Origin of the sequence: Streptococcus sp. HMSC066F10, from assembly GCF_001813805.1 — a bacterium.
GTDB lineage: Bacteria > Bacillota > Bacilli > Lactobacillales > Streptococcaceae > Streptococcus > Streptococcus vaginalis.
Genome location: NZ_KV813957.1, coordinates 68,644 through 109,789, shown reverse-complemented (window position 1 = coordinate 109,789; position 41,146 = coordinate 68,644). Strand labels below are relative to the sequence as shown.

Sequence of the window (41,146 nt, the reverse complement as noted above, 5' to 3'; positions counted from 1 at the left end):
AATTAAAAATCTAATCGCCTTTTTTTATTGCAACAAAAGGGAGAAATTATATGGAATTAAAAAAGAAAAAACGAAGTGGAAAAATCAACTATGAAATAAAGCGAGTATATGTAGGCAAAAAGCCGATTGAAGAAGTATTTGAAGATATTATCGAGCATGTAGTCGAAAGAAACTTAGAAAAAGATAGAGAAAATAAACAAACGCAAGCGTAAGTATTGATTGACTAAACGGGAGTATTTTAGTATAATTAAATTATTGAGATAGTCCTGTTTAGGGAAAGGAGATTGAAATTGAGCAGGACTAAAAAATATGTAGCAGGACTTTATTGTAGACTATCAAAAGACGACGGAAACTCAGTTGAGAGTATGAGTATATGGTCACAAAAAGTAATGTTAAAACAATTTGCAGAAAGTAACAGTATCGCTATTTATGATTATTATGTAGATGATGGTTATTCGGGAACAAACTTTGAAAGACCATCATTTAAGAAGATGATTACTGATATTGAAAACGGAAAAATAAATTGTGTTATCACAAAAGACTTATCAAGGTTAGGAAGAAACTATCTTCAAAGTGGAGCATATATCGAAATGTACTTTCCACAAAAGAACATAAGATATATTGCAATAACAGATGGTATAGACACATTAAATAGCAATCAAAATGATATTATGCCATTTAAAAACATTCTCAATGAAATGTACGCAAAGGATACTTCCAAAAAAGTTAAAAGTGCAATTCAAAGTAGAATGAGAGAGGGAACATATATAGGCTCTAAAGCTCCATTTGGTTATCTAAAAGACCCTAATAATAAACGCAGATTAATCATAGATGAGAAAACTAAACCTATTATAGAACTCATTTATAAATTGTGTTTAGAGGGTAAGGGTACTCAACTTATTAGCCAGGAGTTGATGAAGAGAAAAATTCCAAGACCAAGTGCTTTTGTTGAAAATGCTGAAAAGCTTTATGGACTAACAGAAGAAAATAAATATCAATGGTCACATAGAATGGTGTTAAATGTTTTGCGAGATCCCGTTTATTGTGGAAATATGGCAAGAAATAAAAGACCTACCTTATCATTTAAGAACTCAAAAAGAATGTATATTCCTAAAAGTGACTATATTTATGCTAAAGATACCCACGAGGGAATAGTTAGTGAGGAAATATGGGAACAAGTTCAAACAATGGTTGATAAGAGGAAGTGTAACAATAAAAAGGGACTCTATTATGACAACATTTTTCAAGGACTTGTAAGATGTCCTAAATGTGGTTATGCATTGACACCAAAAACTGATTATAGGCTTAAAAAGAAAGAACTCATAGACTTTGTTCATTTTTCTTGCTCCACATATAAAAAATATGGAGTAAATGCTTGTTCATCACACAGAATTGAAGCTAGGGATCTATATAATATTGTTCTTGAAGATATACAATATCATGGAAATATGGCACTATCTGCTAAAGAAGACTTTGTAGAAAAGATAATAGAAAAGATTGAAGTAGAAAAAATTGACGAGGGAAAAGAACTATCTAACAAGCTGGAGCTTAAAAAGAACCAACTAGCAGAATTAGACAGAAGCTATGAACAGTTATATGAAGATAGGTTAGAGGGAAATATAACCGAAAGAAACTTCAATCTAATGAATGTGAGCATATCTAAAAAACAAGACAAGTTAATCGAGGAAATCAAAGTCTTAGAGGGCGATATAGAAGTATCTTTTGAAACTGAAGATAACTACAAGAAATTCATGGATAATATTAGCAAGTATGCTAAGATAAAATCGCTAAACAGATATATTTTAAATCAAATAATAGATAAGATATATGTCTATGACAAGGAAGAAATAGACGGTCAAATTAGCCAAAAGGTTGAAATTCACTACAAGTTTATAGGTAAATTAAATTGACCACTTCGGACTACTCACCAGACCTTGAGCAGCGTGCGGGCAGAATTGTAAGACAGGGAAATGAAAACAAAGAAGTCAGCATATACAGATATGTAACGGAGAATACCTTTGATGCGTACCTTTGGCAGACCATCGAGAATAAACAGAAGTTCATTTCTCAGATTATGACAAGTAAAACACCTGTCAGAGTGGCGGAAGATGTGGACGAAAGCAGCTTAAACTATGCAGAGATTAAAGCCCTTGCTACAGGTGATCCGAAGATTAAGGAAAAGATGGATTTGGATAATGAGGTTACAAAACTTAAAATGCTTGAAGCAAACTATAAGTCCAACCGTTACAGATTAGAGGATAAGGTTGCTAAAAACTATCCGGAAGAAATTGCAAGGACAGAAAAACTCATTGAGGCTGTAAAGAAAGATATTAAAGATGTAGAAGCAAAAGCTGAAGGAGAGGAAAAGTTTACTTCTATTACTATCGGTGGTGAGAAGATATTAGATAAAAAGTTAGCCGGAGAAAAGTTGCTTGAAGCTATTTCTAAAGTGAAAATCAATGAAAGCAAGGTTATCGGTAAGTATAGAAACATGGACTTAGAGGTAAGCTACAACTTCTTCACCAATGAGCATAACTTCAGCTTAAACGGTGCTGCAAAGCATTCAGGAGAGCTTGGAACGAGTGCGGACGGTAATATTACAAGGTTTGATAATGCTCTTGAGAAAATGCCTGAGAAATTAAAGAGGCTTGAAGAAAAGCTCCTCGGCACAAAAGAACAGCTTGAAAATGCCAAAGAGGAATTACAAAAGCCTTTTGAAAAAGCTGATGAACTAAAGGATAATGTGCTTCGCTTGGCAGAACTGAATAAGCTCCTTGATATGGGAGAAGTGGAAGAAAAGAGAAATGATAATCCCCTTGTAGAAGATGTAAAACGAGCCATCATTGACTTCTGCAACAGAGAGTATGAAGAAAATCATAGTTATGATGAGTTTGATACTCTATATCCTGATCTAAAGCACATCGGCATCGCCTATACCAATACACCTGACGAAAGACACAGCATCCAATATGAGCTTAACTTAGAGGATAAGACATGGACACAGTATATTGAAGATATACCGATTAAAACGGAGAGTTTTGATTATGAAAACAAAGGAGAAAATGAAGCTCTAAGGAATATGAAAAATGAAATAGAGCTATCCTCTTTTGAAGATTTAGTCTATGTGGATTCCGAGGACTTAAAGGCAGCTCTGGGACTGGACATTGATGATGAAGGTAACTTCTATGATCCACTTTCTAAAGACCTTGATAATGATGGAATTGCTGACAGATACGACAATGACTTTAAGGACAGCGATTATTTTGAGTCAACCTATGATGTTGAAGATAATTTGCATACCAAAGAGGAAGCCACACAGAAAACGGGTGATAAACCATCTATCTTAGGACAGATAAGAGCCTATCAGGAAGAAAGTAAAACAGAAGAAAAACAAACTGCAAAAGAACAGGAATATGTACGATAAGGGAGGGAAACCTCCCTTTTACCATGAAAGGAGATAAAACATGGATTACAAAACAATGAGAAATCAGATAGAAGATATGGTAAGTGATAATCACAAGGACTTTGTTAAGGCGGTTATCAGCATGGAAAAAGGTATCAACGATGAAAGTGCTTTGGATAAGCTCTATGAGGCTTATATGGACAATGACACCGTTAATTTACTGCATGAGGAATTTGATTACATGATTGAAGATTTAAGAGAACAGGGGCAGATTAAAAATCTTCCTTATGTTCAAGAGGAGAAAGATAATCTTGTCAATATCGTTGGAAATATTGTAGGAAAGATCGATGTAGTTGAAAGGGAAAATAAGAACGGCGAAGCCTTTCAAGTAGTAAACTTCTCTGTGGCATCTAAAGATGATGAGGGCAATAAGGTATATCATAATTGCTCCGCATACGGAGAAAAGGGTGATATTCCAAAAGACTTTAAGCAGGGAGATTTTGTAAAACTCTTTGGACAGATCAGAACTTCCGTTGACGATAACGGCAAGGAACATACTAACATCAGGATACTTTCTTCAAAGCTTTTAAAGGCAAAAGAACAGATGAAAGGTCGAGATGAAAAGAAAGAGTCTGTGCTTGGAGCTATCAAAAAATATCAGGCTGAAGATAAGGAAAAGCCTAAAGAAAAGAAAGAAACATCAAAAGAAGCTGAGAGATAAATTTATGGTCGGTGTGGTCTTGGGACTGCACCGACTCTTTTTTTATTTGCGAAAAAAGGAGATAAAGATTATCTCTCCATCTCCTTACCCATGTAGATTCCGTAATTTTTTCGTATCTTATAAAGCTCGTCCATAGTGGATTTTGAGGAAGAATACTCTTGCATAAGGGTGTTCTTTTTTTCTTGTAATTTATCAAGTTCAGCTAAAATATCCTTTGAATTTGGGAGTTTGGAATAGGATTTTTTAAGCTCTGAGAGAGCATTTTCATATAGGGTAATCTGAGCTTTGTACTCTTCAAAAAATGCCTTGTCAGACGGATTAGCAGTATATTCCTTGTAGCACGCTCTGTATTTTTTAACGGTATGAACTTGCTCCATAGTGGTGGAAAGCTTCTGCATTTCCTTATCAATAGACTTGATTTTCTCTTGTATATTTTGCCTTTCATCAGCTGCTTTTTGAATATACTCGTCAAGCTGTTTAACGGATTTAATGCCATGTTCTCTGATATAAATAACAGACTCAGCCATTGTATGAAGGTTATGTTTGGTTGCCCAATATTCGTAGCCTTTGCTTTCCTTTACCTTTGCATTGGTGTTCATGTCAATAACATTGCTGATGCGTTTTTTGACGGCAGGAGTCTTGATAAACTCTCTTTCTGCAATGCGGTCTTTTAATCTTTCTTCGGTATAATCTTCTCCGATTGTTTTAGTCCTTGTAAATCTCGCCTTATCTTTTGGCTTAAAAGCAATGTGCTTACCGTATTTGATTTCATAGCCAAGATCAGCCATCTTCTTTAAAAATTCGTCCCAGTCCTTTGACTGTTTTATCATTCTGTCAATGTCAAATTGAAGCCTGCTTTTCCAAGAAGTGCCATGTTTTGCCTGTTCATTTTCATACCAAGATTTACCGTTAGTCTTGTATTTTTTCTTATAGCTTTCGTAAAACTCGTCAATAACGGATAGGTTATTTTCTTTGCAGAGTTTATCACTCTGATAACGGATTTGGTGGTAACTTTTCTTGTTAGACTGGTAGCACCTACCTGTTACCATATTTACATTATTGAAGATGATGTGATTGTGGATATGCCCCTTATCTACGTGAGTAGATAAGACAAATTCGTACTCCTCTTTGAGTATCTTTTTACACAGCTCCATACCAATCTGGTGAGCCAATTCAGGGCTTGTTTCTCCCGGTAAAAAGGATTGAATGAGATGTCTTGCAAGAACGGTTCCTTTTGTTCCTGCGTCATTTCGTGTCCTTAAAAACTGAGTGTGAGCAGTTGATTCGTGGCATTTATGAGTGCTTACTAAAAGCTGCTCGTCTGTTTTATCTCCATTTACAATGTAGTCGATAGCAAGATTAAGAGTCGATTTTATTGGGTGTATTTTTGTAATAGCCATTATTATTCACCTTCCGTTTCAGATGTTCTTTTCAGAAGTAGTGAATGAATTTGCCACAGCTCTTTTGAGAAATGTTCAATCTCTTTTTTTATATCACCTATGTCCTCTTTGTAGATTACACCTGTCGAATTTACTCGCTTTGCAATCTGATTGATGTTGTTTGTTGCATTAGAAAGTAAGCCTTGTAAATCTCTGAAAGGCTCTAAATCCACTTGATAAATTTCCTTTTCCAAAACGCATTTGCGGATGAAATGGCTCATGTTTCTACACTTCGCAAGTCTTTTTTTCTCTTCAAAAAGAGCCTTTTCTTCTTCAGTTAGTTTAATTTCAAGTCTTTCGTTTCTTAATCTATTTGCCATAGTTAGTTCCTCCTTTGAATGTATTTCGGGGTCTTAGGGTTCTCCCTAACAATCTAAAAATTGATAAAAAAAGAAGCAGATCCCCAAGGGCTGCTTCGTCAATTTTCCGTAAGTGTCCGTACACTTACTGTGCTTGCTACAAAAGCTACAAAAGCTACAAAAGAATAATTAGAGTAGCAAGCATTAAGCGTGTATAAAACTATTTGTATTTATTGTACCATTTTTTTTATTAGAGTTCCAGAAAATACTTGACATACATGATCGACAATATTAAAATGATAACTAAGTTATCAAGATGAGGCGGGAAATTGATCAGTAAAGAGAAAGTAGGCAGAGTAATGGCAGATTTGAATGGATATGAGCTTACACATAAAAAAATCATGGATAGTGGTAAAGCGAATTTTTTGAAGGATGGATATGAACGAGCTAATTTAAGAAAAATTTGTAAAGATGCTGGAGTTACAACGGGTGCTTTTTACAGGCATTTTAATGACAAAGAAGATTTATTTATCAGTTTAGTTGATCCATTGGCAAAAGAACTTTTGGGTTTTTATAACAAGTTTGAAGAGGAATCTTTTCAAAATATAGAAAAAAATTGTGGAGAAGATTTATCAAAAATTAACATTGAAGGGTCAATTGAATCTGCATTATATATGTTTAGCAAAAAAGATTTATTTAATCTTTTAATATATAAATCATATGGTACGAAATATGATAATTATATAGAGCTTCTTGTGGAAAAGGAAGATATAAATAGACATAAAGCGTTTCATATTATTTAAGTATAAAAATAGCATAAAAATCTAGTTATCCGCATAAAAACTGGACTTATCACACTTTATCAAGGTCAAAACCACTCAATTTACTACTAATTTACTACTTATGAATGAGCTTTGATACGACGATTTATCCTTGAAAAGTGAAGATATAAAGATACTTCCAATAAAATTTGAATATTTAATAGGTAGACACTTCAAAAAATGAGGTGTCTATTTTTTTACCCGATTTTGAAAGGAAGTGAACTTATGAAAACAAAAAATCAAGAATCAAAAGGTCGTTCCCCACTCTTTAAGACCATCAAACATTCATTCAGCCAATAAAAAAGAAAGGATAGGTAAAAATATGGAACTTAAATTTGTGATTCCCAACATGGAAAAAACATTCGGCAATTTAGAATTTGCTGGCGAGGATAAAGTCGTTCAGCGAAGAATCAACGGACGGCTAACTGTCTTATCAAGAAGCTATAATCTCTATTCTGATGTTCAAAGAGCAGATGATATTGTGGTGGTGCTTCCTGCTGAAGCTGGCGAAAAACATTTCGGCTTTGAGGAACGTGTGAAGTTAGTCAATCCACGTATTACCGCAGAGGGCTACAAAATCGGCACTCGTGGTTTTACAAATTACCTTTTACATGCTGACGACATGATAAAAGAATAAAGAAAGAGAGGAAAAATGATGAGATTAGCAAATGGCATTGTATTAGATAAAGACACGACTTTTGGAGAATTGAAATTCTCTGCTCTACGTCGTGAAGTGAGAATCCAAAATGAAGACGGGTCGGTTTCAGATGAAATCAAGGAACGTACCTATGACTTAAAATCCAAAGGACAAGGACGCATGATTCAAGTAAGTATTCCTGCCAGCGTGCCTTTGAAAGAGTTTGATTATAACGCACGGGTGGAACTTATCAATCCCATTGCGGACACCGTTGCTACTGCCACCTATCAAGGAGCAGATGTTGACTGGTATATCAAGGCAGACGATATTGTGCTGACAAAGGATTCTAGTTCATTCAAAGCTCAACCACAAGCAAAGAAAGAACCGACACAAGACAAATAGTCGCTAGGTAGAAAGGAGACTTTTTCGCATGAAACAGCGTGGTAAAAGGATTCGCCCATCTGGTAAAGATTTAGTCTTTCATTTTACGATAGCGTCACTCCTGCCTGTTTTCCTGCTGGTTGTCGGACTGTTTCATGTGAAGACAATCCAGCAGATCAACTGGCAGGATTTTAACCTATCACAAGCAGATAAGATTGACATTCCCTATTTAATTATCAGTTTCAGTGTCGCAATTCTTATCTGCTTGCTGGTAGCGTTTGTATTCAAACGGGTTCGCTATGATACGGTTAAACAACTTTACCACCGTCAAAAACTGGCAAAGATGATACTTGAAAACAAGTGGTATGAATCTGAACAGGTCAAAACAGAGGGTTTCTTTAAAGATAGTGCTGGTCGTACAAAGGAAAAGATAACCTACTTCCCTAAAATGTATTATCGACTTAAAAATGGCTTGATACAGATACGGGTGGAAATCACGCTGGGAAAATATCAAGACCAACTCTTACACTTGGAAAAGAAATTAGAGAGTGGCTTGTACTGTGAGCTGACGGATAAAGAGTTAAAGGATTCCTATGTGGAATATACTTTGCTCTATGACACCATAGCCAGTCGTATTTCTATTGATGAAGTAGAAGCTAAAGATGGTAAACTTCGCTTAATGAAAAACGTATGGTGGGAATATGATAAGCTCCCTCATATGTTGATTGCTGGTGGTACAGGTGGCGGTAAAACTTACTTTATACTGACACTGATTGAAGCCTTGCTTCATACAGATTCAAAACTGTATATTCTTGACCCGAAAAATGCTGACCTTGCGGACTTAGGTTCTGTGATGGCAAATGTCTACTATAGAAAAGAAGACTTGCTTTCTTGCATTGAAACATTCTATGAAGAAATGATGAAACGTAGTGAGGAAATGAAGCAGATGAAGAACTATAAGACTGGCAAAAATTATGCTTACTTAGGTCTCCCGGCACACTTCTTAATCTTTGATGAATACGTCGCTTTCATGGAAATGCTGGGAACAAAAGAAAACACCGCAGTTATGAATAAGCTGAAACAGATTGTCATGTTAGGTCGTCAAGCTGGCTTCTTTCTAATACTGGCTTGTCAACGTCCAGACGCAAAATATTTAGGCGACGGAATCCGTGATCAGTTTAATTTCAGAGTGGCTTTAGGTCGTATGTCTGAAATGGGCTATGGCATGATGTTTGGCAGTGACGTACAAAAGGATTTCTTCTTAAAGCGAATCAAAGGTCGTGGCTATGTTGATGTAGGAACAAGTGTCATATCAGAGTTTTATACTCCCCTTGTACCAAAAGGATATGATTTCTTGGAGGAAATTAAAAAGTTATCCAACAGCAGACAGTCCACGCAGGCGACGTGCGAAGCGGAAGTCGCAGGTGTGGACTGATCTTGCTGGCTGGTGTGGCAATAGCCACGCCAGCACTTAACCCCCCGTATCTAACAGGGGGGTACAAATCGACAGGAAACAGTCAAAAAAACATTAGAAAATCCTTTGGTTACAAGGGATTTACAAAATTTCAGCGTATGTCAAATGGGCTTTAAAAGTTGACATACGCCTTTTTGATTGGAGGGATTTTTACTGAATGAACAAACTTGGTTACAGCATTTAAAAGAAAAACGCTTGGCTTATGGACTATCTCAAAACCGTTTAGCTGTTGCGACTGGTATTACAAGGCAGTATCTAAGCGATATTGAAACAGGAAAAGTCAAGCCATCAGAGGATTTACAGCAGTCCCTTTGGGAAGCTCTGGAACGCTTCAATCCCGACGCTCCCCTTGAAATGCTGTTTGATTATGTAAGGATTCGCTTTCCGACAACAGACGTACAGCAGGTGGTCGAAAACATCTTACAACTGAAACTGTCCTATTTTCTTCATGAGGACTATGGTTTCTATTCTTATTCAGAGCATTATGCTTTAGGCGACATATTCGTCCTTTGCTCCCATGAACTGGACAAAGGAGTTCTGGTGGAATTGAAAGGTCGTGGGTGCAGACAATTTGAAAGCTATCTTCTGGCACAACAAAGAAGCTGGTATGAGTTCTTTATGGACGTTTTGGTGGCTGGCGGTGTGATGAAACGCCTTGACCTTGCCATTAACGATAAGACAGGGATTTTGAATATCCCTGTACTCACTGAAAAGTGCCAACAGGAAGAATGTATCTCCGTCTTCCGCAGTTTTAAAAGCTATCGCAGTGGCGAACTGGTACGCAAAGAGGAAAAGGAATGTATGGGAAACACCCTCTATATCGGTTCATTACAAAGTGAAGTTTATTTCTGTATCTATGAAAAGGACTACGAGCAGTACAAGAAAAATGATATTCCCATTGAAGACGCAGAAGTAAAAAACCGTTTTGAGATTCGATTGAAAAATGAGCGTGCCTATTATGCAGTCCGTGATTTACTCGTCTATGACAATCCAGAGCATACCGCCTTTAAAATTATCAATCGGTATATCCGTTTTGTAGATAAAGACGATTCCAAACCTCGTTCTGATTGGAAACTGAATGAAGAATGGGCTTGGTTTATTGGGAACAATCGTGAACGATTAAAACTAACCACAAAACCAGAGCCTTACTCCTTCCAAAGGACGCTGAACTGGCTATCTCATCAAGTTGCCCCGACCTTAAAGGTTGCGATTAAACTTGATGAAATCAACCAGACGCAGGTTGTAAAAGACATTCTCGACCATGCGAAACTGACAGACCGACACAAGCAGATTTTGAAGCAACAGTCAGTAAAAGAACAGGACGTGATAACAACAAAAAAATAACTCAAATACAAATTCATTGAATATAGAGAGGAGAACATTTTTATGAATTTTGGACAAAACCTTTATAACTGGTTTCTATCAAACGCTCAATCACTGGTGCTTTTAGCAATCGTTGTGATTGGCTTGTATCTTGGCTTCAAGCGTGAGTTTAGCAAACTGATTGGCTTTTTAATTATTGCGATTATTGCGGTTGGCTTAGTCTTCAACGCTGCTGGAGTAAAAGACATTTTACTAGAGCTATTCAATCGCATTATTGGTGCTTAAATAAAACCGTTCTTTTGTGGAATATAAGTGGTTTTCTTATGTTCCGCAAAGGAATGGTACACCAAACGAAGTGCGGTAGGGATTTTTGAATCTCTACAAAGAAAGGACGTGAATATATGGACGATATGCAAGTCTATATTGCGAATTTAGGCAAATACAATGAGGGCGAATTGGTCGGTGCGTGGTTTACCTTTCCCATTGACTTTGAGGAAGTCAAAGAGAAAATCGGCTTGAATGATGAATATGAGGAATACGCCATTCATGACTACGAGTTACCCTTTACGGTTGACGAATACACTTCCATTGGCGAACTCAATCGACTATGGGAAATGGTATCGGAATTACCCGAAGAATTACAATCGGAGCTATCTGCTCTGCTCACTCATTTTTCAAGCATTGAAGAACTAAGCGAACATCAAGAGGATATTATCATTCATTCCGATTGTGATGATATGTATGACGTGGCACGCTACTACATTGAAGAAACGGGTGCTTTAGGCGAAGTACCAGCTAGTCTTCAAAACTATATTGATTATCAAGCCTATGGTCGGGATTTAGACCTTTCAGGAACGTTTATCTCAACCAATCATGGGATTTTTGAAATCGTCTATTAAATCTGTCGGTACATTACTACTGGCAGATTTTCTATTTTACGGGGTGGCTCAATCAGCTACCCCTATTTTTTATGAAAGGATTGATTACATGAAGAAAATACGAAGCTATACCAGTATCTGGTCTGTGGAAAAGGTACTGTATTCTATCAATGATTTTAGACTTCCGTTTCCCATAACCTTTACGCAAATGACATGGTTTGTCGTGTCACTCTTTGCAGTGATGATACTTGGCAACTTGCCCCCTCTTTCCATGATAGAGGGAGCATTTCTCAAATACTTTGGGATTCCTGTGGCTTTCACATGGTTTATGTCTACAAAAACTTTTGATGGTAAAAAGCCTTATGGATTTTTGAAGTCTGTCATTGCTTATGCACTGCGACCAAAGCTGACCTATGCAGGAAAAAAAGTAACGCTTGGCAGAAACCAGCCACAAGAAGCCATTACAGCAGTTAGGAGTGAATTTTATGGCATATCCAATTAAATACATTGAAAACAATCTCGTCTGGAATAAAGACGGGGAATGTTATGCTTACTATGAGCTTGTTCCTTACAATTACTCATTTCTAAGTCCAGAACAGAAAATACAAGTGCATGATTCTTTCAGACAGCTTATCGCACAAAATCGTGATGGCAAAATTCATGCTTTACAAATCAGTACAGAATCCAGCATACGTTCTGCACAAGAGCGTTCCAAAAATGAAGTCACTGGCAAGCTCAAAGCGGTTGCCTATGACAAAATCGACCAACAGACAGACGCTTTAATATCCATGATTGGCGAAAATCAAGTGAACTACCGTTTCTTTATCGGCTTTAAGTTGCTTCTCAACGATCAGGAGTTTTCTATGAAAAGTCTTACCGTTGAAGCAAAAAATGCTTTGTCTGATTTTGTCTATGATGTGAACCATAAGCTGATGGGCGATTTTGTTAGTATGAGTAATGATGAAATCCTGCGTTTTCAGAAGATGGAAAAGCTCTTAGAAAATAAAATCTCTCGTCGTTTCAAAATCCGCAGGTTAGATAAGGACGACTTCGGCTATCTGATTGAACACCTTTACGGACAGACAGGCACTGCCTATGAAGAGTATGAGTACCATCTATCAAAGAAAAAGCTGGATAATGAAACGCTGATTAAATACTATGACTTGATTAAGCCTACTCGCTGTTTGGTGGAAGAAAAACAGCGATATTTGAAAATCCAGCAGGAAGATGAAACCGTCTATGTAGCTTACTTTACCATTAACAGCATTGTCGGAGAACTGGACTTCCCGTCCTCTGAAATCTTCTACTACCAGCAACAGCAATTTACATTCCCGATTGATACGTCAATGAATGTGGAAATTGTAGCGAATCGTAAAGCCCTATCTACTGTCCGCAATAAAAAGAAAGAACTGAAAGACTTGGATAACCACGCTTGGCAAAGTGATAATGAAACCAGCTCCAATGTGGCGGAAGCTCTGGAAAGTGTGAATGAGCTGGAAACCAATTTAGACCAAAGCAAGGAATCTATGTACAAGCTGTCTTATGTGGTAAGGGTATCAGCAAATGATCTTGACGAACTCAAACGTCGTTGTAATGAAGTGAAAGATTTTTATGACGATTTAAGCGTAAAACTGGTACGACCATTTGGGGATATGCTCGGCTTACATGAAGAATTTTTACCTGCCAGCAAGCGTTATATGAATGATTATATTCAATACGTGACCTCTGATTTCCTCGCTGGTTTAGGTTTTGGTGCTACTCAAATGCTGGGGGAAAATGAGGGGATTTATGTTGGCTACAGCTTAGATACTGGACGCAATGTCTATCTGAAACCTGCTCTTGCCAGTCAAGGGGTTAAGGGTTCAGTAACCAATGCGTTAGCGTCGGCTTTTGTTGGTTCGCTGGGTGGTGGTAAATCCTTTGCGAATAACCTTATCGTCTATTATGCGGTGCTTTATGGGGCACAAGCAGTGATTGTAGACCCAAAAGCAGAACGTGGCAGATGGAAAGAAACCTTGCCAGAGATTTCCCATGAAATCAATATCGTCACTCTGACTTCTGATGAGAAAAACAAAGGCTTACTTGACCCTTATGTGATTATGAAAAATCCCAAAGATTCTGAATCACTGGCTATTGATATTCTGACATTCCTTACGGGGATTTCCTCTCGTGATGGGGAACGCTTCCCAATCCTTAGAAAAGCCATTCGTGCAGTAACCAATAGTGAAGTACGAGGGTTGATGAAAGTGATTGAGGAATTACGGGTTGAGAATACGCCACTAAGTACCAGTATAGCCGACCATATCGAAAGTTTTACAGACTATGACTTTGCACATTTATTATTCAGTAATGGTTATGTGGAGCAGTCTATCAGCTTAGAAAAACAACTGAACATTATACAGGTTGCGGACTTGGTACTTCCCGACAAGGAAACTTCCTTTGAGGAATATACCACTATGGAGCTTTTATCCGTTGCTATGCTGATTGTCATTAGTACCTTTGCTTTAGACTTTATCCATACAGACCGAAGCATTTTCAAGATTGTAGATTTAGACGAAGCATGGAGCTTTTTACAGGTAGCACAAGGAAAAACACTATCTATGAAGCTGGTTCGGGCTGGTCGTGCTATGAACGCTGGGGTATATTTCGTGACCCAAAATACAGACGACCTCTTAGATGAAAAACTGAAAAATAACCTCGGCTTAAAATTTGCATTTCGTTCCACTGACCTTAACGAGATTAAAAAGACCTTAGCCTTTTTTGGTGTAGACCCAGAGGACGAAAACAATCAGAAGCGATTGCGTGATTTGGAAAACGGGCAATGCCTTATCAGTGATTTATATGGTCGTGTCGGTGTGATACAGTTCCACCCTGTATTTGAAGAACTGCTCCATGCCTTTGATACCAGACCACCTGTGCGAAAAGAGGTGTAAATGTGAAACCATCAATAGTAAACAGAATAAAATCAAACTGGACGCTGAAACGTCTAGGTAAAGTGGCAATGACAGTGGCTTTCACACTTGTGATTGCCATTTTTCTTTTAGCCATGCTGGGAACGGTGGTTCAAGCTGCGGGCTTGGTAGATGATACGGTCAATGTGGCAAATGAATACAGCCGATACCCACTTGAAAACTATCAACTGGATTTTTATGTGGATAATAGCTGGGGCTGGCTTCCGTGGAACTGGTCGGACGGGATTGGAAAACAGGTCATGTATGGACTATATGCCATTACCAATTTTATTTGGACAATCAGTTTGTATGTTTCCAATGCGACAGGTTACTTAGTACAGGAAGCCTATTCCTTAGACTTCATTTCCGCTACAGCAGATTCCATTGGTAAGAATATGCAGACCTTAGCTGGTGTGAGTGCAAACGGATTTTCAACAGAGGGTTTCTATGTTGGATTCCTCTTACTCTTGATTTTGGTTCTTGGGGTTTATGTTACCTATACGGGACTGATAAAGAGAGAAACCACAAAGGCAATTCATGCCATTATGAATTTTGTGCTGGTGTTTATCCTATCGGCTTCCTTTATTGCCTACGCTCCCGACTACATTAAAAAAATCAATGACTTTTCATCAGACATCAGTAATGCCAGTTTATCACTTGGCACGAAGATTGTCATGCCCCATTCCGATAGTCAAGGCAAGGACAGCGTGGACTTAATCAGAGATAGCCTGTTTTCCATACAGGTTCAGCAACCGTGGCTACTGCTTCAATACAACAGTTCAGACATTGAAAGTATCGGTATTGACCGTGTGGAAAGCCTGCTCTCCACCAGCCCAGATTCCAACAATGGCGAAGACAGAGAAAAAATTGTTGCGGAAGAAATTGAAGACAGAAGCAATACCAATCTAACCATTACAAAGACCATTAACCGTTTAGGTACAGTCTTCTTCCTATTTGTCTTCAATATTGGGATTTCCATATTTGTATTCCTATTAACAGGAATCATGATTTTCTCGCAGGTACTTTTTATCATCTATGCTATGTTTCTGCCTGTGAGCTTTATTTTAAGCATGATTCCATCATTTGATGGTATGTCAAAACGAGCCATAACAAAGCTCTTTAATACCATTTTGACACGAGCTGGAATCACATTGATTATTACGACAGCATTTAGTATTTCAACCATGCTCTATACCTTATCGGCTGGTTATCCGTTCTTTTTGATTGCTTTTCTACAGATTGTGACCTTTGCAGGAATCTACTTCAAGCTGGGCGATTTAATGAGTATGTTTTCTCTACAGAGTAACGATTCTCAAAGTGTGGGAAGTCGTGTGATGAGAAAACCTCGTATGCTTATGCACGCTCACATGCACCGTCTACAGCGGAAACTTGGACGTTCCATGACTACTCTAGGGGCTGGGTCTGCCATTGTTACAGGTAAAAAAGGACAGTCGGGTTCGGGGAGTTCTGCAAGGACACAAGCAGATCACTCCCGACCAGACGGAAAGGAAAAATCAACACTTGGAAAACGTATCGGTCAAACCATCGGTACAGTAGCTGATACCAAAGACAGAATGGTAGACACTGCTAGTGGTTTGAAAGAACAGGTTAAAGATTTGCCGACCAATGCAAGATATGCAGTATATCAAGGAAAATCCAAAGTAAAAGAGAATGTCCGTGATTTAACCAGTAGTATTTCTCAAACCAAAGCGGACAGAGCCAGTGGACGCAAGGAACAGCAGGAACAAAGGCGAAAAACCATTGCGAAGCGTCGCTCTGAAATGGAACAGGTCAAACAGAAAAAACAGCCTGCTTCTTCTGTTCATGAAAGACCGACTACAAGACAAGAACAATATCATGATGAACAGACCTCAAAACAGTCTAATATTCAGACTTCATATAAGGAATCTCAACAAGCCAAACAAGAGCGTCCAGCAGTTAAGTCCGATTTTTCAAGTCCAAAAGTGGAACGCCAAGGCAATACCGTTCAAGAAAAAACCGTTCAAAAGCCAGCAACTTCAACCACTACAGCAGATAGAACTTCACAACGTCCAATCACAAAAGAACGTCCGTCTACTGTTCAAAGAGTACCACTACAAAATACAAGAAGTAGACCACCAATCAAAACCGCCACCATTAAGAAAGTCGGTAAGAAACCATGAAGTTGAAAACTTTAGTGATTGGTGGTTCTGGATTATTCTTGATGGTCTTCTCACTGCTTCTGTTTGTTGCCATTTTATTTTCAGATGAACAGGACAGCGGAATTTCCAATATTCATTATGGAGGTGTGAATGTTTCCGCAGAAGTGCTGGCTCATAAGCCTATGGTAGAAAAATATGCCAAAGAATATGGCGTTGAAGAATATGTCAACATACTTCTTGCGATTATACAGGTGGAATCGGGCGGTACTGCGGAAGATGTTATGCAGTCCTCGGAATCCCTCGGTCTTCCACCTAATTCATTGAGTACAGAAGAATCCATTAAGCAAGGTGTGAAGTATTTCAGTGAATTATTAGCCAGTAGCGAAAGGCTCAGTGTAGATTTAGAATCGGTTATCCAGTCCTACAATTATGGTGGTGGTTTCTTAGGGTATGTGGCTAATCGTGGAAATAAATATACCTTTGAACTGGCTCAAAGTTTCTCAAAAGAGTATTCAGGTGGCGAAAAAGTGTCTTACCCCAATCCCATAGCCATACCTATCAATGGGGGCTGGCGATACAACTATGGCAATATGTTTTATGTGCAACTGGTAACGCAGTATCTTGTCACAACAGAGTTTGATGATGATACGGTACAAGCCATCATGGACGAAGCACTGAAATATGAGGGCTGGCGATACGTTTACGGTGGAGCTTCCCCGACTACTTCTTTTGATTGTAGCGGACTGACACAATGGACGTATGGAAAAGCTGGAATTAACTTACCACGAACCGCACAACAGCAATATGATGTGACCCAGCATATCCCACTATCGGAAGCACAAGCTGGCGATTTGGTTTTCTTTCATTCTACCTATAACGCTGGCTCTTATATTACTCATGTTGGGATATACCTTGGCAATAACCGTATGTTTCATGCAGGCGACCCAATCGGTTATGCCGACTTAACAAGCCCCTACTGGCAACAGCATTTAGTGGGAGCAGGACGAATCAAACAATGAGAAAGGAAGATTTAATGATGAAATTTAGAAAAAATCAGAATAAAGAAAAACAGATACCAAAGGAAAAGAAACCTCGTGTCTACTATAAGGTCAATCCTCATAAAAAGGTTGTGATTGCCTTGTGGGTACTTTTAGGGCTTAGTTTCAGCTTTGCGATATTCAAGCACTTTAGAGCTATAGATACTCATACTATTCACGAAACAACTATCATAGAAAAGGAATACGTTGATACTCATCATGTAGAAAATTTTGTAGAGAACTTTGCGAAAGTCTACTATTCATGGGAGCAATCCGATAAGTCCATTGATAATCGAATGGAAAGTCTAAAAGGCTATCTGACAGATGAACTTCAAGCTCTCAATGTTGATACAGTACGCAAAGATATTCCTGTATCGTCTTCTGTAAGAGGATTTCAGATATGGACGGTAGAGCCAACTGGCGACAATGAGTTTAATGTAACCTACAGTGTAGACCAGCTCATTACAGAGGGAGAAAATACAAAGACCGTCCACTCTGCTTATATAGTGAGTGTCTATGTAGATGGTTCTGGAAATATGGTACTGGTTAAGAATCCGACCATTACCAACATACCTAAGAAATCAAGTTATAAACCAAAAGCCATTGAAAGTGAGGGGACGGTTGATTCCATTACAACCAATGAAATCAATGAGTTTTTAACGACGTTCTTCAAGCTCTATCCTACAGCGACAGCCAGTGAACTTTCCTACTATGTGAATGACGGGATATTAAAACCAATCGGAAAAGAGTACATCTTTCAAGAACTGGTAAATCCTATTCACAATCGTAAGGATAATCAAGTCACGGTATCGCTGACAGTGGAGTATATCGACCAGCAGACCAAAGCAACGCAGGTATCTCAATTTGATTTGGTACTTGAAAAGAACGGGAGTAATTGGAAGATTATAGAATAACAAATATTGGTACATTATTACAGCTATTTTGTAATCACGTACTCTCTTTGATAAAAAATTGGAGATTCCTTTACAAATATGCTCTTACGTGCTATTATTTAAGTATCTATTTAAAAGGAGTTAATAAATATGCGGCAAGGTATTCTTAAATAAACTGTCAATTTGATAGTGGGAACAAATAATTGGATGTCCTTTTTTAGGAGGGCTTAGTTTTTTGTACCCAGTTTAAGAATACCTTTATCATGTGATTCTAAAGTATCCAGAGAATATCTGTATGCTTTGTATACCTATGGTTATGCATAAAAATCCCAGTGATAAAAGTATTTATCACTGGGATTTTTATGCCCTTTTGGGTTTTTGAATGGAGGAAAATCACATGAAAATTATTAATATTGGAGTTTTAGCTCATGTTGATGCAGGAAAAACTACCTTAACAGAAAGCTTATTATATAACAGTGGAGCGATTACAGAATTAGGAAGCGTGGACAAAGGTACAACGAGGACGGATAATACGCTTTTAGAACGTCAGAGAGGAATTACAATTCAGACAGGAATAACCTCTTTTCAGTGGGAAAATACGAAGGTGAACATCATAGACACGCCAGGACATATGGATTTCTTAGCAGAAGTATATCGTTCATTATCAGTTTTAGATGGGGCAATTCTACTGATTTCTGCAAAAGATGGCGTACAAGCACAAACTCGTATATTATTTCATGCACTTAGGAAAATGGGGATTCCCACAATCTTTTTTATCAATAAGATTGACCAAAATGGAATTGATTTATCAACGGTTTATCAGGATATTAAAGAGAAACTTTCTGCCGAAATTGTAATCAAACAGAAGGTAGAACTGTATCCTAATATGTGTGTGACGAACTTTACCGAATCTGAACAATGGGATACGGTAATAGAGGGAAACGATGACCTTTTAGAGAAATATATGTCCGGTAAATCATTAGAAGCATTGGAACTCGAACAAGAGGAAAGCATAAGATTTCAGAATTGTTCTCTGTTCCCTCTTTATCATGGAAGTGCAAAAAGTAATATAGGGATTGATAACCTTATAGAAGTGATTACGAATAAATTTTATTCATCAACACATCGAGGTCAGTCTGAACTTTGCGGAAAAGTTTTCAAAATTGAGTATTCGGAAAAAAGACAGCGTCTTGCATATATACGTCTTTATAGTGGCGTACTGCATTTGCGAGATTCGGTTAGAATATCGGAAAAGGAAAAAATAAAAATTACAGAAATGTATACTTCAATAAATGGTGAATTATGTAAAATCGATAAGGCTTATTCCGGGGAAATTGTTATTTTGCAGAATGAGTTTTTGAAGTTAAATAGTGTTCTTGGAGATACAAAGCTATTGCCACAGAGAGAGAGAATTGAAAATCCCCTCCCTCTGCTGCAAACGACTGTTGAACCGAGCAAACCTCAACAAAGGGAAATGTTACTTGATGCACTTTTAGAAATCTCCGACAGTGACCCGCTTCTGCGATATTATGTGGATTCTGCGACACATGAAATCATACTTTCTTTCTTAGGGAAAGTACAAATGGAAGTGACTTGTGCTCTGCTGCAAGAAAAGTATCATGTGGAGATAGAAATAAAAGAGCCTACAGTCATTTATATGGAAAGACCGTTAAAAAAAGCAGAGTATACCATTCACATCGAAGTTCCACCGAATCCTTTCTGGGCTTCCATTGGTCTATCTGTAGCACCGCTTCCATTAGGGAGCGGAGTACAGTATGAGAGCTCGGTTTCTCTTGGATACTTAAATCAATCGTTTCAAAATGCAGTTATGGAGGGGATACGCTATGGCTGTGAACAAGGATTGTATGGTTGGAATGTGACGGACTGTAAAATCTGTTTTAAGTATGGCTTATACTATAGCCCTGTTAGTACCCCAGCAGATTTTCGGATGCTTGCTCCTATTGTATTGGAACAAGTCTTAAAAAAAGCTGGAACAGAATTGTTAGAGCCATATCTTAGTTTTAAAATTTATGCGCCACAGGAATATCTTTCACGAGCATACAACGATGCTCCTAAATATTGTGCGAACATCGTAGACACTCAATTGAAAAATAATGAGGTCATTCTTAGTGGAGAAATCCCTGCTCGGTGTATTCAAGAATATCGTAGTGATTTAACTTTCTTTACAAATGGACGTAGTGTTTGTTTAACAGAGTTAAAAGGGTACCATGTTACTACCGGTGAACCTGTTTGCCAGCCCCGTCGTCCAAATAGTCGGATAGATAAAGTACGATATATGTTCAATAAAATAACTTAGTGTATTTTATGTTGTTATATAAATATGGTTTCTTGTTAAATAAGATGAAATATTTTTTAATAAAGATTTGAATTAAAGTGTAAAGGAGGAATTAATTATGAAGTGTAATGAATGTAACAGGGTTAAATACAACCAAATTTTAATTTGGCTTTGCGTTTTATCTTTTTTTAGCGTATTAAATGAAATGGTTTTGAACGTCTCATTACCTGATATTGCAAATGATTTTAATAAACCACCTGCGAGTACAAACTGGGTGAACACAGCCTTTATGTTAACCTTTTCCATTGGAACAGCTGTATATGGAAAGCTATCTGATCAATTAGGCATCAAAAGGTTACTCCTATTTGGAATTATAATAAATTGTTTCGGGTCGGTAATTGGGTTTGTTGGCCATTCTTTCTTTTCCTTACTTATTATGGCTCGTTTTATTCAAGGGGCTGGTGCAGCTGCATTTCCAGCACTCGTAATGGTTGTAGTTGCGCGCTATATTCCAAAGGAAAATAGGGGTAAAGCATTTGGTCTTATTGGATCGATAGTAGCCATGGGAGAAGGAGTCGGTCCAGCGATTGGTGGAATGATAGCCCATTATATTCATTGGTCCTATCTTCTACTCATTCCTATGATAACAATTATCACTGTTCCGTTTCTTATGAAATTATTAAAGAAAGAAGTAAGGATAAAAGGTCATTTTGATATCAAAGGAATTATACTAATGTCTGTAGGCATTGTATTTTTTATGTTGTTTACAACATCATATAGCATTTCTTTTCTTATCGTTAGCGTGCTGTCATTCCTGATATTTGTAAAACATATCAGGAAAGTAACAGATCCTTTTGTTGATCCCGGATTAGGGAAAAATATACCTTTTATGATTGGAGTTCTTTGTGGGGGAATTATATTTGGAACAGTAGCAGGGTTTGTCTCTATGGTTCCTTATATGATGAAAGATGTTCACCAGCTAAGTACTGCCGAAATCGGAAGTGTAATTATTTTCCCTGGAACAATGAGTGTCATTATTTTCGGCTACATTGGTGGGATACTTGTTGATAGAAGAGGTCCTTTATACGTGTTAAACATCGGAGTTACATTTCTTTCTGTTAGCTTTTTAACTGCTTCCTTTCTTTTAGAAACAACATCATGGTTCATGACAATTATAATCGTATTTGTTTTAGGTGGGCTTTCGTTCACCAAAACAGTTATATCAACAATTGTTTCAAGTAGCTTGAAACAGCAGGAAGCTGGTGCTGGAATGAGTTTGCTTAACTTTACCAGCTTTTTATCAGAGGGAACAGGTATTGCAATTGTAGGTGGTTTATTATCCATACCCTTACTTGATCAAAGGTTGTTACCTATGGAAGTTGATCAGTCAACTTATCTGTATAGTAATTTGTTATTACTTTTTTCAGGAATCATTGTCATTAGTTGGCTGGTTACCTTGAATGTATATAAACATTCTCAAAGGGATTTCTAAATCGTTAAGGGATCAACTTTGGGAGAGAGTTCAAAATTGATCCTTTTTTTATAACAGGAATTCAAATCTTTTTGTTCCATTAAAGGGCGCGATTGCTGAATAAAAGATACGAGAGACCTCTCTTGTATCTTTTTTATTTTGAGTGGTTTTGTCCGTTACACTAGAAAACCGAAAGACAATAAAAATTTTATTCTTGCTGAGTCTGGCTTTCGGTAAGCTAGACAAAACGGACAAAATAAAAATTGGCAAGGGTTTAAAGGTGGAGATTTTTTGAGTGATCTTCTCAAAAAATACTACCTGTCCCTTGCTGATTTTTAAACGAGCACGAGAGCAAAACCCCCCTTTGCTGAGGTGGCAGAGGGCAGGTTTTTTTGTTTCTTTTTTCTCGTAAAAAAAAGAAAGGTCTTAAAGGTTTTATGGTTTTGGTCGGCACTGCCGACAGCCTCGCAGAGCACACACTTTATGAATATAAAGTATAGTGTGTTATACTTTACTTGGAAGTGGTTGCCGGAAAGAGCGAAAATGCCTCACATTTGTGCCACCTAAAAAGGAGCGATTTACATATGAGTTATGCAGTTTGTAGAATGCAAAAAGTGAAATCAGCTGGACTAAAAGGCATGCAATTTCATAATCAAAGAGAGCGAAAAAGTAGAACGAATGATGATATTGACCATGAGCGAACACGTGAAAATTATGATTTGAAAAATGATAAAAATATTGATTACAACGAACGTGTCAAAGAAATTATTGAATCACAAAAAACAGGTACAAGAAAAACGAGGAAAGATGCTGTTCTTGTAAATGAGTTGCTAGTAACATCTGACCGAGATTTTTTTGAGCAACTGGATCCAGGAGAACAAAAACGATTTTTTGAGGAAAGTTATAAATTATTTTCCGAACGATATGGCAAGCAAAATATTGCTTATGCAACAGTTCATAATGATGAGCAAACCCCTCACATGCATTTAGGTGTTGTGCCTATGCGTGATGGAAAACTGCAAGGAAAAAATGTGTTTAATCGTCAAGAACTGTTATGGCTACAAGATAAATTCCCCGAGCATATGAAAAAACAGGGTTTTGAGTTGAAGCGTGGTGAACGTGGCTCTGACCGTAAACATATTGAGACAGCTAAATTTAAAAAACAAACTTTGGAAAAAGAGATTGATTTTCTAGAAAAAAATTTAGCAGTTAAAAAAGATGAATGGACTGCTTATAGCGATAAAGTTAAATCAGATTTAGAAGTACCAGCGAAACGACACATGAAAAGTGTTGAAGTGCCAACGGGTGAAAAGTCCATGTTTGGTTTGGGAAAAGAAATAATGAAAACAGAAAAGAAACCAACCAAAAATGTTGTTATATCGGAGCGTGATTATAAAAACTTAGTGACTGCTGCGAGAGATAACGATAGGTTAAAACAGCATGTTAGAAATCTCATGAGTACTGATATGGCGAGAGAATATAAAAAATTAAGTAAAGAACATGGGCAAGTTAAAGAAAAATATAGTGGTCTTGTAGAGCGATTTAATGAAAATGTAAATGATTATAATGAGTTGCTTGAAGAAAACAAGTCTTTAAAGTCTAAAATAAGCGATTTAAAGCGTGATGTGAGTTTAATCTATGAAAGCACTAAGGAATTCCTTAAGGAACGTACAGACGGCTTAAAAGCCTTTAAAAACGTTTTTAAGGGGTTTGTAGACAAGGTAAAGGATAAAACAGCACAATTCCAAGAAAAACACGATTTAGAACCTAAAAAGAACGAATTTGAACTAACTCATAACCGAGAGGTAAAAAAAGAACGAAGTCGAGATCAGGGAATGAGTTTATAAAATAAAAAAAGCACCTGAAAAGGTGTCTTTTTTTGATGGTTTTGAACTTGTTCTTTCTTATCTTGATACATATAGAAATAACGTCATTTTTATTTTAGTTGCTGAAAGGTGCGTTGAAGTGTTGGTATGTATGTGTTTTAAAGTATTGAAAACCCTTAAAATTGGTTGCACAGAAAAACCCCATCTGTTAAAGTTATAAGTGACCAAACAAATAACTAAATAGATGGGGGTTTCTTTTAATATTATGTGTCCTAATAGTAGCATTTATTCAGATGAAAAATCAAGGGTTTTAGTGGACAAGACAAAAAGTGGAAAAGTGAGACCATGGAGAGAAAAGAAAATCGCTAATGTTGATTACTTTGAACTTCTGCATATTCTTGAATTTAAAAAGGCTGAAAGAGTAAAAGATTGTGCTGAAATATTAGAGTATAAACAAAATCGTGAAACAGGCGAAAGAAAGTTGTATCGAGTGTGGTTTTGTAAATCCAGGCTTTGTCCAATGTGCAACTGGAGGAGAGCAATGAAACATGGCATTCAGTCACAAAAGGTTGTTGCTGAAGTTATTAAACAAAAGCCAACAGTTCGTTGGTTGTTTCTCACATTAACAGTTAAAAATGTTTATGATGGCGAAGAATTAAATAAGAGTTTGTCAGATATGGCTCAAGGATTTCGCCGAATGATGCAATATAAAAAAATTAATAAAAATCTTGTTGGTTTTATGCGTGCAACGGAAGTGACAATAAATAATAAAGATAATTCTTATAATCAGCACATGCATGTATTGGTATGTGTGGAACCAACTTATTTTAAGAATACAGAAAACGGTTCTGTTGCAAAGTTTTAAATAAAGAATAAAATCCCTTACGGTATCTATGATTTAAGCTGGGATTCCCAATAATACCTTGATTTCAGTACAGACCGAAAACCCGAAGAGAGTGCCTTCTTTTCGGGTTTTCTTATATAATCCTCGAATGGCTTCCATGCCTTTAATCGTGGTAGAGGCAGTGCGTAAACTTCGATAGAATTTATTGCGTCTCTTTACTGGACGATGGTCTTGTTCAATCAAATTATTCAGGTATTTAATGGTACGATGTTCTGTCCCTTGATAAAAGCCGTATTCTTTTAGTTTCTTAAAGGCACTTGTAATAGAGGGGGCTTTATCTGTGACTACAACCTTCGGTTCATCAAACTGCTTCACTAACCGCTTAAGAAAAGCATAGGCTGCTTGTGTGTCCCGTTTTTTACGTAACCAAATATCCAAGGTTAAACCATCTGCATCGATGGCTCGATACAAATAATGCCATTTTCCTTTAATTTTGATGTACGTTTCATCCATTTTCCATGAATAAAAGGATTTTTTATTTTTCTTTTTCCAAATTTGATAGAGTAGTTTGCCATATTCTTGCACCCAACGATAAATCGTCGTATGAGAAACGTTAATGCCACGATCATATAAGATTTCTTGAACTTCACGATAGCTAAGGTTATAACGAAGATAGTAGCCCACGGCTACAATAATCACATCCTGCTGAAATTGCTTTCCTTTAAAATGATTCATCGTCATTCCTCCTGCTATCTTTTTCTATTATTCTACCTTATTTGATAGTAGATTTAAAACTTTGCAACAGAACCATTGAGAGCTATCAAGAGGCTGATAATCTCATTAAGTATATCTGTGAATAGAATGTCTTTTGTATAGCTATATTTTTTTGAATAATTTTGCCATTGTTGCTGTTGAATAGAGTCAGATTTGAATCTCTCCAGTAGTTCAATGATTTTATTGAAATCGAGTTCAGTTTCACGATAGGAAAAGGTTCTTTCACAAGCAATTTTTAATTGTGAAAAATCAATGTCATCTTTCTTTAGCTTTGAAAGGATATAGACATCGTAAAAATCTTTGCTGCGACTGTTCAAGAAATTTCGTGAATAAATGGTTTGGAGTTTTTCAGCTAAGATTGTTTCAATCGTATAAGCAATGATTGGAAAATTGCCATCATCAAAAATGGCTTTATAGTCATAGGTAACAGGGTAAGGTGTGACAATGTCTCCAGTCGCAATATCTAAATGGATAATTTGTTTAATATTTTCTAGTTGACATAAAATGGTTGCTCGATAACCACCATAATCATCGCTTTCCTTAATAGCTGTTATGGATTGAATTGAAAATTGAATACCATCTTTCGCTTCAGTTAAAATTTCTTCAAGTTGTTGTTGAATATTTTCTTCTGATAAAGTTTGTTTATGAAACAGGAAGTCAATATCAACAGTGCTGCGAGATTCGACCCCAATGACGTTTGAAAGTAGGAATCCACCTTTGAAAATATAGTGATTCGAATAAGAACTCTGACTTAATTTTTTCAGAATAGCTTCAAGAAAGTAATAGGTCATGACGGAATTAAAGGTTAATCCAGTATTCTTCGATATTTTATGGCAGAGTGCTGTTAATTTTGCTTTATTCATAGTAGTACCTCCAAGGTTCGTTTAACTTCATCTAAGATATTTAGTTTTTGAGCATATTTATAGAGCTTTGCGAGATTTCTTTTAGGGAAGTTACTATAAGTTTGAAGTGTTTTGACAAAGAGCTCAGCATCAATGTTATTTCGATTAAGGATAAAATCACACAGAACACGTTCAAAATTATAAACGTTAACGGTGTTTCCCATTGGAGTTTTTACACTGGTGACCCCGAAGTTGACAATGTCTTTAGAAACAGTGTGGATATTTAAATTTAATGGTGTATTCCTAAAACGGTAGTCCCTTGGGACTGTTACTTCAAAATATTGAGGAATTTCATCTGTAAGTCCTTGTAGATAAAGAGCAGAGATATGAGAAAAAACAGTTCTGGGGTAACGATACTGAAAGAAATAGTATTCATCATAACCTCCACTAGAGGATAGATAGATACCTTTTTCGACCCTAAAGATAACCCCTTCGTTTTCTAGTCTAGTTAGATAAATGGTTGGAATACCTAATTTTTTACAATCTCTATAAGTAATCATGCCGTTATGATTGTCTAAGTACTCAAGTAACAATTCTTTTTTAGACATATTTCTCCCTCTCTTTGTTGCTTTTGTACCGCAATTTTACCATTTTTACAGTACAAAAGCAACATTTTTAGATGTTATCTATACAGTTTACTATTCTCTTACTTGATGTGATACCAAAATCAAGCCTTCTTTTTTATGATGGGGAAAGAGCGACAGTTTGTTGCTACTTATCAAAAGAAAAGAAGGATTAGTTATGACAAAACAATGTCATCATCACTTTTTAGTGAATCAGGAAAAAGCAGAGAAGCATGTCTTTCGTAAAAGTAAGAAGTATCGTACGCTTTGTTCGGTAGCTATTGGAACAATGGTCACAGCTATTGTCGCATGGGGTGGTGCAGTGGCGCAGGCTGACGAAGTAACGACACCACAGGATAACATCATTCAACGAACGGGAAATCCTGCCACCAATTTGCCTCAAGCACAGACAGCACCAGTTGTGGAACAGACGAAGAGTCTTGCTTCAACTGGTCAAACAGACGGTGCTATCACGGTTACGGTTCCTCATGATACAGTAACCCAAGCTGTCAATCAAGCGAAAGCAGAAGGTATCAAGACTGTTCAGGACCAATCGATGGATTTGGGCAACACGACATCAGCTAGTGAGACTAACCAACAATTAGCTAAAGCTGAAGCCGATGTTGCTAAACAAGCTGAGGAAATCACTCAGATAACAGATACCTATAAAGCTGATAAAGCAACCCATGAACAGGATAAAACACGTGCTGAAAAAGGGAATGCTGCGTTAGAGGCCAGTCACAAAGAAGCGACTCAAGCAGGAAATGGCTTAAACAGTTCTGTTGATACCAAGGTTTCAGAAGTGAAGACTCAAGATAAATTTGCTGATGTGACTGTAACGACTCAAACTGTATCGTCAGGAGATGGCTCAACTGTTCCAGGCTATCGGGATTACATGTCTTCAGTAGCTACTATTGATCAGAGAAATAAGGATAATCTTTCAGAATATGTGACCAAGAAAAAAGCCGCAGATGCCATTGTCGCAAAGAATCTGGCTACTCAAAAGGAAAATGAAACAGGTCTAGCTAAGGAAAAGGCTGATAATGAAGCGATTGACAAACGCAATCAAGCTGGACAAAAAGCGATTGATGATGAAAACAAAGCGGGTAAAGCTGCTGTTGATGAGTACAATAACAACCAACAGAAATTGGCCACAGATCGTGCGGATGAAATTGCAGCTATCACCAAACGCAACAAGGAAAAAGAAGAAGCCGCAAAGAAAGAAAATGAAGCCATTGATGCTTATAATGCAAAAGAAATGAACCGCTACAAGCGTGACTTAGCAGAGATTTCCAAAGGAGAAGAGGGGTATATTTCAGAAGCCCTTGCTCAAGCTCTAAACTTGAATAATGGGGAACCACAAGCAAGACATGGCGCAACTACTCGCAATCCAGACCGTATTATTGCGAAAGGCAATGCTATGCTTGGAGGCTATTCTAATATCTTAGATTCCACAGGCTTCTTTGTATATGACTCTTTTAAGACAGGTGAAACTTTAAGCTTCACTTATCAAAACTTACAAAATGCCCGATTTGATGGGAAGAGGATTAGTCGTATCACATATGATATTACTAATCTTGTTTCGCCAACGGGCACCAATGCAGTGCAGTTAGTCGTACCAAACGATCCAACAGAAGGTTTTATTGCTTACCGAAATGATGGAACAGGGAATTGGCGAACCGATAAGATGGAGTTCCGTGTCAAAGCCAAGTATTTTTTGGAAGACGGAACGCAAGTAGCTTTCACTAAGGAAAAACCAGGTGTCTTTACCCACTCCTCACTGAATCATAATGATATCGGTCTGGAATATGTGAAGAATTCATCTGGTAAATTTGTTTCTATCAATGGCTCGACGATTCAAGTGACAAATGAAGGCTTGGCTCGTTCACTAGGTTCCAACCGTGCCAGTGATTTGAAGTTGTCAGAGGAATGGGATACGACGTCTAGTCGCTATGCCTATAAAGGTGCGATTGTCTCAACCGTCACATCAGGGAATACCTATACAGTGATTTTTGGGCAGGGAGACATGCCGATGCAGGTGGGTGGAAAGACCTATTGGTTTGCTTTAAATACTTTGCCCGTCGCACGGACTGTTAAACCGTATCGTCCCAAACCATATGTGACCCCAAAACTGGATCCCGTACCTGATCCGATTAAGGTGGTGCCAAAAACTTTCACACCAAAGACGTTTACGCCTGAACCACATGTGACTTTTAAAGAGAAACCACTAGAGAAAGTGACACAACCTAGCTTGACCTTAACAAAGGTCACTTTGCCGAAAATTCCTACTTCAAAACCCTTGCCCAAAGCACCACAAGTGCCAATGGTTCACTACCATGACTACCGTCTGACAACAACGCCCGAAATTATGAAAAAAGTGGTGAATACAGACCAAACAAATCTTCATGGCAAAACAGTCGCAAAGGCTTCAACTGTTATTTACCCACTGACAGTAGACGCTTTTTCTTCCAATCGTGCCAAAACAACAAGCCTTACTTTCGAAGACTACCTTCCAGCAGGCTATGTATTTGATAAGGAAAAAACACAAGTGGAGAACGGAAACTATGAGGTGACCTTTAATCAGGAAAAGAACTTTGTGACCTTAACTGCCAAGGAAAACTTGTTGCAGGAGGTTAATAAAGACTTAACCAAGGTTTATCAACTGACCGCCCCAAAACTTTATGGAACTGTTCAAAATGATGGGGCCACTTATTCCAACAGCTATAAGCTCTTGATGAACAAGGGAACACCAAATGCTTATACCGTCACTTCAAATGTTGTAACCATTCGGACACCAGGTGATGGAGATACGACCAGCCACATTGTACCTCAGAAACGCAATGAAAATGAGGACGGTGTCGTCATTAACGATACCGTGGTTGCTTTAGGAACCACCAATCACTACCGTTTGACTTGGGATTTAGACCAATACAAGGGAGATAGCTCTTCTAAAGAGACCATTGCACGTGGCTTCTTCTTTGTGGACGACTACCCTGAAGATGTGCTGGATTTAGTGGATCAGGGAACAGTCATCACCACTCGTGATGGCAAGTCTGTGTCAGGAATTTCTGTCAAAGCTTACGCTTCTATAAAGGATGCTCCTAAAGACCTTCAAGACAAACTGGCTCGTGCCAAGATCACACCAAAAGGGGCCTTTCAAGTTTTCATGCCTCACGATAACCAAGCCTTCTATGACCAGTACGTTAAAACAGGAACTTCATTGGAACTGCTAACCAAAATGACCGTTAAAGAGAGTCTTTATGGTCAAACTGTTAACTACAAGAATAAGGCTTATCAAGTCGATTTTGGCAATGGCTACGAAACCAAGGAAGTGACCAATACCCTTGTTTCTCCAGAGCCTAAGAAACAAAACCTGAATAAGGATAAGGTGGACATCAATGGGAAGCCCATGCTTGTGGGAACTCAAAACCATTATACGCTGTCATGGGACTTGGACCAATACCGAGGCATTAAAGCAGATAAGACTCAAATTGCACAAGGATTTTACTTTGTAGATGATTATCCCGAAGAAGCCCTATTACCAGATGAAACAGCGATTCAGCTAACCACATCTGATGGTAAAGCAGTATCAGGTGTTACGGTGAAAACTTATTCTAGCTTATCAGAAGCGCCTAAAAACCTACAAGTAGCCCTTTCTAAACGAAAGATTGAGCCTAAAGGAGCCTTCCAAGTCTTTATGGCAGAAGACCCTCAAGCCTTTTATGATACTTATGTGACTAAGGGACAAAACATTACTATTACACTGCCTATGACCGTTCGGGAGTCCATGCTTCATTCAGGGAAGTCTTATGATAATGTGGCTTATCAAGTGGACTTTGGGCAAGCCTATAAGACCAACACGGTGACTAATCATGTACCCAAAGTTACTCCACACAAGTTTAATACTAATAAAGCAGGCAGCACAATTGATGGCAAGACCATTCTTCCTAATACCATCAATTACTATAAAATGGTTCTGGATTACAGTCAGTACAAGGACTTGGTAGTGACAGATGATACCCTTGCTAAAGGTTTCTACATGGTAGATGACTATCCCGAAGAAGCTCTGACTTTAAATCCAGATGGTGTTCACATCATGGATAAGTCTGGCAATCTTGTCAAAGGTGTCTCTGTTAAAACCTACGCTAACCTATCAGAAGCCCCCAAAGTCATTCAAGAAGCTATGGCCAAACGCCAGTTTACACCAAAAGGAGCCATTCACGTCTTAAGTGCCGATAATCCTAAAGCCTTTTATGAGACCTATGTTAAAACTGGTCAAACCTTAGTCGTGACACTGCCGATGACCATTAATAATGAGTTGACAAAGACTGGTGGCAAGTATGAAAATACGGCTTATCAGATTGATTTTGGCTTGGCTTACGTGACGGAAACCGTGGTCAATAATGTTCCAAAACTAGACCCACAAAAAGATGTGGTGGTTGATTTGTCTCAAAAGGATAAGAGCTTAGACGGTAAGAAAATCGCTATGAATCAGGTCTTCAACTATCGTTTGGTAGGAGCACATATTCCAGCTAATCGAGCGACACCGCTCATTGACTATCGTTTTAACGATGATTACGATGAAAGCCACGATGCCTATAACGGTGTCTACAAGGCTTATACTTTGGTGGATGTCACCCTAAAAGATGGAAGTGTTCTACCAAAAGGTACAGAAGTGACCAAGTACACGCTACAAGAGGTGGATACTTCAAAAGGCACAGTCACCATTCGCTTTGATAAAGATTTTTTAGAAAGTCTCGCAGAAAAATCTGAATTTCAGGCGGATGTTTACTTGCAGATGACACGAATCACTTCAGGTGAGGTGGAAAATACAGTGCTTCATACTGTTAATGGTTATACCATCAGTTCAAACACCGTTAAGATGCACACCCCTGAACCAGAACCATCAACTCCAAATCAGCCAGCACCATCACAACCACCAGTTGAGACTCCTGAGCCACCAGTTCTTGCTAGTGTTCTCCCAAATACAGGGGATAGTCAGTCTCTCTTGGCGCTTGTTGGTGGAGGGCTTCTTTTAGGCTTAGCTTATGGCTTTTCAAAGCGGAAAATGGAGGACAACTAGATGGAACCTAAAACGATTTACAATACGGATTCTGACCAGGATGGCTTAACGGACGCTGTGGAACTAGATCTAGGAACCAATCCCTTGAGCAGTGACACGGATAGTGATGGGCTAACGGATCTTGAAGAAGTACAACAAGGTTTATGGCCAACTCAACATCAGCGTAAGGAGAGAAGCTATGACTTGGAACTATGAAACCATTTCTAAGACATTTTCAGAGATGGCACGAGAAAACTATGAAGAATATGGTTAAAGCCTTTCTAGCCATGGAGTTAAGTGTTGATAATATGTCACTACTTGATACCCTCTATCGTGACTTTATGGCAATAGATGACTTGCCTTTGGTTAGTGATGATTTACGCCTAAAGGCAGAAGGCTATCAGGAACAGCTTCAAGAAGAGCTGACCGATTTGTTGGAGAAACTCTATCGAACAGGGGAGGGAGCTAGTTTCATCATGGAAGTGATAGCGTCCAACAACATTTCGGACACCCTTCCTCGGTATGAGGTTTTGGATGAGGACGATTATTCGTCTCTCACCTTAGAAACCTTGCAAGACATTATCCAAAAGGACTTGTCTCTAACTAGCCAAGATTATTTTGGAGATGTGACCTACATGGCTTTACAGAAAGACTTATTGGACCAGAAAAGTGATTTCTTACAACACTATGTGACGACTTTAATGGATAAGTTGCCACAAGAAAAAGACCAAAGAGCCTTGGTCCTAGATTAAAGCAGTGGGCTGAGAATACCTCTCAGCTCATTTTTGATTGGAGGGAAGCATGAATCAAGAACACTTACTAGAGATGTTGCGGGCAAGATTGCCACGTGACCCCATCCTTTTAGAATCTTTTTTACGTTATCAGGCAGCCCATTTTGATGAGGACTGGGACAGTCTGATCCAACACTTTACGACCCATAGGGGAGAGGTCAAACCACTTGTTCAAGTGGTTCAGTTTGAGACGGATGTCTCTGCCTTTGTGGCAGCTAGTCCATTTGAAGCAGCTCATGACTTACTCACCTATACGCAAACATTTGGTCAGGCTGGACTAAATAAGTTACCCCAATTATCAACCAATGAGAAAGCCTTAGTGATTGAGGTTGCCCTCTTTAACCTGGCGACTCGCTTTCAACTCTTAGACCAAGAAGGAGCTTATCAGTCCATTTCAGTATCCTCTCTGTTGGAAAAAGGCAGAGCCGCAAACTTAGTCAATGTGTACCGTGTGGCTAATAACCTGTCTGACCGTATCAGTCGTGATATTGAACAGTTTCTTTTGAGCTATGAACCAGAAGCAGAGGCAGTGAAACCAAAAGTTATTGAAGAAGAGAAAGAAGTCATAGGACCAGAACCACTTCAAGAGATTACTTTTCGAGAAGAAGGCTTTATCATGATTGCAAGCCTTGATGAAGACCTGTCGCAACTGGATTTTCGAACGGGTCAAACAGAACACTTACCAGCTTATGAGAAATTGAATTTGACTCAGAAATTTGAGATACTGAGCCATTTTGACCAGGTACGAAACGACCTCCCTAAACTTCCGAACCTTAGACGTGGGGATTTTGATCATGAGATGGAAATGACCCCAATCTATGAAGGTGACACGCTTCTGACGTATTTGGAAGCAGATGGGACAGTTTATAAACTTCAGCGTCCTTTAACGATACAAGAAGAAGCTCTTTTAGGTGAGATTGGGCAAACAATTTTAACAGAGAATACGGAAAAGCTCACCAGTTTAGGGATAGACTTGACGAGCTTTGATGAGAATCAACGTGGGATTTTGCTAGATGCAGCAGGTCGCTTCCGTTTGGAAAATGCGGACCTTGCATTATTAGGCGGCTATCCCAAAGCCACAGTAACTCAACTAGCTCTTGCGACAGAATTGCTTCAGATGGGACTGAGTCATGACAAAGTTGAATTTTTCTTGACCAGTCAGCTGGATTTGGAAGATTTAAGACCAGTTGCTTATGGCTTTTTACACGAAGACTTATCTTTGGAAGAAGCTAGAACTTTTGAAGCAGAAAAACAGGAAACTCCAGACCTTGTCTTTAAATACTGGAGGGACACCTTTATTCAAACTGAGGCTGAAATGTCCATTCCTCAGCCGCCCCCCAACAATCCTATCATACAAGAAGCTCTTGAACGTTTTCCCCTTGACTCTATGGTAACTTATAAGGGACAAGACTTTAAGGTGATAGCCATAGAAGAGTCAGGGGTTAATGACCTCATTCGGATTGAATTACAAAATGATTTCACGGATTTGATTGAACAAAATCCAGTCCTTTTCTTACGGACACTAGACGAAATCACTCAGGCTCTCCATGTTCCTTCTGTCGAAGAAAAAGAAGAGATGGAGCAAACCAGTCAGGAATTAGACCTCTTTTCCTTTATGGATATGGAAGAACAAAAAGAGCCAGTTTCTCAAGTGATGATGACAGCAAAACCAGTCAACGCAATAGAAGAGAAAGTACCAGAAAGTATTGAGATGGAGACTGATTCAGAGGTAGCTGATGTCGTTGAAACCATTCCTACCGTTGATTTTCACTTTCCAGAAGATCTGACAGACTTTTACCCTAAGACAGCTAGAGATAAGGTGGAGACGAATATTGCTGCCATTCGTCTTGTGAAAACACTTGAAGCAGAACAACGACAAGCGACTCCGAGTGAACAAGAACTTTTGGCCAAATATGTGGGTTGGGGTGGACTTGCTAACGATTTCTTTGATGACTATAATCCTAAGTTCTCTAAAGAACGTGAAGAACTAAAAAATTTAGTATCCGATAAGGAATATTCGGATATGAAACAGTCCTCTCTAACAGCTTATTACACTAATCCTGCCCTTATTCGCCAGATATGGGATAAGTTGGAACGAGATGGCTTTAAAGGCGGAAAAATTCTAGACCCTTCCATGGGGTTTCGTGTCATAATAATGACACAGGCAAATAGTCAAGTAAGTACAAGGGTTTTAGAGCTTCTACCAAAGTTTAAAATCAAAAAAATGAATCGTTGATGTGCTGTTTAGAGCAGTTATTACGAAAATAAATGTTGTAACCAGTACATCAGCATAAAGGAGGAACTCACATGTCTAAGGCAAAAAAAGACACGATTGAAGCAAAAGGTTTTGCTATTCAAATTTATACTGAAGACTTTAAAAACGACTATATAAGTCTAACGGATATTGCTAGATATAAAAGTGATGAACCATTTATAGTTATTAATAACTGGTTGAGAAGCAAAGATAATATTCAATTTTTAGGTTTATGGGAATCAATGCATAATCCTGATTTTAAACCTATCGAATTCGATAGGTTTAGAAATGAAGCAGGTAGTAATGTATTCACACTATCACCACAAAAATGGATTGAAAAGACAAATGCGATAGGCATTGTTTCTAAGTCAGGACGATATGGAGGCACATTTGCTCATAGTGATATAGCAATGGAATTTGCTTCATGGATTTCACCAGAATTTAAGCTTTACATTATTCAAGATTATAAGAGACTTAAATCAGATGAAAACTCAAGATTGTCACTGGGATGGAATCTGAATAGAGAAATTTCCAAGATTAACTATAAAATTCATACGGATGCAATCAAAGAGTATCTCTTAAAGGATCTTACCAACGAACAGCTATCCTATAAGTACGCAAGTGAAGCAGATATGCTAAATGTTGCTTTATTTAATAAAAGAGCTAAACAGTGGCGTGAAGAAAATCCTGACTTAAAGGGTAACATGAGAGACTATGCAAGTCTAAATGAGTTGTTGGTGCTTGCAAATATGGAAAGCTATAATGCGGTTCTTATCGGCAAAGGTATGGAACAAAAAGAAAGAATGATAGAACTGAGAAAGCTTGCGAGAACTCAGCTGATGTCAATTGAAAAGTTGAACAATACAGGAATTAAGAGCTTAGAAGATAAGTCAAAGAAATAGAGAGGTCTGTTATGAGATGGGCATTGAAAATTATCTTATTTCCAATAATATTGCTCTTGTCGATACTAATTGCTTTTCTAAAATTTATTATAAAAGTTAGTGGAATGATTTTAGGTATAATATCTTTCCTAGTATTTATTGGAGCAGTAGCTTGCTTCATACAAAAAGATATGGCAACAGGAATGGTAGCATTACTACTATCTTTCTTAATCAGTCCTTATGGACTACCTAAAATTGCACTGTGGATTACAGCATACCTTGAAGTAGCGAAGGATACATTAAAGGAAATATAAGGGATCTAAGACGATGGAACATAAATCTATCGTCTTTTTCTATGCCTAAATTTAAGAGAAAGGAGACGATGAAATGAGTATGTATTTATTTGATGAACAACCTATACTGGCAAACAAAGCATTAGCCAGAGAATTAGGCTTAAATGAAGCCCTTGTGCTTCAACAAATAAATTACTGGATTGAGATAAATAAGAAGTCTGGCAATAATTACCATGATGGTAAATATTGGACATATAACTCAATAAGAGCATGGCAAGAAAAAGATTTCGACTATTTAAGTGTCGATACAGTGAAACGAACTTTTTCTAAGCTTGAAAAAGCGGGATATCTTTTAGTTGGAAACTATAATAAAGATCCTAGAGACAAAACAAAGTGGTACACAATAAATGACAAGAAATTAGAAGAACTTTATCTCGAATTAAATCAAAGAAAACAAGAGAAAGAAAGAGAAATATTAGAACAAGTAAGTAAAAGAGATATGCCTAATGCATTAGGGCAAAATGCACCAATGGAAGAGGGCAAAATCAACCAATGCAATGAGGTATTTAGCACCGATGCATTTGATGAAAATCTACCAGTGCATTATGGCAACTTGCATGAACCATTACCAGAGATTACTACAAATAATTCATCAAAGATTACTTCATATATTTCTACAGAGAATTCCTCCCACCTACCCATCTATGAAAGAGATTTGTTTTATTCAGGGGACGGAATGGAGGATAGATGCAAAAAAATAAAATCATATAAATCTTGTTTAGAAGAATTAAGAGAAAGTACGGGATATAACGAACACATGAAGCTGGGTAATAAGATTACTGCTAAAACCTTTGATGAAATAATTAAAGTTTTAGCTGATGTTATGGTATTAAATGCGGAAGATACAGTCACAATAAATCAAACAAAATTACCAGCATATGTTGTTCAAGAGAGATTTAAAGAATTAGATTCTTCACATATGGAGTATCTTGTAAATGCTTTATCAGAGAATGAATCAAAAATAAGGAATGTAAGAGCATTTATTTTAACGGCAGCATATAATGCCCCAAGCAATATGGATGCCTATTATACAGCACTTGTTAGTTATGATATGAGGGAAGGAGGTTACTAATGATAAATGAAGAAATTTCTAATAGAGTAGTTAATATTGAAGTGAATGTCTTAAAGTCAACATATCAAGAAATCTTAAGTCAGGTAAAGAAGTTACAACAGAGATCTAAACAACATGGTGGCTTAGATAAACTTATCAAGGCTGAGGGAAATGAAATCAAACTAAAAGATATGGTAAAGAAAGGACAGCTTGAAGAAATCAATGTTAAAGATGGTGAGCTAAAAGAACTCAAAAAAGAACTAAATAAACATGGTGTTAAATTCTCAGTGATGAAAGATAAGGAGACAGGAATACATTCAGTATTTTTTCAAGCCAAAGATACTAAGGTTTTAAACAAAGCTTTTCAAAATGTTCTTTCTAAAATTGAGAAAAAAGAGAAAAATAAGGAGTCCATTCATAAAAGCATAGAAAAATTCAAGGAGATGGCAAAGAACACTGTTTCTAAAGATAAAGTCAAGAATAAACAAAAGGAGCAGAGCCTATGATAGATAAGATACTAAAAGACATCAAAGGCTTATTTAAGGTGCAGGATAAGGCAAAGTTTCTAAAACAGAACATTCCCTATCTTGCATTTTTCTATGTTGGCAATATCTTTTCTCACCATGTAAGAGCTTATACAGGTGGCGATGTAATAGATAAAATCTTTCAGGGGATATTAGAACTTAATACCATGAGTTTTATTCCAAGCGTTCATCCAATAGATGTTTTAATGGGTGTGGGCGTGGCAGCTTTAATTAAATTTATCGTCTATACCAAAGGGAAAAATGCTAAAAAGTTCAGACAGGGGAAAGAGTATGGATCAGCACGATGGGGAACTGCAAAAGATATTCAGCCTTATGTAGATGAGAAGTTTCAAAATAATATCTTGCTTACTCAAACCGAGCGATTAACTATGAATGGCAGACCTGCTAATCCGAAGTATGCTCGAAATAAAAATGTTTTGGTTATAGGTGGTTCAGGCTCCGGAAAGACAAGATTTTATGTAAAACCGAACCTAATGCAAATGCACTCGTCATATTGTGTAACAGATCCTAAAGGAACAATAGTCATTGAGTGTGGGAAGATGCTTGAAGATAATGGTTATGAGATAAAAATCTTAAATACCATCAACTTTAAAAAGAGCATGAAGTACAATCCATTCGCCTATCTCAGAAGTGAAAAAGATATCCTCAAATTGGTACAGACAATTATTGCAAACACTAAGGGTGAGGGAGAAAAAGCAGGTGAAGATTTTTGGGTGAAAGCTGAAAAACTCTATTATACAGCTCTTATCGGCTATATCTTCTATGAAGCTCCAAGAGAAGAAAAGAACTTTGCAACACTACTGGATATGATAGATGCTTCAGAAGTCAGGGAAGATGATGAAACATATATGAATCCTATTGACAGACTCTTTGAAGCATTAGAAAAGAAAGAGCCTACACACTTTGCAGTAAAGCAATATAAAAAGTACAAACTTGCTGCTGGAAAAACAGCAAAGTCTATTCTTATATCATGTGGTGCAAGGCTTGCTCCTTTTGATATAAAAGAGCTTAGGGACTTGATGAAAGAAGATGAACTTGAGCTTGATACACTGGGAGATAGAAAAACAGCACTTTTTGTTATTATCTCTGATACAGATGATACTTTTAACTTTGTGGTGTCTATTATGTACTCGCAGTTATTTAACTTACTTTGTGATAAGGCGGATGATGAATATGGAGGACGATTACCTGTTCATGTAAGATGCCTTCTTGATGAGTTTGCAAATATAGGCTTAATTCCCAAATTTGAGAAATTGATTGCGACAATCCGTTCAAGAGAAATTTCAGCAAGTATTATCTTGCAGGCACAGTCTCAGCTAAAGGCAATCTACAAGGATAATGCAGATACCATTGTAGGTAACTGTGATAGCACTTTGTTTCTTGGTGGAAAGGAAAAGACCACACTAAAGGAGCTATCTGAAACACTTGGTAAAGAAACCATAGATCTGTATAACACATCGGAAACACGATCCAATGCCAATAGCTATGGACTGAATTACCAAAAGACAGGAAAAGAGCTGATGAGTCAAGATGAGATAACGGTTATGGATGGCAGTAAATGTATTTTTCAGCTTCGAGGTGTAAGACCGTTTTTATCAGATAAATTTGATATTACAAAGCACAAGAATTACAAGCTACTTGAGGACTATGATAAAAAGAATTTGTTTGATATTGAAGACTATATCAAGAGAAAAGGCAAAGTTAAGATGAATAGAAATACAGTAATTACAAGATTGTAATATTCTTCTGTTATAGCTTTATGTGGCATGGGTATATTTGGTATAATAGAACAAATTTGAATTTGTGGAGGAAATGATATGCTAAAAGGAATAGGATATTTATTATTTGGAGTAGGTTTATGTTTTATGTCTCCTAAATTTATCAAACAATATAAAAAAGATAAAAACATTGAAAATATCCTTGAGGTTATTGGAGTTATATTATTAGCGGCTTCAAGTATTCTTTTAGGGGTTTTGGAATTTTTGTAGAATTACAAATTCAAGTTTGTCGAATGGAATATAAAACATCAAAGACGATAGAAAAGCAACATCTATCGTCTTTTTTCATGCCTATTTTCAATTTATATTGCGATCAATAAATAGGAAAAACTCGCAGAGAAGCTAACTAGTATTTCAAATGCCTCTCACTAATATATACACGACAAAATGCTAGTTCCCTTAAATATGTTACAGAAAGTAAAGGAGAAAAGATGATAAGGATAAGAAGCCCTACCTAATAGATAACTAAATATACAAATACTTGGCGATTGGAATTAACTTTTCAGTCGCTTTTTTAATTGGAGGAAAAATGGATAAAGAGATGATTAATATCAATGCCAATCTGTTAAAAGAACCTACTTTTGGAACTTTTACAAGAGGTGATGAAGAGGTTCAAGTTGTAAATTTTGCTCTTTCGAAAGGATATGGAAAAGGTAGAGAGTATATCAACTGTGCAGCCTATGGCAATAAATCTGACGTGGCTAAGGAATTTTCAGAAGGTGATTTCATTCATGTATATGGCTACTTCAATAAACGAACTAAAAATGGAAAGACATATAAGAATTTTGTGGTTATGTCTATGAACAAAATTGAAAAGAAAGAAGAAAACGAGGAGGAATAAATAATGGATTTTTTCGTACAAGCAGTTAATGTATTAAAGATTTTGGTAATGGCAGTAGGTGCTGGTCTTGGAGCATGGGGTGTTATCAACCTTATGGAGGGATATGGTAATGATAATCCTGGAGCAAAATCTCAGGGTATTAAACAGCTAATGGCTGGGGGAGGTATCGTTCTAATCGGCTTAAAACTAATTCCATTACTTTCAAATGTATTGAAGTAAGGAGAGTAGCCTATGTTTGGTATTTTCGATAAGATAGAGGAATTTTTTAAAGAGCTTCTTCTCGGAGGTATCCAAGCAAATCTTGAGTCAATGTTTATCGACATTAATGATAAAGTCGGAGCAGTTGCAACCGATATAGGAAAGACACCAATGGGATGGAACTCAGAGGTATTTAACTTTATTAAGAGTATCAATGATAGTGTCATTATTCCAATTGCGGGTTTAATCATTACAGCAGTTTTATGTATTGAGCTGATAAATATGGTTATGCAAAAGAACAATATGCACGATACAGAT

The 41,146-nt window shown here is 37.5% G+C and carries 35 protein-coding genes and 5 pseudogenes; 35 read left to right on the top strand and 5 right to left on the bottom strand.

Annotated features, from left to right (window positions below; genetic code table 11):
* Window positions 1-50 precede the first annotated feature (50 nt).
* The 4 genes and pseudogenes from HMPREF2933_RS01590 to HMPREF2933_RS01575 all read left to right on the top strand — a co-directional run bounded on the left by HMPREF2933_RS01590 (window position 51) and on the right by HMPREF2933_RS01575 (window position 4,124).
* Entirely contained in the window at window positions 51-212 is a 162-nt protein-coding gene (locus HMPREF2933_RS01590; RefSeq protein ID WP_019213949.1) for a hypothetical protein, read from the top strand.
* A 78-nt stretch (window positions 213-290) separates the two neighbouring features.
* Entirely contained in the window at window positions 291-1,910 is a 1,620-nt protein-coding gene (locus HMPREF2933_RS01585; RefSeq protein ID WP_024052578.1) for a recombinase family protein, read from the top strand.
* A gap of 20 nt (window positions 1,911-1,930) precedes the next feature.
* Window positions 1,931-3,424, top strand: a pseudogene (locus HMPREF2933_RS01580) (helicase); the annotation flags it as partial.
* 40 nt (window positions 3,425-3,464) lie between these two features.
* Window positions 3,465-4,124, top strand: coding sequence for a single-stranded DNA-binding protein (locus tag HMPREF2933_RS01575; protein WP_000384996.1), 660 nt, complete (start codon window positions 3,465-3,467; stop codon window positions 4,122-4,124).
* 68 nt (window positions 4,125-4,192) lie between these two features.
* On the opposite strand, the gene HMPREF2933_RS01570 is transcribed toward HMPREF2933_RS01575, so the two are convergent.
* Together HMPREF2933_RS01570 and HMPREF2933_RS01565 are read right to left on the bottom strand one after the other, a co-directional pair.
* Window positions 4,193-5,524 carry a relaxase/mobilization nuclease domain-containing protein gene (locus tag HMPREF2933_RS01570; RefSeq protein WP_001018662.1) on the bottom strand — a complete coding sequence of 444 codons (1,332 nt, stop codon included), beginning with the start codon at window positions 5,522-5,524 and terminating at the stop codon, window positions 4,193-4,195.
* Between the two features lie 2 nt (window positions 5,525-5,526).
* Window positions 5,527-5,883 carry a plasmid mobilization protein gene (locus HMPREF2933_RS01565; protein WP_000013547.1) on the bottom strand — a complete coding sequence of 119 codons (357 nt, stop codon included), beginning with the start codon at window positions 5,881-5,883 and terminating at the stop codon, window positions 5,527-5,529.
* 338 nt (window positions 5,884-6,221) lie between these two features.
* Here HMPREF2933_RS01565 and HMPREF2933_RS01560 point away from each other — a divergent pair.
* The 18 genes and pseudogenes from HMPREF2933_RS01560 to HMPREF2933_RS01485 all read left to right on the top strand — a co-directional run.
* Window positions 6,222-6,662, top strand: a pseudogene (locus HMPREF2933_RS01560) (TetR/AcrR family transcriptional regulator); the annotation flags it as partial.
* Window positions 6,663-7,005: 343 nt separating this feature from the next.
* Complete coding sequence (locus HMPREF2933_RS01555; RefSeq protein WP_000420682.1) at window positions 7,006-7,320, top strand: YdcP family protein; 315 nt, start codon at window positions 7,006-7,008, stop codon at window positions 7,318-7,320.
* A 15-nt stretch (window positions 7,321-7,335) separates the two neighbouring features.
* Entirely contained in the window at window positions 7,336-7,722 is a 387-nt protein-coding gene (locus HMPREF2933_RS01550; protein WP_000985015.1) for a YdcP family protein, read from the top strand.
* Between the two features lie 28 nt (window positions 7,723-7,750).
* The gene (locus HMPREF2933_RS01545) at window positions 7,751-9,136 is read left to right on the top strand and encodes an FtsK/SpoIIIE domain-containing protein (RefSeq protein WP_000813488.1); all 1,386 of its coding nucleotides are present in this window, start codon (window positions 7,751-7,753) and stop codon (window positions 9,134-9,136) included.
* A 2-nt stretch (window positions 9,137-9,138) separates the two neighbouring features.
* Complete coding sequence (locus HMPREF2933_RS09605; protein ID WP_000879507.1) at window positions 9,139-9,291, top strand: hypothetical protein; 153 nt, start codon at window positions 9,139-9,141, stop codon at window positions 9,289-9,291.
* A gap of 22 nt (window positions 9,292-9,313) precedes the next feature.
* Window positions 9,314-10,519: a MobT family relaxase gene (gene mobT / locus HMPREF2933_RS01540; RefSeq protein ID WP_000398284.1), complete on the top strand. Its 1,206-nt coding sequence runs from the start codon at window positions 9,314-9,316 to the stop codon at window positions 10,517-10,519.
* 42 nt (window positions 10,520-10,561) lie between these two features.
* Complete coding sequence (locus HMPREF2933_RS01535) at window positions 10,562-10,783, top strand: hypothetical protein (protein ID WP_001009056.1); 222 nt, start codon at window positions 10,562-10,564, stop codon at window positions 10,781-10,783.
* 116 nt (window positions 10,784-10,899) lie between these two features.
* A complete protein-coding gene (locus HMPREF2933_RS01530; RefSeq protein WP_000342539.1) occupies window positions 10,900-11,397 on the top strand; it encodes an antirestriction protein ArdA in 498 nt (165 codons plus the stop codon).
* Window positions 11,398-11,485: 88 nt separating this feature from the next.
* Window positions 11,486-11,878 carry a conjugal transfer protein gene (locus HMPREF2933_RS01525; protein WP_000723888.1) on the top strand — a complete coding sequence of 131 codons (393 nt, stop codon included), beginning with the start codon at window positions 11,486-11,488 and terminating at the stop codon, window positions 11,876-11,878.
* Window positions 11,862-14,309 (top strand): conjugal transfer ATPase TcpF, encoded by a 2,448-nt coding sequence (locus HMPREF2933_RS01520; RefSeq protein ID WP_000331160.1) that lies wholly within the window; start codon window positions 11,862-11,864, stop codon window positions 14,307-14,309. Before HMPREF2933_RS01525 ends, HMPREF2933_RS01520 begins: the two co-directional genes overlap by 17 nt.
* 2 nt (window positions 14,310-14,311) lie before the next feature.
* A complete protein-coding gene (locus HMPREF2933_RS01515) occupies window positions 14,312-16,489 on the top strand; it encodes a CD3337/EF1877 family mobilome membrane protein (protein WP_070672382.1) in 2,178 nt (725 codons plus the stop codon).
* Window positions 16,486-17,487 carry a bifunctional lytic transglycosylase/C40 family peptidase gene (locus HMPREF2933_RS01510; protein WP_000769868.1) on the top strand — a complete coding sequence of 334 codons (1,002 nt, stop codon included), beginning with the start codon at window positions 16,486-16,488 and terminating at the stop codon, window positions 17,485-17,487. Before HMPREF2933_RS01515 ends, HMPREF2933_RS01510 begins: the two co-directional genes overlap by 4 nt.
* Window positions 17,484-18,419 carry a conjugal transfer protein gene (locus HMPREF2933_RS01505; protein ID WP_070672379.1) on the top strand — a complete coding sequence of 312 codons (936 nt, stop codon included), beginning with the start codon at window positions 17,484-17,486 and terminating at the stop codon, window positions 18,417-18,419. Before HMPREF2933_RS01510 ends, HMPREF2933_RS01505 begins: the two co-directional genes overlap by 4 nt.
* Before the next feature lie 313 nt (window positions 18,420-18,732).
* Window positions 18,733-18,780: pseudogene (locus HMPREF2933_RS10575) on the top strand (hypothetical protein); the annotation flags it as partial.
* A gap of 15 nt (window positions 18,781-18,795) precedes the next feature.
* Window positions 18,796-20,715 (top strand): tetracycline resistance ribosomal protection protein Tet(M), encoded by a 1,920-nt coding sequence (tet(M), locus tag HMPREF2933_RS01500; protein ID WP_070654311.1) that lies wholly within the window; start codon window positions 18,796-18,798, stop codon window positions 20,713-20,715.
* Between the two features lie 97 nt (window positions 20,716-20,812).
* A complete protein-coding gene (gene tet(L) / locus HMPREF2933_RS01495) occupies window positions 20,813-22,186 on the top strand; it encodes a tetracycline efflux MFS transporter Tet(L) (RefSeq protein WP_002345004.1) in 1,374 nt (457 codons plus the stop codon).
* Window positions 22,187-22,749: 563 nt separating this feature from the next.
* Complete coding sequence (gene mobV, locus HMPREF2933_RS01490) at window positions 22,750-24,012, top strand: MobV family relaxase (protein ID WP_000119405.1); 1,263 nt, start codon at window positions 22,750-22,752, stop codon at window positions 24,010-24,012.
* A gap of 244 nt (window positions 24,013-24,256) precedes the next feature.
* Window positions 24,257-24,835 (top strand): annotated as a pseudogene (locus HMPREF2933_RS01485) (protein rep); the annotation flags it as partial.
* A 54-nt stretch (window positions 24,836-24,889) separates the two neighbouring features.
* On the opposite strand, the gene HMPREF2933_RS01480 reads toward HMPREF2933_RS01485, so the two are convergent.
* The 3 genes from HMPREF2933_RS01480 to HMPREF2933_RS01470 are packed head-to-tail and all read right to left on the bottom strand — an operon-like array spanning window position 24,890 to window position 27,059.
* A complete protein-coding gene (locus HMPREF2933_RS01480; protein ID WP_001015311.1) occupies window positions 24,890-25,570 on the bottom strand; it encodes an IS6-like element IS1216 family transposase in 681 nt (226 codons plus the stop codon).
* A gap of 53 nt (window positions 25,571-25,623) precedes the next feature.
* Window positions 25,624-26,472 carry a nucleotidyl transferase AbiEii/AbiGii toxin family protein gene (locus HMPREF2933_RS01475; RefSeq protein ID WP_070672375.1) on the bottom strand — a complete coding sequence of 283 codons (849 nt, stop codon included), beginning with the start codon at window positions 26,470-26,472 and terminating at the stop codon, window positions 25,624-25,626.
* Entirely contained in the window at window positions 26,469-27,059 is a 591-nt protein-coding gene (locus tag HMPREF2933_RS01470) for a type IV toxin-antitoxin system AbiEi family antitoxin domain-containing protein (RefSeq protein WP_024052556.1), read from the bottom strand. The genes HMPREF2933_RS01475 and HMPREF2933_RS01470 overlap by 4 nt, the downstream gene beginning before the upstream one ends.
* A gap of 193 nt (window positions 27,060-27,252) precedes the next feature.
* Between HMPREF2933_RS01470 and HMPREF2933_RS01465 the strand changes: the two genes are divergently transcribed.
* The 13 genes and pseudogenes from HMPREF2933_RS01465 to HMPREF2933_RS01410 all read left to right on the top strand — a co-directional run.
* Window positions 27,253-32,157 carry an SspB-related isopeptide-forming adhesin gene (locus HMPREF2933_RS01465; RefSeq protein ID WP_070672372.1) on the top strand — a complete coding sequence of 1,635 codons (4,905 nt, stop codon included), beginning with the start codon at window positions 27,253-27,255 and terminating at the stop codon, window positions 32,155-32,157.
* A complete protein-coding gene (locus HMPREF2933_RS01460; protein WP_007518250.1) occupies window positions 32,158-32,352 on the top strand; it encodes a thrombospondin type 3 repeat-containing protein in 195 nt (64 codons plus the stop codon).
* Window positions 32,336-32,888: pseudogene (locus HMPREF2933_RS01455) on the top strand (hypothetical protein). Before HMPREF2933_RS01460 ends, HMPREF2933_RS01455 begins: the two are co-directional and overlap by 17 nt.
* Before the next feature lie 49 nt (window positions 32,889-32,937).
* Entirely contained in the window at window positions 32,938-35,163 is a 2,226-nt protein-coding gene (locus tag HMPREF2933_RS01450) for a hypothetical protein (RefSeq protein WP_070672369.1), read from the top strand.
* A 71-nt stretch (window positions 35,164-35,234) separates the two neighbouring features.
* Window positions 35,235-36,083, top strand: a complete 849-nt coding sequence (locus HMPREF2933_RS01445; protein WP_070672366.1) for a KilA-N domain-containing protein — start codon at window positions 35,235-35,237, stop codon at window positions 36,081-36,083.
* An 11-nt stretch (window positions 36,084-36,094) separates the two neighbouring features.
* A complete protein-coding gene (locus HMPREF2933_RS01440) occupies window positions 36,095-36,376 on the top strand; it encodes a CD1845 family protein (protein WP_001267141.1) in 282 nt (93 codons plus the stop codon).
* Between the two features lie 73 nt (window positions 36,377-36,449).
* Entirely contained in the window at window positions 36,450-37,487 is a 1,038-nt protein-coding gene (locus HMPREF2933_RS01435; RefSeq protein ID WP_070672364.1) for a DUF6017 domain-containing protein, read from the top strand.
* Complete coding sequence (locus HMPREF2933_RS01430) at window positions 37,487-37,972, top strand: PcfB family protein (protein ID WP_070672362.1); 486 nt, start codon at window positions 37,487-37,489, stop codon at window positions 37,970-37,972. Before HMPREF2933_RS01435 ends, HMPREF2933_RS01430 begins: the two co-directional genes overlap by 1 nt.
* Complete coding sequence (locus HMPREF2933_RS01425) at window positions 37,969-39,750, top strand: VirD4-like conjugal transfer protein, CD1115 family (protein ID WP_070672360.1); 1,782 nt, start codon at window positions 37,969-37,971, stop codon at window positions 39,748-39,750. Before HMPREF2933_RS01430 ends, HMPREF2933_RS01425 begins: the two co-directional genes overlap by 4 nt.
* 78 nt (window positions 39,751-39,828) lie before the next feature.
* Window positions 39,829-39,999, top strand: a complete 171-nt coding sequence (locus HMPREF2933_RS10070) for a hypothetical protein (RefSeq protein WP_180364459.1) — start codon at window positions 39,829-39,831, stop codon at window positions 39,997-39,999.
* A gap of 319 nt (window positions 40,000-40,318) precedes the next feature.
* A complete protein-coding gene (locus tag HMPREF2933_RS01420) occupies window positions 40,319-40,630 on the top strand; it encodes a hypothetical protein (protein ID WP_000356901.1) in 312 nt (103 codons plus the stop codon).
* A 3-nt stretch (window positions 40,631-40,633) separates the two neighbouring features.
* Window positions 40,634-40,849, top strand: a complete 216-nt coding sequence (locus HMPREF2933_RS01415) for a Maff2 family mobile element protein (RefSeq protein ID WP_000345446.1) — start codon at window positions 40,634-40,636, stop codon at window positions 40,847-40,849.
* 12 nt (window positions 40,850-40,861) lie between these two features.
* Window positions 40,862-41,146 (top strand): VirB6/TrbL-like conjugal transfer protein, CD1112 family (locus tag HMPREF2933_RS01410; protein WP_261674318.1); only part of this gene is annotated, 285 nt, incomplete at its 3' end.

Excerpts from the sequence above, each read along its gene's own strand:
- HMPREF2933_RS01505 (WP_070672379.1), top strand. The coding sequence starts at position 17,484 with ATGAGAAAGGAAGATTTAATGATGAAATTTAGAAAAAATCAGAATAAA.
- HMPREF2933_RS01530 (WP_000342539.1), top strand. The coding sequence starts at position 10,900 with ATGGACGATATGCAAGTCTATATTGCGAATTTAGGCAAATACAATGAG.
- HMPREF2933_RS01450 (WP_070672369.1), top strand. The coding sequence starts at position 32,938 with ATGAATCAAGAACACTTACTAGAGATGTTGCGGGCAAGATTGCCACGT.
- HMPREF2933_RS01415 (WP_000345446.1), top strand. The coding sequence starts at position 40,634 with ATGGATTTTTTCGTACAAGCAGTTAATGTATTAAAGATTTTGGTAATG.
- HMPREF2933_RS01440 (WP_001267141.1), top strand. The coding sequence starts at position 36,095 with ATGAGATGGGCATTGAAAATTATCTTATTTCCAATAATATTGCTCTTG.
- HMPREF2933_RS01545 (WP_000813488.1), top strand. The coding sequence starts at position 7,751 with ATGAAACAGCGTGGTAAAAGGATTCGCCCATCTGGTAAAGATTTAGTC.
- HMPREF2933_RS01425 (WP_070672360.1), top strand. The coding sequence starts at position 37,969 with ATGATAGATAAGATACTAAAAGACATCAAAGGCTTATTTAAGGTGCAG.
- HMPREF2933_RS01470 (WP_024052556.1), bottom strand. The coding sequence starts at position 27,059 with ATGTCTAAAAAAGAATTGTTACTTGAGTACTTAGACAATCATAACGGC.
- HMPREF2933_RS01475 (WP_070672375.1), bottom strand. The coding sequence starts at position 26,472 with ATGAATAAAGCAAAATTAACAGCACTCTGCCATAAAATATCGAAGAAT.
- HMPREF2933_RS01550 (WP_000985015.1), top strand. The coding sequence starts at position 7,336 with ATGATGAGATTAGCAAATGGCATTGTATTAGATAAAGACACGACTTTT.
- HMPREF2933_RS01445 (WP_070672366.1), top strand. The coding sequence starts at position 35,235 with ATGTCTAAGGCAAAAAAAGACACGATTGAAGCAAAAGGTTTTGCTATT.
- HMPREF2933_RS01555 (WP_000420682.1), top strand. The coding sequence starts at position 7,006 with ATGGAACTTAAATTTGTGATTCCCAACATGGAAAAAACATTCGGCAAT.
- HMPREF2933_RS01480 (WP_001015311.1), bottom strand. The coding sequence starts at position 25,570 with ATGAATCATTTTAAAGGAAAGCAATTTCAGCAGGATGTGATTATTGTA.
- HMPREF2933_RS01575 (WP_000384996.1), top strand. The coding sequence starts at position 3,465 with ATGGATTACAAAACAATGAGAAATCAGATAGAAGATATGGTAAGTGAT.
- HMPREF2933_RS01535 (WP_001009056.1), top strand. The coding sequence starts at position 10,562 with ATGAATTTTGGACAAAACCTTTATAACTGGTTTCTATCAAACGCTCAA.
- mobV (WP_000119405.1), top strand. The coding sequence starts at position 22,750 with ATGAGTTATGCAGTTTGTAGAATGCAAAAAGTGAAATCAGCTGGACTA.
- HMPREF2933_RS01420 (WP_000356901.1), top strand. The coding sequence starts at position 40,319 with ATGGATAAAGAGATGATTAATATCAATGCCAATCTGTTAAAAGAACCT.
- HMPREF2933_RS01590 (WP_019213949.1), top strand. The coding sequence starts at position 51 with ATGGAATTAAAAAAGAAAAAACGAAGTGGAAAAATCAACTATGAAATA.
- HMPREF2933_RS01435 (WP_070672364.1), top strand. The coding sequence starts at position 36,450 with ATGAGTATGTATTTATTTGATGAACAACCTATACTGGCAAACAAAGCA.
- HMPREF2933_RS01570 (WP_001018662.1), bottom strand. The coding sequence starts at position 5,524 with ATGGCTATTACAAAAATACACCCAATAAAATCGACTCTTAATCTTGCT.
- HMPREF2933_RS01520 (WP_000331160.1), top strand. The coding sequence starts at position 11,862 with ATGGCATATCCAATTAAATACATTGAAAACAATCTCGTCTGGAATAAA.
- HMPREF2933_RS01525 (WP_000723888.1), top strand. The coding sequence starts at position 11,486 with ATGAAGAAAATACGAAGCTATACCAGTATCTGGTCTGTGGAAAAGGTA.
- HMPREF2933_RS10070 (WP_180364459.1), top strand. The coding sequence starts at position 39,829 with ATGCTAAAAGGAATAGGATATTTATTATTTGGAGTAGGTTTATGTTTT.
- HMPREF2933_RS01460 (WP_007518250.1), top strand. The coding sequence starts at position 32,158 with ATGGAACCTAAAACGATTTACAATACGGATTCTGACCAGGATGGCTTA.
- HMPREF2933_RS01465 (WP_070672372.1), top strand. The coding sequence starts at position 27,253 with ATGACAAAACAATGTCATCATCACTTTTTAGTGAATCAGGAAAAAGCA.
- HMPREF2933_RS01430 (WP_070672362.1), top strand. The coding sequence starts at position 37,487 with ATGATAAATGAAGAAATTTCTAATAGAGTAGTTAATATTGAAGTGAAT.
- HMPREF2933_RS01565 (WP_000013547.1), bottom strand. The coding sequence starts at position 5,883 with ATGGCAAATAGATTAAGAAACGAAAGACTTGAAATTAAACTAACTGAA.
- HMPREF2933_RS01510 (WP_000769868.1), top strand. The coding sequence starts at position 16,486 with ATGAAGTTGAAAACTTTAGTGATTGGTGGTTCTGGATTATTCTTGATG.